Here is a 47,546-nt window from a genome sequence, read left to right on the forward strand (position 1 = left end):
GCGGAAAAATTCATCATGATGAGAATTATCAGTATATTCCTACAGAACAGCGTTATGAGCAAGCAGCCCGTCTGTATCGGCTAGCCGGGATGCCACACTCTTTAGTCGAGCTCGCCGCATTAATTATTAGAGGTAAGATTAATCACGATCATCACTGTAAAAAGATACCATTAAAGCAAGGGGATGAAGTGGCGGCAGCGATACTGCGAGCCTGTAAAACGCCTCGGGCCTTGGTTCACTTAGGTAGCTTAATTGCAGAAGGCCGGATTTATGAAGACGAAAATGGACAGCTGATTCCAGACGGACAGCTATATCAGTACGCAGCGAGTCTGTGGCGCCGCTCTGGTGTGCCCGATGCATTAGACAATATTGCTGTTATTATTAACCGTGGTCTCCTTAATCAGGATGAGAAAGGACAGCCCTTTGTTCCGGAAATGCGCTCAGAAATTGTGGCTCATATTTATCGTCAAACCCGAACACCATTTGCTCTTCATAACCTTGCCTCTATGATCACAAAAGGCTTGACCAATAAAGATGAAAGCGGAGAACTGATTGCGGACGGCCAGCGCCTTGCCATTGCTGCCCGTTTATACCGACAAGCAGCGCTTCCTGAATCTTTGACCAAGCTTGCGGTTCTAATTAGTCATCACTTAATTGATAAGGACGAGAAAGGCGAGCCGATTGCAGAGCCGCAGAGATTAGCAGTTATGGCTCGCTTGCTTAGAAAAGCTCAAACGCGCGAAGCAATGATTCATTTGGCGGGCAGAATTTATCGAAGGCATATCGATGAAGATGAATGTGGCAAACCTATTCAAGCAGGGCAGCATTATGCCGTTGCTCGGCGCATTCTTGAAAATATTAAGTCAGTTAAGCCCTATTACTACTTAGCAATAATTACATTGGCAGAAAGCGAGGCTCTGACTGCAAAGAAGCAAGCTTTAGAATATGCTTTATGGGGAGCACAGCAAGGAGATCATCGCGCCATAAAGCTATATAAGAGGCTTCAAACTTCACTTATTGCAGGAAAACAGATCCAGCAACAGCCATCCGATTTTGCTAGCATGAGCTTCCCGATTGCTCATCCGGCGACACAAAAAGGTGATAATATAACTCCGGAACAAATTACAGCAGCAGAATATGCATCTCCCATGCCAACGGCACGCAAGCGAGCGAGAGAAGAACAAAAGCTGATCACTATCAAAAGTGAAAAAAAGTTAGCCACGGCCAAGCGCAGTACTTGGGGCGCTTTTTCAGCAGCCGAAAAAGCTCAAAAACGCAAGCTGAAGCTGCAAAGAATCGTGCAAGAAGCCTGGGCTAAATCAGATAAACTGTCTTTGAAATGTTCTCCTTTAAAGGATAATAAAGACATTGTCTTTGTTTGGAGTCAAGAGGCGGAGGAGCAATTCAAGCAGCTAATGGCATGGCAGCAAGAGAAAGTTTTAGCATTAATTGAAGACTTAAGGGAAGGGGTTCCCAGTGCTCATGAGGAAACATTGCGCCATCTAAAAGCTAAATCACGCCATATTACCCATAAGCATCGTCTAATTTATCGACAAGTAAATCAAAGAATAGAAATTATAGGATGTTACGGCCACTACGGTGAGTAAAGTGAGTATTCAAAACACACCCCTTAGGAAGAATAGATCTAACTGATCAGGAATGATTAATCCGCCTAGAAAGGTTAATAAATACTGAATAGCAACTGAGAGCTCGGGAAGATTTTTTAAACGGGGCGCGTAGGTAAAATTTACACTCTCAAAAAGGTTGCCATTAAAAAAGGGGGCAATTGGCTCAAAGTCAAAGAATCAATTAAAGAGAAATGCTTTTTACTTAGCACTAAGATTATTGGTATGAGTTGAGTAACATTTCAAGAGAGAGACGGTAGTTAGCGCCAACCTTAGGAAAGATATAGATTCACTAAAACAATTTTTAACTTACTTAAGAAGAGATAGATTTAGTTAAAATTTATCTCTTTTAAAACCTAAAATAGGGAGCATAAAGACCAAGGAGCACACTTAGCTGGAAACAATTTCACTTCCAAAATGTGCTCCCTATTATACATTAGTATACTTTAGCCTGCTCTGCGAAGTCTTGACCAATCAATACCATTAAAACGGTAAACCCATCCATTTTCTTCTTTCATCTCACCGACTCTAGGTTGAGGTTGAGGTTGAGGAGCCATTGGCTGTTGGGCTTGTTGTTGCTGGCGAAGTTGTTCTTGTGCAGTGCTGCGAATTTCCTCTTGGCGCTGGCGAATTATGTCAGCTTCGCGTTGGCGACGCGCTTCTTCAGCGGTTCTTTGAGCAGCCTCTTGCTGGGCACGGTATTGTTGACGTGCCTGTTCTTGAGATCTTTGAGCAGCCTCTTGCTGTTGCGCGCGGCGTAGGTTCTCGGCTTCGCGTTGGCGACGCGCTTCTTCAGCGGCTCTTTGAGCAGCCTCTTGCTCTTGTTGGGCACGACGTTGTTCGGCTTCGTGTTGACGGCGCGCTTGTTCCTCAGCTTGTTGCTGTCCAGGACCTTTAGGAGGTTGGAATGGCGTTAACGGAGTTAACTTAAAGCGAAAGTTAGTTGCAGGCAGGCCACTGTGCAAAGCTTTTTTAGCGTATGAAATTTTTTCGTCGGGAGTCGTCGCTTGCTCCGCTCTCGCTGCAAGTTTATTAAAATTATTCACAGCTAAAGGATCAAGCTTATAATTTATTTCAAAATGCCCTTCAGGCTTCCATTCACAGTTAATGCCGACAGATTGCAGGTCTGCAAAGTTATTACCACGCCACATCCCTACGGTAATATTAAGCTTAGAGCTTAGACTCACCATTTCCGGAAATTTTAATCTTGTATAATTAGGTACATTCCCCTGAGAACGTTGCAACAGATAAGGATAAATTGAATCCTGATTGTTAGGATTGAAGGATGGATATTCTGCCTCTAAGTCCCTAAGGTCGCTTCCTATTGCTTCTATTTTCCATGCTGAATTGTCTGCTAGGGTCTGGGTAACCCCTATACCTGTAGCGCTAAGGTGATCACCGCTACCGGCATACAGCATTTTCATTAATTGGTCCGCACTTCTGATCGGGCATCTACCATTACCCTGCGGAGCATCCATGCTTGCGGCGATGGTTGCTAAAGATGAGAAAAGGAAAACGGTTTTATACAAGAAATTTTTGCTAAAATTTGCAGGCATTGTTTTAAACCATTTACGCTTCTGTGCGACTAACTTTGCCGTGGGTGAGTGATATGTATTTAAAGATTCCATTTGTACAATCCTTTAGTTTTTTTAATCTTTCACGATACTTTCCCTCATCTAGGGCTCGCGCCCTATTTTCGTCTGTAAGCAGACGAGCTGGTATGCAGTTAAGGATCGTGGAGGCAATCGCAGCTCTAACTAGAAACTTTCGCTAGTAAAGCAGCTTATGCTTATCCAGTTGACCATATTCCACCTCCGCTTCAAGATAGGCCTCTCAGATAAATTCTTACGCTTCGCATTCGAAGAAAATACCCGCCAGTGCTATTTGCCCTTAGAAGTGAATATGTTCTAATAATGATATAGGTGTTCCGTTTACTAGTATCAAGTCAGAGAACAAGAAATATTTTATAAAATTTTTCTTGTTTTAGTTGAGAAAGTATAAATAATAAACCCATTATTTACTTTTGGGTGTCTGTTCTTTTCTTTATCTAAGCCTAATGTCCTTATTGATAGGGCAGAGATAGGTTAATTCTTAAGCTTTTTCGCCTAAAAGTTAGGTATTTAATAGAATAAAAAGACGATCAGACTTAATTGTATAAAGGGCGAAGAGCCTCTTTGCTAAATAATCATAGAAAAGAAAATATCAATTTATTGGAATTAAATAAAAGGGTTAGCAGCAAGGTATTTTAACCTTACTATTAGGAGTTAACGTATTGGCAAGAATAGGCAGCGAAAAAAGTACACACGGCCACAGCCAATGTTAATTTCAGCAGAGGTATTAGCTGTGATGTAATATAAATTGTATAAAGTTAATCCTTAAGGTATTAATAAGGCGACTGAGTGGTATTGGTCAACCCTGAGTGAATCTTATATTAATTAGAATAAAGAGGGAACCTATGAATAATTATGACAGAGTAAGTATTCTAAAGATTTGTATGAGCGCCCTAATTATAAGCTTACCTTCAGCAGCGCAAGCTGATTCCGGCCTGAATGGTTCTAAAATGGCGGCACAAACTTCTGCCCACCCGGTGGTTTATGGAAGTAGCCAATTAAAAGATATGACTTATGATACGCTTACCGTTTATGGTGCCCTTGATTTCACAAATCTGATTATTCAGCAAGAGTTGAAAGTTGATGGCTCAGCCCATGGCAAGAATCTTAAGTGTCAGGAGTTTAAAATTAATGGCTCCTTGGCAGTTGATCAACTTGAAGCGCATCAAGGCCTCGTGAGCGGCTCCCTCACAGGGCACAATATATCAATTCTAAAGGATTTGTCTGTTGAAGGCAGCCTAGCAGGCGACAGAATTACCGTATTAGGGAGAACGAAAATCGCAGGTAACCTATCCGTAATAGGCGGAGATTTCACTGATATTGACATAGAAGGAGACGCCAGTGACTTAACTGATTCAAGAGCTGCTAACATTCACTTTAAGAAAGTTATTACTGATACTCAAAAACTTTATCTCAGAGGAAAAACAATTGTCAGCGGTGACATTGTTTTTGAATCCGGAAAGGGCGAAATATACCTAGGGACCGATGCCGTTATTAAAGGGCAGGTCAAAGGAGCGACGATTAAAAAGTAGTAAGATGGTAAACTGTAATTGTGAAAAGAGCTAGAGCCTAACACTGGGCTCTATTCTGCATGAGAATTATAGTTTCTTTCTTCCAGAATCCAGGGGTCATTTGCCATATGCTCAAGGATTGCTTCCATTTGCGCAAGCTCCTGATTTCGAAAAATTGTCGTCAGTATACTGGGCTCAGGCGACCCATCTAGGCCAGCTTTAATATGATTATAATAATCTGTGAGCTCAATAAATTGATTATAATTAAGGGTTCTCAATAAATTGGTGATATAGGTCTTCAAGCCCTTTCTGGCAGCAGCAGGAAAGGCAGAGATGTAGCCGCGAATAAACCTTGTAATTAAAGCATTGAAAGCTGAAGAGGAAGGGGCATCAAAAGTATTATTCCTTAATGATAAATAAAAGACATAGAGATCAAGCATGAAATCAGCAGGAGCTCTTAAGGAATTGGCGAAGGAAGCATTATCAATAAAGCTAACCTTATGAGTAGTCTCATTAAAAAATATATTCCCCAAATGAAAGTCACCATGAGTTGCCGTCGTAAATCTAGAAAAATCAAACTGCGGATTGCTCATCGAGATCTTAATTTGATTGAGTGCCATTCCAAAATGGACGCTGCCTAAAGCTAAACCAACCCTCTGCATTATCTCCTCAAGGCGCAAGAGGCTGTCAGGCTCTATAATTTCTTCATAAACTAAATCTAAAAGCTCACTTCCTTCAGCTAGGGGCATAATCGAGACATAAGTTTTTTGATCAGCCGCTAAGGTAGCGGGGGTAGGAGAAATAAAATAAAATGACTGTAAAGGCAACTTAATATCAGGATATACAGAAGCGGGATCAGTAGAACTGAACTTTAATAGCTCTGAGGCTTTGATATACTCGATATCTTGCAGTTCCTTCATCGGGGTATTAGTTGTGCGCGTCCTAACCTTATCAGAGTTCCATTTTAGCTCCTTAATCACAAAAGCTGTGGGAAGCATAAAAGGATTGGCGGGATTATTGAGGACAGCTTTGAAAACTTGCCCTGAAAAAGCACCCGGATTAAAAATAGTTATCGTATAAAGCTCATGCTTAAGAGCTAGACTGGGAAGCAGATCCCGGGCCACTAATAGGGGAATAATAGCTGATGCATTAAGCTTACCCTGACTCTTACTAATTCTCTGCTTTATGTCAGGGGGAAGAATAAATAAAGGAATCTGTAACGGTTTAGCTATCACCCTCGGGTTATCAATAAATTTTTTGATATCCACCGCAGGCTTTACCTTATAGGAAGGGGGAATATTTTCTTTTAATGATTCTATGTTAGAGGAGCGATGGTTAAGAGGCTGCGATAGGGAGGAGGCTACTTGCTGTGAATTAGGAGTGACGGAAGTGCCATCAGACAAAATATCACAATTTGCTTTAACATGCTCATAGTAGGGGGTGCTTTGACAATTTGATAAGCAGGCTTCAGCCCTGCCATTAATAGAAACACAGGAATCTTTTTTGCATAAACTGAAGCATTTACTAGGAGGGAAATCTTCACTGTAGCCAAAGCTAATCAACAAGATTAAAGTAAAACAGGAAAGAAATTTTACCATCATTTATACTTCATAATAAAATATTTAAAATAATATAATTCAAAAAGTAAATTGAAAAGTTTTAATAAATAATTAATGGTGGCTCAATTAACTATGCTGTGTTCTTATTTTGCTGAGGAAGCCCATGGATATCTGGTGAAACACTAAGGGGATAAGAAATATCGAGTAAGTTGTGACAGAGCCTGATTAAAGGCTCTAGGCCCTAACTTTGAGGGGAAGTAAACTTAGACCTTTTTAATAAAAAGATTTTTGTAGAGGAGTATGAGTTTCCTTTAAATATTATCGTCTGCTCAGTTATCCAGAAATGGTTACGACTGTAACTTTGGCTTTATTTTTTTGCTTAATTGCAGATGCTTTTAAAAGTGTTTGGATAGTCAGATCGGCATTATCGGAAATCTTGCCGGTGGCCATAGTGACCGATGAGTTAATGCGAGCAACAGCGCGATGTTTCATAGACACCCAAAGAGCATCTACACCTTGTTCAGTCTCTCTTGTAAGCTTTGAGGAACCCCGCCCTTTAACATTGAGTTTATTAATTGCACCCTGCAAATTTAATTGCGAATGATTCCTTAAGTTAAGGTCAAGCAAGCTGACTTTAAAAGGATTTAATTTACCCTTGGCAGTATTTTTTAAAACCAGTTTAGCTCTCTCGACCTCAAGATTTTTAGCACGTATTTTAGAAGCGCCCTTAAGAGTAAAATCCATTTCCTTGGCTGAAAGATTATTGATGTGGCATCGACTTTTTCCATTAGTGTGGACAATATATTCACTGTTAGGAATGGTGCGAGGCATATAGATGTAGATGGTTAAGCGTTTTTGGGGAGACTCTATAGATTTTTCCGCTAGTAATGCTTAAACTTGCGCCTGCAGCTTGGCTAATGCATGGTAAATCAAGGTCATTATGGGTGCCTTTGATCTTTAAGCTTGCTCCCTGTGCTTGGTTAAAGGAGTCCATCTTAATAGAAGAGCATCCTTTTATGCTCACAGAGCTGCCCGCCTCTTGGTAGACATTGCTTATCTTAAAACTGCCGCCAGTTGAAGTAATAGGGAATGAAGTCGGTGTATCTGTTTTTGCAGAAGACCTTTTAGCGCTTGTGTATACGTTGAGTTGGCTGCGCAGACTGTGTAGGCAGAATCCCCCCCTCGTTAAAATCCACAGTTAGATCTTGTAAGTCTTTTTGAGCCCCCTTAACTTTGATTCCCACTGTATCGCTATTCCCAGGCTCTAGTTTTAAATGAGCCGACTCAATATTAAAGCTGAAGGTATAATTGTCTTCAAGGTTGGTTGGTAATGAAAACCATGAGATTTCTTTAAAGTCGTATCCTTGTTTTGTTCCTTGCGGCCAAACTTGTAAGGGGTGATCTAAAGCTGTACAGCTGAGATCTGCTCCCAAAAGCGGAAATATTAATAGTGATCTGTACATGGCCAAGCTTTCAAAAAGTTAATTCTCTCTACTTCCTAGTATGTTTAATATCTAGTAAAATTAGAAGTTTTTTAAGGTGGGTTTATTTGCATAAACTATTTAGCAATAAAGCGGCGGAAATCTCGTTGCCGGTTTGTTGCCTTTTAACAAGAGCGTCCTCTAGAGCGTTGACATAGCAGAATAAAATGAGTAATTGTCCACTATCTAATAAGAAAGTGAGGTTAGCCAAGAATGCTGTTAAATGCGCTCGATTCTTATTGTTTTGTCTTTGGTAGGGGCTACTTTATTGAATAATTGATTGGTAAGGATACCTAGCAAGAATAAAATAAAAAGAAACCCGGCCAGTGGCCGGGGAAAAAACTAGGACGGGTCAATAGCACCGTGGCAGTGCTTGAATTTCTTGCCTGAGCCACAGGGGCAGGCGGCATTGCGCTGTATTCTACCTGAGCCCTCGATACCACCAGAGCTTGAGCGAGACTGCGAACTGCGGTTTGGCCGAGTTAAGGGAACAACCTCTGCCTCGGGAGTAACCTCTGGGTCTTCCCAGGCGGGGGTTTGTTCCTCGAGCAGATCGAAATTCATTTCTGGATTGAGCAGCTGAGAGAGAATGGTTGGATCGGGGACATCTATCTCAAAGTGAGCTAAGGATGAAATTGTTTCCTCTCGCAACACTTCCAGCATATTCTGGAAAAGAACAAAAGCTTCGCGTTTATATTCATTTAGCGGGTTTCCTTGAGCATAGGCGCGCAAGTTGATTCCTTGGCGTAATTGATCAAGGGTTAATAGATGGTCCTTCCAGCACTTATCAAGGATACGCAAAACCATGTTGGTCTCAGCGGTGCGCATCATCAAGGCCCCATACTTTTCTTCTTTAGCTTTCATATGTTGGCTAACAGCTTCAATAATGCGCTGAATGATTTCAGCCTCAGCAATGCCTTCCTCATTAGCCCAAGCTTTAGCATCAATATGGATACCAAAAACGCGATGGATTTCACTTTGTAAGCCCTCGAGATCCCATTGCTCGATTAAGGAATCCTGGGGGATATGGCGCTGGACAATAGTTTCAATGACATCTGAGCGCATGTCCGCAACCATTTCCGAGATATCTTGGCTTAACATTAATTCCCGACGTTGCTCATAAATGATTTTACGTTGATCATTCATCACGTCATCATAGCGCAACAGATGTTTACGGATATCAAAGTTACGAGCTTCAACCTTTTGTTGGGCGCGTTCAAGGGCTTTACTGATCCAGGCATGAGAAATAGCTTCACCTTCCTTAACCCCTAACTTGCGGAGCATGGCATCTAAGCGATCGGAACCAAAAATTCGCATCAAATCATCTTGAAGAGAGATGTAGAATTTAGATTCTCCGGGGTCACCTTGGCGGCCAGAACGCCCGCGTAATTGGTTGTCAATACGGCGGCTTTCATGGCGTTCAGTACCAATAACATATAAACCGCCCGCAGCTTTAACCTGTTCTTCTAACGCTTTAACTTCCTCAGTAACGCGGTCAACAACTTTCTTGACTTCATTTTCATCGGTTAAGCCTGCAATCTCTTTTGCAATTCTAGCCTCTAGATTGCCACCAAGTTTAATGTCGGTACCACGGCCCGCCATGTTGGTGGCAATAGTGACCGCTCCCGGCGCACCAGCCTCGGTGATAATCGCAGCCTCTTGCTCATGATAACGCGCATTCAAGACCTGATGCTTGACTTTCTCAGTCTGTAGCATTTGAGAAATCATCTCTGATTTTTCAATGCTTGTTGTCCCCACCAGCACAGGTTGCCCTTTTTGTTGGCAGATTTTAATCTGCTCAATCATGGCTTTATACTTTTCTTGGGCTGTTAAGTAAACTTCGTCATCATTATCTATTCGCGCTACAGGGCGATTGGTGGGAATATCAACCGTTCTCAGCTTATAAATTTCTTCAAACTCATGAGCCTCTGTCATCGCTGTACCAGTCATGCCCGATAGCTTTGGGTACATGCGGAAGAAATTCTGATAGGTAATCGAAGCCAGGGTCTGGTTCTCAGTTTCAATCGTAACCCCTTCTTTAGCTTCTAAGGCTTGGTGCAATCCTTCTGAGTAACGACGGCCATCCATCATACGGCCTGTAAACTCATCAATAATAATGACTTTATTATTTTTGACGATATAGTCGACGTCACGCGTAAATAAAGTATGCGCCTTGAGCGCCTGGTTTACATGGTGGACGACGCTAATATTATGGATATCGTACAGTGTCTCCCCGTGAATTAAGCCTGCTTCACGCAGTAACTCTTCTATGCGCTCAATGCCCGTATCAGTTAGAGTCACCGAGCGTTGCTTTTCGTCCTTTTCATAATGTTCGGGAGCTAACTTTGGAATTAACGCATTAATAGATCGGTACAAGTCTGACGAGTCTTCAGCTGAACCGGAAATAATGAGAGGGGTTCTGGCCTCATCAATCAAAATGCTGTCAACTTCGTCGACAATAGCATAGTTAAAGGGACGCATAACCATATCTTCAAAGCGGAATTTCATATTATCGCGTAGATAATCGAAGCCAAATTCATGGTTAGTTCCATAAGTTACATCGCTGTGATAAGCGTCACGTCGTTGATGATCCGACATGCCATGCACAATACAGCCGGTGCTGAGGCCTAAATAATTATAAAGTCGACCCATCCAGCTAGAGTCGCGGCTGGCTAAGTAATCATTTACCGTGACAACGTGTACGCCTTTTCCACTTAGGGCATTTAAATAAACAGGAAGGGTTGCGACAAGAGTTTTTCCTTCACCCGTCCGCATTTCAGCAATCAGACCATTATGTAGCACCATACCGCCGACGAGCTGCACATCGAAGGGGCGCATGCCAAGGACTCTTTTTGAGGCTTCACGCGCCGTAGCAAATGCTTCTGGTAAAATATCATCCAAAGTTTCTCCCTTTTCAAGGCGCTCTTTGAATAGTTGGGTCTGTGCTCGCAGTTCATCGTCGGACATGGCGACGTATTTCGGCTCCAGCTGGTTGATTTTTTCGACAACCTTTAAGTACTTCTTGACCATGCGTTCATTTGCTGATCCGAAAATCTTTGTAAGTAAAGAAACTAACATTCACAAAACCTTTTTGTTGCGACAGTTTTGATTTGCAATGATATTTCATTAAAAATTGAAACTGTCTCTTGCTTGACATATTAATTGTAGTGTAAATCTAAAATTAAAAAGACTCAACGATTAGCTTTGTCTTTTAACTCATGAATAGCAATTTTTCGAAAGGAATGGAAATGTTTAAGTTTTCCCGCCTCGCAGCTTTAGCGCTTTGCCTTACTGTGGCACTTCCCGCCATCGCTGATAATAAAGATCCAAAAGACTCAAAGGTGGTCGCTAAAGTTGATATTGATGGTAAAAAAGTAGATATTACCGTCGGCGAACTCAAGCGTCGTATGAAGTCCTTGCCGCCTCAGTTGCAAGGTGAATCACTGGAGAAGATCTTCGACCCGCTAGTACAGAGCTCCATTGATATGGCTATCATTACCCATTTGGCTAAGAAAGCTGGTCTTGATAAGGACGAGGAAGTAAAGGCGCGAATTGCAGATTGCCAAGAAGCAATGCTCCAAAAAGCATTCTTAGATAAAGAAATTGCCAAGCTTCAAACTGATGCAGAGCTTAAGAAGGCTTATGATGAACTAATTAAAGTCATGCCTGATATGGATGAAATTAGCTTCCATCAAGCAGTTTTCCGTGAAAAGAAAAAAGCTGAAGAATTCATTAAATTAATCAAAGCTAAATCTGGAGATTTCGAAAAGGCCCTTAAAGAAGGTCAAGAAAAAGACCCCGAGCTCAAGGGTGGAAAAGCAGACTATGTTAAATTTCCAGAATTGCCACCTGCACTGGCAGAGGCTCTAGGAAAAGCTAAGGGTGGCGCATTAATTGATAAACCAGTTGAAGAAAAGCTCGGATCTCAATCAGTTTTCTTTGTGGTCAAAGTCATCGATCGTCGCGCTGCTAAGAAGCCAACATTTGAACAAGCTAAATCTGATCTCAAGGGCTTAACTGTTCCAAAATATGCTCAAGAAGTCATTGAAAAAGCTCGCAAAGACTTCAAGATCGAAAAATTCGACATGGAAGGTAAGCCTTTGCCTGAGAAGAAGGATGAAGCGCCGGCAGAACCAGCTGCAGGAAATGCTACTGAATAAAACACTAGTATGTTTTTTGAGAAGCCTGGCTTTAAGCCAGGTTTTTTTATGTCTTGCATTTTGCTTTTGGTAGCTTTTTCTGAGGGAGCGATAGAGCTACTAATAAAATTAAACGACATAAACTAATATAAAATGAGCTAAATTATCCCATATATAATAATATTTTAGATGTTTTTATTTTTTATAAAAATTGTTGCCAATATATTTATAATCTTGTACATAAGAACCAAAGAATACTAGCGGATAGTGAGACCGCCGATGAGACGAGACAATCTTGTTCAAGGGTATAGTCATGATCTCTATAGTTTGCAAAACTTAGGAGTAGGCGAACATATCTGCTCTCTTTATGAAAGTGAAGAGGACTTCCGATTATCGATTGTAGAGTTTATCCACGCCGGTCTAAAATCTAATAATAAAATAGTCTATGTATGTGATCATTCTACCCAGCAAAGAGTCCGACTTTACTTAGAATCAGCCAACCTTGAAACGGTAAGCCTCCTGAAAAGAGGACAACTGAATTTTATAACTATGGACGAGGCCGCTTATCAGAAGCAACCATACACGCCAGAACAAATGGTTTCAGTTTTCGAAAAGGAATGCATTCAGGCCGAAAAGCAAGGATATGCAGCTCTAAGAGTTACAGGAGATGTTCGATGGTTTCTGAGGAAGTTTCCAGACATTGATAATCTATTTGAGTTTGAGTATCAGGTAAATACAAAAATAGCCAATCGATATAAGTATATTGGTATGTGCCAATATGATACTAAGTTTTTTTCTCCTGAATTTCTTAATAAAGTTATAGAAATCCATCCGGTCTGCCATATATGCACAGGCATTTATCCTAATCAATTTTATCTCCCCCCTGAAATTTATAAAAGTCCTGAAAAAGAGCGTGAGATTTTCAATCAGCGGATTTACCAAATTAAGGAACGTAAAGAACGAGAAAGTACGGTGGCTGCTCTTTTTAAGAAAACTGAAGAGTTAAGAGAATTTAGTTATATGTTGGCCCATGATTTAAAGGAGCCCATAAAAAATGCGGCAATAATGAATGATTTATTGCAAACATCTTATATTGGTCACTTCAATGAAGAAGTCAAAGCGGTATTTGCAAGAATAGGGCAAGCTTTAGATGAAGCTTTTACACGTGTTGAAGCCTTGAAAGATTTAAGTTTAGTTGCCAACCAGCGAAAAGGATTAAGTGTTTTAAAGCTTCGCGAGGTCATTCAAAATGTTATCACTTATTATGAGCAAAATATCACAGATATTCCTTGTAAGTTTGACCTTAGCATTGAAGATGATATTTGTATAAGGGCAGACAAAGCTCATCTTAATCAGCTGTTCTCTAACTTAGTGGATAACGCTTTCAAATATCGAAATAAGGATCAGTTATTAACCGTAAGCATCTGTGCCAAAAAAGTTGTGGGGCAAGGCACTGAAATTATTGTAGCAGATAACGGGGTTGGTTTTGATGCTGCTGATAAGCAGCAGATTTTCCAACCTTTTAAACGATTAAGTCCCGCTATCTCACACCCTGGAGCTGGTATCGGCCTGACAATTTGCCAGAGGATTATGGCAAAGTACTTTGGAGAGATTTCCGCCCAAGGGCAGCGGGGAGTAGGGGCGACTTTCACTTTAAGATTCCCTGAGGATAAAGTACCTTTTTGAGAATCTTATCTTTTAACTGGGAGGCATAATCATGACCAATAATCCGAATCTTCATATTGTTTATGCTGATGATAGTGATGATGATGTCTTTATTTTTAAGCACATCATTCATAACCTGCCCTTAGTCTGTTCCTTTAAAAGACTACGGGATGGAAGAGAGCTGGTCGATTATCTAACGGCAGAAGCCTCTACTATTGCGACTGAAAATGAGACTAATCCCTATGTGGTATTTCTTGATCTTAATATGCCCCGGATGAATGGTTTTAAAGTGTTAGAGGAAATGAAAGAACTGCTGCATTCCATGCTGCGTAACATTAAAATTGTCGTTATATCGTCGTCTTCACGCTCAGAGGATATCGAAAAAAGTATGCTTCTAGGCGTATCAGATTATCTCGTCAAGCTGCCATCCTATGAAAAAATGGCCAATTCTCTAAAGTATATTTTTAACCAAGTATTAGCGCAAAGACACTCTAGCAAGCTCTAAGATCAGAGCGTAAACTTTGGCACTGATAAGCACTTGTCTGAGGTGACGTAACCTTAAAAGCTAGGCGGTTATTGAGACTTGTTTTTCAGGCTTTTAAGCCTAATCGTCCTCGATCATTTATTTGCTCTTTCTATCCTCTTAGCCATTTTGCAAACTCCTCTAAGAGAGTCATATACCCTAAAAGTGGGAAATGCCTACCAAGCTGCTAACCAAGCTATTTGTTTTTTCTTGCCGGTTCTATTAAGGTGATCTATATAAAGCGCACTAATAGCTGTTAAGGGACCATCAATGAATTTTCAAAGTGATAATGCATCAGCGGTAGCCCCTCAGGTAATGGAGGGGTTATTAGCTGTTAACCAAGAATCTGCTCCTTCCTATGGTAAAGATAGAGTAACAGATAAGGCGCGGCTTGCTTTTAATCAGGTGTTTGACCGCGACGTAGATGTGTTTTTTATGTCGACGGGATCGGCTGCGAATGGTTTATCATTAGCCAGTATCTGTCCACCTTATGGCGCCATTTTTGCCCATGAAGAGGCTCATATTATTTGTGATGAAGCTAATGCAATAGAAGCCTTCACAGGGGGCGCAAAAATTGTGCCTATAACTGGGCGCCATGGAAAAATTGATGTTATAGAATTAGAGAGTCGCATACGAGCCTGGAAAAATTCTCGTCCTCATGCGCCTTTGCCAGCAGCACTTTCTCTAACCCAAGTCACAGAAGCAGGAACTGTTTATAAGCCTGCAGAGATTAAGACCTTAGCAGAAGTGGCTAAGGCGCACGGTCTGGCTGTCCATATGGATGGTGCACGTTTTGCCAATGCGGTGGTCGCTCTGGGAGAAAGTCCTGCTGCTTTCACTTGGAAGGTTGGCGTCGATGTACTATCCTTTGGGGGAACTAAGAATGGTGCCTTAGCCGCTGAAGCGGTGGTGTTTTTTAACCGCAGCTTAGCTGTTCATACAGACTATTTGCATAAACGTATGGGTCAGCTATATTCAAAAATGCGCTTCTTTTCTTCCCAGTTCTTGTCCCTATTTGAGAAAGATTTATGGCTGCACCATGCCCAGGTGGCCAATCAAGCTGCCACCCAAGTTGCTGAAATTCTCCAGCGGTGTGAAGGGGTACAACTCCTTCATCCCGTTGATGCTAATGAAGTTTTTGTGACACTGCCAAGCGGTCTGGCAGCCGACCTTCGTAAAAAGGGCGTCCTGTTCTATGATTGGGGACGGCCGGGGCAAAATTATTATAGGTTCGTTACCAGCTATAATACCTCTTCTGCCTCAATTGAGCAGCTTAAAATGGCTTGCCAGCTGCAATAATCTAGTGTGCTCAATGAATTTCTTGAAGCCTCGCTGTTGGAAGCGGGGGATATAATTAATATTCTGTAGGAGAGTTGGTTTCTCCCTAACAGTAGGGCTCTGGTGAGTCGAGACAACTGTTAAGGAGAGGAGTTTAATTGTCCATTGCTAGGTCATTACCTGACAGATTTCTGTCCAGTCGTAATCAATGGTTATGAACTATACTAGCGGTATTGTCCCATTTCGACGCGGGCGAAAGAATCAGGACGCAAATCATTGTCATTGGGTGAGCTATCCCAGTGAAAGGTAATTGTAGCATTGCATCCAGGCTTATGAGTAACTTCAAAATTGTAACGCGGCGCTTCGCTAGCGGTGCCAATATGTTGCCATTTCGCCTCACTGGTGGAAACGTATTTGATATTTCTAATGCAGCTGCGATTTCCGGCAATGTCCCAGCCCGGTTGGTGTCCGCCCCAAGCTTTGATTTTTAGGGTGGTTACGATATCTTCTTTTGCGCCGGCTAGGCTGGTTAATAGGACCAAGGCTAAAGCGGTGAACTTCTTCATCCTGAATTCTCCACAATAATTGATAATCAAGCTCCAAGCTAGCAGATATGCGTAAATAAAGTGTAAATCTAAGGAATAAATATTTTGCAGTTTAAAGTCACCCTTAAAAATTTTAGGGTGCCGGCTAAAGGGGAGCTTTAGAGGGTTATATTCTTTGGGAATGTTGGATGCAATAGAGGGAGCCAGAAAAGGTATATTCGGGTTATCTTTGCCTCACTCAGCCTAACCCATAATTTTGGCGAGAGAGTGAGGTCATTTGGATGTCTCTCTAGGAACCTAAGGGAGCCTCATAGCCCTCAAATTCCTTTAGCGCAGTTTTAGCGCATTTGGCGATTTCATGCCAGTGCGAGTCTTTAAGGACATCTCTTGGATCCATTTCAGGCGGTGCTACATCAGAATATTGTCTCAACAAGTTTCTTAGCTGCCATAGCTTATCAATTTGTTGCTGAGTTAGCCCATATTTTTGATCTATGTGCTCCAGAAAGTAATTAATAGCTCTAACATTAAAGAAGCTGCACATGCTCTCTTCCCAGCAATCCACTATGCCAGGGATAGCCCCTTCTATCCATACCTTATGCTACCAATCTAGATCTGAAAAAGCTCGGCTATCATCAATTAAGTTTTCCATATAAGCTTTACGCATGTCATAGGTCACATCATTATCAATCCTATTTTAATCCTTAAAAAATGTTGGTAGTAAAAGGGTAATCTTTGGCGGCTATAAAATCTAAGAGAAGAAGATAGCTGAGGACTGCTTATAAAAAAACCCTGCATTAGCAGGGTCAAAACTTAAAGTGAGATGAGAAAACTATTTGCGATTTTCTACAGTCTTAGAAATAATTTTTTTCAGTTTTGCAACTTTTGGATCTAAATTGACTGAGCTTACTTTTAATAGATAAGCGTCTAATCCGCCATGATGCTCAATTGTGCGGATGGCATTGGTAGAAAGACGCATGCTAACTGCTCTTCCTAATGCTTCGGACATTAAGCTGACATTTTGAAGGTTAGGCAAAAAGCGACGACGGGTCTTATTGTTGGCATGGCTAACATTATTGCCAGATAGAACACCTTTTTTAGAAATTGCACAACGACGTGCCATGGTCTTTACTCCCATATAAATAACTTGCTCAATTAATACTATAAAATTTATTGCGGCGTCAATAAATTCTTTAATTTTTCATTGAAAATTTTTGCTTTTATGCGTGTGGGTAAACATTGGCTCTCAACTTCATGATAAAAGTGGGCGATCGCGGGAATAGCCATTAACTTCTGCAGCAACTCTGACTCTAATCTGCGTTTTAAAAGGGTGAGGGCTTGGTCATGGCTAACGGGACCGCGCGGGCAGCCATTGACAGCAGCAAGAATTTCCTCAAAGTTGGTGGCCTCGAGGGCCGAGGTAAGGATAACTTTTTTATTGAGGCCTGTTAATGCTAACTGGTAATCATCAGCGGTCGCGCGAGCAATCTCTTTAGTGTCGCCATCATATTTGTTAACAATAAGGAGATCAACAAATTCTAGGTTGCCCTTTTTAATGCCTTGGAGCTCATCACCGGCACCAGGGGCGATGAGCATCATTACAATATTGCTCATCAGCGAGGCATCAATTTCGCTTTGTCCAACGCCAACAGTCTCAATAAAAATATACTCAAAGCCTGCGGCCTGTAATATATAGATTACATCTTCAGTTTTCGCTGATACCCCGCCCAGACGCCCGGCCCCAGAAGGGCTAGGACGAATGAACACATTAGGATGCTGAGCCAATTTAGACATGCGGGTTTTGTCGCCCAAAATAGCCCCGCCGGATAGCGGCGAGGTGGGATCAATGGTCAAAATGGCGATAAGATGACCGAGATTTGCTAGCTTTTGCCCGAAAGCATCAATAAAAGTGGATTTGCCGGCCCCAGGTGCCCCCGTGATCGCAATAACAGGTGCTGGAGCTTGACTTGGCATTTTACCTAGCTCAGTTATTAAAGCATCTGCAGCAGGTTGATCTTTCTCAGCGGTGGATTCTATGAGTGATATAGCTTTGGCCAGGGTGCGACGATTTGATAAGTCCCATTTTTCCACAGTATTCATACCATACCTCTTAGAGTTCGCATTCTTGAGCGGCCTTTTATGGAGATCTGTTTATAGGATAACGTTAAATGGATAGTAGCGTATATTGTAAAATAGGATTTTCTGTTAGTTATTAAGTTAATCATTACAGGTCCTCCCATTTCGTTAAAGATAAGCATTAAGTTTGAGGGAAACCTAGTGATTTAATCAAAAAACCTAGCTTTAAAAACTCGAAGGTTGCCAGGGTAATTGTGAATAATTAACCTGGCGCAGTTATAAGAGTGAGAGGGCAAGACTGACAAACCAGCACAAATAGTCTTATCTTCCTGTAATATGGAGAAATATTAGGCTTTAACCATAATGATATCCAACTTTATGATACTGGTCCGGAAAAAGGGTTGGCATAGCGTTGGTAAGCCATTGATAATATCGTGTTGTATAGTCTGTTTGACACCATGCCTTTATTATTAATTGTCCTCGCTGCCATTCTCCGCTCTCAACTGTTCGGCAATGAGTTGCTCCATAGAGGAGGCGATCCTTAACAGTAGCTACTAGGTCTTGTTTAAATCCAACTTTTTCAAAAATACGCGCCGAGTAACTATTGCGACAATCAACAGTTAGGTGATCGGTAAGGCGGCTAAGATGTTCTTCAGCAAAATCGGCGAGATAGCGGGCCAGTGCATAGCCATGGCCGCGGCCGCGCCAGCGACTGTCAACATTAATGGAGATAATGTGGAGGATTTTTTTCGGAAAATCGATCTGATAATATATAGATCCAATTGCCCAGTTAGGGGCGGCGATTGTGTATGCTTGATCTAAATCTTCCACTATTTTAGGATTATGCCCAGGATAGAGAACCGCGCATCCGGACATGCTTCCCTTGCCAACAGAGAAAGAATGTCTAAGAAGGAAATTCTTGTGACATTGATTGCTGATGTTTTTAATATAGTTTGCAGCCTCTTCTCTAAAATTATCGTCAATAATATCGACCCATTCGCCTCTGTCTGCAAACCAATCTATCCATTCCTGGATATCTTGTTCTGTTTTAGATTGCTCCTCGCGCCACTCATTAACTTGCTTTCTTCTCATGCGAATCTTTGCCGCTTGGGCGGAGGAAGTTCTTGGAGCGCATTCATTCTTAATATAATAAATATAGCGCTGACAGTCGTTATCACTTAACTCGGTCTCGATCTCAAACTTCCCCAATGAAACGCGTGAAAGAAGATTTAAGAACCTTGGTGGCTCTATATAACGAGTAAGATCAATATAGAACCACCTAGTATCACCGGGAGGCGATTCACAGATAAACTTGCGTTTTCGATAGATTTTAGTATCATTTTTAAAAGCTTTGTCTACTGCCTCAGACTCTTTACCTTTTTGATGTAATCTTTGGGCCTCTTTGTTAGCCACAGTTACTGGGCTTTCAGGTTCAGTCGCTGAAATTTTATACACTAAACAACTGACTAAAAGGCTATATACTATTCGATTTATATGCATGCAAGTTTTCTTTCGTTGAGAAGTTAGGATAGTTTTTAATTTGGAGGTTTCTTAGTTTTTATTAGTTAAACCTCTATCTTTTCAAAGAGAATCTTATAAATTCTATCTTTGCACTGTCAAGGATGATTAAACGACTAGAATTACTGTGTACTTAGTCATAAGGTAGGGCGTAACCGTCGTCTAGAATATATGGAAAATATTATCACGGTTTAACATTTTAAAATTGCTTAGCTTGAGGGTTGGAAACAAATTAAATTTATGGGCCTTAAGCCCTTTCTTTAAAATAAATTGTAAAAAATAATAATGTAGTCCCTGATTTTAACTCTATACCCCCCTGACGTAATTTTTTTATTTTAGTCTTGCAGAACATTTTTATAGATGAATATATGAAATCAAATTATTAAGGAATAGAAAATAAAAACTTAACTCTAAGATTCCCCTTGATCTTAGCCCCTCGATATCAGGACTCAGCCGCAGCTTGGAGAGGACTATTGACTGTTCTGGTTAATAGGACGAGAAGAGGTTATATATCTTCTTTAAAGGTTTAGTCTTTTCATTCATCCCTTTTGCCGTTATCGCTTGGATTTTTGCTCTGTTTCTTAAGTGAGGAATTGGGTATTATATTGCGATTAATCCTACATAATCTTAGGTGCGGAAACGCTTGCACGATATCTGCTGCAGAAAGTGGCGGCATGAAAAATAAATGCAGTTCTTCTAGTTGAGTCAGAGAGCTGCTCAGTTGAGATAAATCCTGCTTTGTTATCTTATCAAGGGAGGAAAGGTGGAGCGCTTTAAACTGCGAACAGTCACGCAGGCCCATTAAATCCGCGGCAGTAATATTTTCGGGTCGTCCTTCACTGTTGCCCAGATGCAATTCATTCAAGTTAAGCAGACGACTTAGAGAGGAAAGCGAAGCGCCCATGGATTTAACCTCATCGAAATTCAACCATGTTAGGTCTAGCTTTTGAAGGGAAAGGGGTAGCTTTTCAATAAGCTGTGTAAAAGGGGGACAGCCCTTACTCATCTTGCCGTTGCGAAGTTGAACAGAGGTTATGGAGAAAATATCGGGATGAATGGCTTCCTCAGAAAGGGTAACATTAATATCTTTCCAAAGCTCTGGGTCATAAGAATACATGTTTAATAATTTACAACTCTGCGAAATAGAATATAATTCTTTGGGGCCGACATGGGTTAGTATATAAATGGTAACTTCGGACGGTAACCGTTTAAATGAGCCTAAATTCTCCTGCTCATTTGCCAGTGTAGAGTTACTAGAGCTGTTAACTACAGAATTAATGTGGGCTATATTAGTGTTGCGAGTAGGGGAAGCAGTTTCTTGAGGAGACAAGGGGGCTCACCAGTATGCCCATTGCAGTTTAGCAGAAGAGTAAAGAAACCAATTAAGCTGAACGACTTATTCATATTTAAATCCTCCTTAAGATGGAAAATTATCTTAAGCGATTACTTAGGGAAATAAGAAAAACATAAGGTTTTTCTCTAACACGTTTTTTTAATGCCGTGAAGCCTTATGGTAGCGAGAGATAAGGGAGGAAGAGGGTAATTTTAACTGCAACTCCTAAGTTCTTTTCTCTTTGTAAAAGGATTTGTCCCAGCGGCGATGGAACCAGAACCATTGGCCCGGATAATCTCTTATCCAGTTTTCTATATGTTGGTTAACTTTTAAAAGGCACTCTTCGACGGAATGAGCAGTTGGATCAAGGATGTCCGTTGAATAATGAACAGTAAATTCTGTCTGATTATGGCGAATAACGTGGACGGGAATAATTAAGGCATTGGCGGCGATGGCAAGCTTGACAAAGCCGTCTGCTGTTTTAGCATCATGACCAAAAAAAGGAATTAGAATGCCCTCATTATACTTTTGATCAGCTAATACCACCATATGGTGTCCAGCTTTTAAGGCCCGGATAGAGGCCATCCCCGATCCTTTGCCTTTAGGGATCTGATGGGTTACAATCGAGCCCCGGCAGCGGTGAATTAAGGCGTCGACATACGGGTTGTTGATAACTCGATAAATGGGCGTGAGTCTAAAGCCATGCTCGACATGATTCTTCGCCCCAATTTCCCAATTTCCCAAGTGGGCCGAAAATAGCATAACAGGACGGTCACCGCTGAGATAAGGTTTAATTTGATCGTAATTGACGCAGTTGCATTTAAAGGCTGAGTCTTGATCAGCGATATCGAGGACAAAATATTCAAAGAAAGTACGCCCAAAGTTATCGGCAGCTTGGCGGATAATATGCTTGCGTTCCTGCGCTGTTGCTTGGGGAAAAACACGCCTCACATTCTTGTCTGCCACCTTTGCTAAACAAGCATACCAATACCCAAAAGTACGCCCAATGAGTCCTCCTAAATTGGAGGTTCGCCTGAATCCCAACCAACGACACAGACGATAAATTAGGTAAAGCGGAGTATATTCAAATAAATGTTTGAGTTTCCTCATCCAGACTGATGACTTCCTTAATAACCTTGTGGCTGAATAAATAAAGCGTGGCGTTGGTTAAACCATCGCCATGCCACCATTAACATGCAAGGTTTGCCCTGTCATGTAAGCTGATTCGGGGGCTGCTAGATAGACAGCTGCAGCTGCAATATCCTCTGCTGTTCCCATCTTACCCTGGGGAATAGAGGATAAGATTTTCTCCTTTGTTGTCTCGGGCAAGTCCTCAGTCATCGCCGAAGCAATAAAGCCAGGGGCAATACAATTGACGGTAATGCCACGGCTGGCAAGTTCATGAGCGAGGGACTTGCTCATTCCCACCATGCCTGCTTTTGAGGCGCAATAATTTGCCTGACCGGGATTACCCGTAAAGCCCACGACGGAGGCAATGTTGATAATGCGGCCATAACGGCGGCGCATCATGCCTTTGGTTGCCGCCCGGCATAAACGGAATGTGGACGTTAAATTAACTTGAATGACACTTTCCCAATCTTCATCTTTCATGCGCATAATTAAGGAATCACGAGTAATGCCAGCGTTATTGACTAAGATGTCCAGCTTACCAAGCTTTGTTTCAACTGCAGGAATTAAGGATTCTACTGCTACGGCATCACTTAGGTTGCACGGGAAAACGTGAGCGCGATCCCCTAAATCAGCGGCCAGTTGATTAAGATTAGCTTCTCTCGTTCCTGAAAGAGCAACGGTTGCTCCTTGTTGGTACAGTTTGCGGGCAATTGCTTCTCCCAGACCGCCAGTGGCGCCAGTTATCAAAGCGACGTGATCATTAAGCTGGAACATTATCATTTTTCCTTTATGTAATAAGTTGTTTGCCAATGGTATCAATAAATATTTTCATATCGTCGATTGTGTTCATGCTGCTGGCTTTGATATCGGGCGCGGATCTCTTTATCAGGCCGGTTAAGACTTTGCCTGCCCCCACTTCAATACAGTCTGTAATACCATGTAAAGGAAGGCCTGTCATTGACTCTCGCCACCGCACCCGTCCCGTAACTTGTTCGACCAATAAACGCTTTAGAATTTCATCGTCGCTGACTAAGCTGGCGGTAACATTGGTTAATATTGAGCATTTAGGAATGCTGCTACTCACTAGGTCTAACGATTCCGCCATGACTGAGGCAGCGGGCTCCATCAATGGGCTATGAAACGGAGCGCTAACGGACAATAACAGAGCTCGCTTTGCACCTCGCTCCAGAGCCAGCGGAATGGCGCGATCCACCGCTTCCTTGTGACCACTGATAACAACTTGGCCGTCGGAGTTATCATTGGCAACAACACAGACTTGACCTTGCGCTGCATCCATGGCAATAATTTCCACCGCTTCAATGGGTAAGTTCAAGATTGCCGCCATGGCTCCTTGCCCTACCGGGACCGCTTTTTGCATTGCTGAGCCGCGGATACGCAAAAGACGGGCGGTATCAGCCAGAGTAAACGTGCCGGCAGCACAGTTGGCCGTGTATTCACCTAGCGAATGACCGGCCATTAAGGTGACATGAGAGGCGAGCTGCATCCCTAATTCACTTTCGAGAGCCCGGATAATTGCAATACTGACTGCCATTAAGGCGGGCTGGGTATTCTCGGTTAATGTTAACTCATCTGAAGTTCCCTCAAAGATAATTGAGCTTAATTTCTGATTAAGCGTTTCATCGACTTCTTCAAACACCTGTCTTGAAATGGCAAAGCTATCATAAAATTCTTTGCCCATACCAATTGTTTGGGAACCTTGTCCCGGAAATGTGAGAGCTAATTTCATTTATTGTCCTTATTTATGATAATCGATGTACCAGCGAACAAAGTTCGGAATTCCTTGGTCAATTGTTGTCTGAGGGGAATAACCAAGGTCAGCTTTAGCTTTATCAATATTGGCGTAGGTTTCTTGTACATCCCCTAATTGCATTGGCATGGGGTTAATGAGAGCTTTCTTGCCCAGGGTTTCTTCAATCAAGCTAATAATTTTTGGGAGATCCTCGCAGCGATTGTTACCCAGATTATAGATAGGATGGCGTTCGCCTTTCTTATTCGTCGGCTTCGTATTAACGGCTGCGACTATTCCTGAGACAATGTCGTCAACATAAGTAAAGTCTCGTTTCATTTTACCAGAATTATAAAGATCAAGCGGTTCGCCCGCTAAGATAGCTTTGGTAAATTTAAAAGCAGCCATATCTGGGCGACCCCACGGCCCGTAGACTGTGAAGAAACGCAGGCCCGTTACCGGTAAACCGTATAAGTAATTATAAGACTGGGCCATCAATTCATTGCCGCTCTTTGTGGCCGCATACAGTGAAATGGGGAGGGCCGTCATTTGATCTTCTGTAAAGGGCATCTGTGTATTAGATCCATAAATAGAAGAGGTGCTCGCATACACTAGATTTTCGAAATCTTTCTGATGACGGCAAAGTTCAAGTATGACTAGAAATCCTGTAATATTACTCGCAATATAGGCAAACGGATTTTCAATTGAGTAGCGTACACCGGCTTGGGCGGCGAGGTTAATGACTCTTTTGGGCTCATAGGTTGCCCAGACCTTTTCCATTGTCTGCCGGTCACTGATATCTATTTCATAGAAGTGAAAGTTTTCATGCTCAAGCTCTTTTAAACGGTTGCGCTTTAATTCAACTGAATAATATGGATTGATATTGTCGACACCCACAACAGTTTCGCCTTGGGCTAATAGCCTTTTTGCAGTATGCATACCTATGAAACCGGCGCAGCCAGTTAAAAAGACCGGGGATTTAGACATTCTTCCTCTCGCGTATCTTTAATTTATCCCCTCTTTTAACATATTTATATAAACCCAACAAGCAAATTGCAGGTTTCCTTAGAGTAAATAAGAAATAAATTAAAAAAATTTAATAAAAATAAATATTAGTGGTGTATTCCTAAAAGCATGCTTTCATGACCAAAAGAAGCCCTGCCAAGCTGCCAGATAGGCCCCCACAGCAAAGAATAATGTTCACGGATAATTTTTGTGGAATGGTGAAATTTATAAGGAGCTTCAAGAAGTTTCCCGCCGGCATCAATTCTTGCTTGAATCCCCCAAATTCCTAATTGTGAAGGGCCGACGAAACCAAAGCGTAAATCATGCATTTTTAGAGTATTATCAGAATTGATAAGAGCATAATCGTCATCGCAAAACCAATCATAGATCTGCGCTTCTGGCGTTTTTAGAAAATCGGAACAAAGTGCAGGGTCTGCTACCTGATATTTCTCCCATCGGATCGGATAATTTACCCCAGGAAATGTTGAGGTATAGGCAATCCATACCTCATTTCCGACATGGGCGACCAGCCGCCGGACATGGATCTGAAACAGGGTCGGGTAGCTGTTAAGTTTAATTGCGGCATGAGGCAGTATGCTTAAGCGTGCACGTGATAAGGCTGTCTGATTGCAGGTAACTCCATAAAACAGGTATGCGGTAGTCAAGAGCAGCATAAAGGAAGTTAATAGACTGTGCCATCGCTGCATCTTTCTAGATAGACCTATCAGAGTTACCAAGAGTAACGGCAGAGAATAAAGAGGATCAATAACAGAGATACCAGAAAGGCTAAAGCGGTAATTACTTAAAGGATTTAACAGCTGGGTGCCATAGGTAGTAAAGATATCCAATAAAGGGTGAGTAATCAGACACCAAAACGCTAACCACAGCCAGATACTATAATTTTCTGACCGCACCCTTTTATCGTAGATCTTACATAAGAAGGCAGCGATGAGCGGGGCGGCTAAAGGCGCAAAAAACAGGGAATGGGTAAAGCCACGATGATATAATTGCTCCGCCATCGGATGACCGGAAAACTGAAGCAAAAACACATCTATATCAGGAGCCATTCCGATAATAGCTCCCCAGCTAACAGCTTTACGTCCTAATTTATTTTGATAACCGGCTTGGGCAATGGCGCCACCAAGAATGCCTTGGGTAATGAGATCCATGGGTACCTATACAGTTGGTGCGATCGGCGGGATTCGAACCCACGACCTACGGATTAGGAATCCGTCGCTCTATCCTGCTGAGCTACGACCGCAGTGTACTTATTAATATCATAACCAAGCTTTAAAACCAAGAGTGATGAGAGCGTTTTAACCATCCAAGCTGGCGTCTTCTAAAGGCACAGTAGACAAGGTGGTCGTGTTAGCCGCTGGATTTTGTGAACAAAATCGGCGCTGCAGGCGTAATCTTTCTTGCTCCAAGAAGCTTAAATCCTTAATCTCCAGCAGATTGAGATTCCACACCAGCATAATTAGTTCTGCTAAAAGAGAATTTTCATCCGCATAGGTTTCTAGCTTGGATGTCAGTTGACGGAATTCATATCTGTTAAGAGGATCAGCCCCATATTTACGGTTGATGTAACATTCTAATAAGAAAACTTGCGCATTTTTATTGTTCTCCTCAAAGGCAAGTTCCTCAATAAAAGGGAGATCAGTATAAGGTGATATTCTAACCCAGCTATGGTTATTGGGCGCTTTATAATGCTCTATATAGCTGTCACGGGATCTAAAGTTCAGGCTCTCTTCGCGCATGGCTTCAATAATTAAGTCGGCAACCCCTGGTGCACGATAATAATCCAAGGCAGCCTTTTTTCCTAGTTGAGCATAAGATTCCTGATCCGGGTCGATGCCAAAATACCCATCCTTAAATGTTTTAACCAAAAGATGCCGTATATGAGGATTTTCTTGAGCGAAATTTGTGAGGTGTAGGAGGAGAATGGATTGATTCTTAGGAGTGGTGATCATGCCATACTGATTGTGCATGTAGCTATCTATAAAAAGAATCTGAGCTATTGGATCCCCTATAATGGCTCGACGTGTTAATTCTTTTTTGATCAGGGCTTGCCTTTGAGTGAGGGTCTCGCAGGCTAAGATGTTCTCTACCAGATCCAGATTCTCAAGCATTAAGCTTCCCCAGAGGAAACTAATGTCCTGGTTTTTATAATACAAACTTAAAGCTTCTTCTGGCGAAAGGTCTGCGGAAGATAATTTAGTCAAAGTTTCTTTTAATGTCTGTAGTGAAGAAGAAGCAGATAAAGGAAGAGATGAGTCGCAGTCTTCTGCAGCACAAGCAGGCAATATAAGGATGCTTGAGAGAAACCAAAGATATCGTAAATTATTAAGCATTAAATAAGTCTCCGAGTAAGGGTAAGATAAAGGCAGGGAAAAAGTTGTAGCAGGGCCGTAGACCCTGTTTCGTCACGGCTTTAAAGGTCAAGAACGATGAAAAACTCAGCTTCGTAAAGAAAGGCCAAAGCAAGCTAAAGTTTGAACATGTCATTCTCTTAGGGAAGGATGAACAGGTAAATAAGAAAAAACTCATTAAAGGCTAATTATTTAAGGTCAATCAAGTACAATTATTACAAAATTAAATTAAAATGTTAAATAAAACATTCAATATAAATTATGTGTTTCTTAGCAAATGAGATTTGAGATAAAAGGCAAGTTTGCAAGAAATTGGAAGAAGTGATACCAAGACAGCTGCTCACTTATATGGATTGTAATTATTGCTGCCGCGCTTTTAAATCTAAAGCCAGCAACAGCCAAGAAAGTAGATTGGCGCAGTTAAGCGTCATATTTATTGCGGACAAGTCTGTCGCTCTGATTGTTTTCACTGGCCTTAGAGGTGAAGTTTGAGGCGATTAAAACTGCAAAGATTAACATAAGGAGATAACTTAATCTTCTCATTTTCTTCACCTATCAGTAAAAAATCTATTAACTGAGAGGGCGCTTAAGGTCTATAATACTCTATCAATAAAATTCTATAGTATAAAATTTGTTTAAATTTTAGTAATCTTCTAAAGAGTTCTTCTATACGTCAGGGACGACTAAATAATAAGAAGTAAGAAAATAGCGGCCATTATCAATGGCCGCTATATTTCAGAAATTTATGTTATCAGTTATTCTTTATGGGCTGACACTATATGGTCTACCATGCCTTCCGTGTAAGAATTAACACTTCTCGCACTATAGCGGCTAGGGTGCCGCTACTACATAATCTACCTCCCCTTCAGCTGAGGAAACAGCACTTCTGGCACTATGGCTGCTAGGTACCGTGACTACATGATCTACTTCCCCTTCAGCTAAGGAATCAGCACTTCTGGCACTATGGTTGCTAGATACCACTGCTACAGGATTTATCTCAACTTGCGCTGAAAAATGAAAACTTCTGGCACTATAGCGGCTATAATAATAACTTACAGCCAAGTCTTGGGGAGATATAGTGTTCTTATCCTTATTTGTGAGATAATAATCTAGGTTAGCTTGTACCAAATTTAGAGACTCATTTCCCCCTAAGTCTACATATTTCAAGTTAGGGGCTCCCGTGATCGATAGTAGAAGTTCGCGTGACTGATTTAATTGTGCATCAATTTCTTCTCGACTATCTGAGAAAGGAGGTAAAGAAGACAGTGTCCCTCTTAATGTCAATCTTTCTAAAGAGGGTTGTTTTAAGATCATCTCTTTTACTTTCTCCCAATCGTAGTCATTATGAACAATTGTAAGCTCCTGAAGATGACGGAGATGACATAAACGCTTAATAATAATATTTATGGCTTCGGAGGAATCGATAAGCTTTAGCAGGCCGAGCGTTTGTAGCTTACTATCCCTGAAGCTAAGTCCTTGTGCTATTATTTTCGGGAAAGTTCCTTTTATTAAAGCGAAAGATTTTAATTGTAATATCAGTTTCTGAAGAGCAGAGATATCTTTTAAAGAGCTTAAGTCCCATCCATTGAGGGTCAAGCTTTCTAGATGAGGGTTTAAGTTAGCAGCTTTAAGAATTTTAACATAGGCCTTTTGCATCCCTTTTTTATTTTCATTAATTTCCTCTTCGCTTTCGTTATCTGAGCTTTTTTCAGCTTCACTTTCGCTACTTTTACTTTTTCGCCGGGGTATGCCCTTCAATTTTGCTTCAATTCTTCCAATTTTTAGATGCTTTACATTTTTTTCCTTTAACACCCCTATAAGCTTTTTAACCAATTCGCGCGTTAAAATATGATGCTCAAGATCTATGCTTTCTCCCCAATCGATAGCAGCAAATTTTTCAGAACTGTCCATTGTACCTTTGATCTTTTTGCTATTCTCCTCAGATACCGTAAAAGGAAGCTCGCGATGAAATTCATATCGACGCGCTCTTTGTGTAATTTCCTGTGCCGGCGGCAAGTCTGCTTCGCTCTGGATCAGAATAAAATCTTTGGGGAGTATTATTGATTTAAAGGGTAAGTGATTACCATTGAAATTAATGCCATCTTTTATATTTTTTAAAATAGTACGAGCCTCTTTGCTAAGATGTTTTCGAGCGGATGTAAATTCTTCAAGGTCTAAAAGGTGGGCAACTACTTGAAGAGCTACGAAAACGGAGAAGCTTCCTTTTGGAGAAAATGCTTCTAAACAATTTTTATTAGCACCTATCCATTTTACATTAGCATGTTGACGTTGATGAAGCTCGGCATCGCGGGTAAGTGTTGGCCTTGTAATAAGGTCAATAACTTTTGCTCCCTCCAGAAACGCATATTTTCTTTGAGCATTCCCAAGAATACGTTGGGCTACTATAATCTTTTCCTCTGTTTTGGTTAATTCCTCATAACGCTTACGTGCTTCAATAGGAAGATCATTTGTTAATGAACTACCTTCATCTAATTTATAAGTTCCTTGATAAGATAATTTATCGCTAGGCCCAAAAAGGCTTATACAACCATTATTAAAGAAAGAAGCCATACCACCATGCTTACCCACTAATCCGAAAAGGCTGCGATCCTTTGGAGCAGAGCAATCTTTTTTAGGCTCAACTAAGGCAAGAGATCGAAGATGAATACTTGTTTCTACCTTGTCATTTTCTCCTTCTTGGGAGCCCCGCTTAACTAAGGAATTGATGTATGGAACACTCTCCCAAGCAGCGTTTATAAGATACTTGGTATAAACCGTTGAAGGTGGTGAAGTAGGAGAGACGACTCCAAGCCGGAATCCTTGGTCTGCTAATTGTTCAACATGTACTATCTTGGAAGCACGATGAATAGTAATATTAGGTCTTTGTGCCAGCAAATGCTCTAAAAGGATTCCCAATGCCACAGGTTGAAACCCACGCTCTGGGGTATGCACTCCGCCAGCATAGTATGAGCCTACTCCCATGGCTTCCAAATCTTTTTTGGACACCTTAGAGATGAATTGTTGCGGAGGTCCAAACAGCTTATCATCTACTTGTTCTCCCCAAAGAAGTTTTAACTCATCATAGTATCTTTTATAATCCTTTAATAAAGTTTTATAGTGGGTTTTTAGTTGCTCTAAAGTTAAGTGATCTTGCTCATCAAAGGTTGACTGGCTTTCTTCTGCTACAATGAAGTCAATTGCTTTTCTAGAGGTTAAATAGAGGTCCGTTGGTAACATTTGGCGGATTAGGACAGCAGCACGAAGACATTGGCGGGCAGTTTGTTCGTCTTTTGGATATTCTCCTCCTAGATGAAGGCGGGAGATTAGCTTGCTGGCACCATCAAACAATTGAGCCTCTTTTTCAAAAAGATGGATATCAAATAAAGGGCTTTCATCGGGATTTTTTAGTCGTGCTACTAGAAGGGCACTCATGATACCCGAGATACCAGCACCTACAATAACAAGCTTGGGTCTGCTTTCAGTGTAAATTCTATTTTTAAGCAAGAAGCTTAATTCTTTTTGACCTAAGATCTGAAAAACAGGATACATTTTCTTCAAAAAGACCTTAGCCAGTGGTTCATAAGGAGCCGTCTTCCGCAACCATTCGATACAATTTCCTAAAGAGGGAGTAAAGCCACCAATACCGTATTTATAGAATAAAGCGGGAATTAAGCCCATATGCCCCTGGCTATTTTGGCATAAATGGTCAAAATTAGTCATTATCTCTTTGGCTTCTCTTGCTCCAGGTATTGTGAAAGTGGGTGCATCCAATGTTTGCTGCACAGTTTGAGAGGGTGTAGTGGCTTGTTGTTTAAGAGACTTTACAAACCATTCTTTCTCACTATCATAAAGAATTGTTCCATTATCCCACTGAAGATGCGGCAAATGATAGCGGATAACAGTTAGAAAGAAGTCACTACGGGTACTACCTAAACTAAGAGCTAAATTGAAATAGCGTAGCGTATTATAAAGTGATCTTTGTTTATCGTAGCCACCCCACATATATAAACAAGCTAGATCATAAGCTGCCCGAGCCCGTTTAGAAAGGGGTTCTTGACTGTGAATCACGGCAAGAAGCGCTTTCTTCTTCTCTAGAAAGCGGTATTGCTCTCTTTTACTCTCAATAATAGACCAAAAATAATCAGTTCTCCTTTTATCGCCAATCTTCTCATTAATTAATGAATCATTCAGTACGGCATATGCCTCTCCATATTTCTCTAACTCAATAAAAATCTGAGCTTGGTGCAGTTTGGCAACATGTTGAGAGTCCAATTTCTTATCAATAAGATCTTGATAAAATTGTAGAATGCCTGTTTTAATAATTAAGTCTGAACAATTAGATCCCCAGAAAATATCAACTAAGTTACAAATTGCTTTTCTAGAATTATTTCTAAACGCTAAAGTATACCAATTGCGTGCTTTTTCATGGTCTACAGGGAAAACTAAACTTCCATGGTAGTAACTGTTAGACACAACAGAAAGAGATTCAGGGGTAAGTAATGATATAGACTTATTTTGTATACCTTGCTGAAATTTTTTATCGAATACTTCAAGGAATTTTTTCCTAAATTCTATATTAATCCAAGGAGCTTTTATAATGACTATGAAGTTTTCAAAGCTTCCTTTTAAAATTGCTTGCTTCCCAGCTTTATGGGCATTCTCCCGATCTGAATTTTCAGCATAATGAGCACATCTAATAATATCAGCAAAATTCCTAATGTACTTACTTATCAATCCTTTAGTATTTATTCCTATCTTTGAATTGAGAGCTACTTTAGACTTTTCAGCGTTCTCATACGACTTCAATAAACCATCCATAAAAGGCTTTGAAGCAGTTGTAAGGATCTTTTTAATAAGTACAACCGTCATGTTTTTCCGGGAATTCGAATTACTGCTTATTAATTTCTCGATGTCCAGATTCCAGATAGAAGTATAGATCAGGATCTTTTTTAGGCGTCGAGCAAACTCATCAATTGCTAGATTAGTTTTTGTCGGAAAACTATCTTGTTTCCTTAAAATTGATAAATAGAAATAGTAAATTTTACTATTTTCTGCTATGAACTTCTTAATTTTTTTAGGACTAGAAAGTTGGGGAGGAAATAAGAATATATCCCAATATTTTAGCGCGAAACTTTTCAATCCAAATAATAATTTTGTGATCTGCTCTAAGGAATTATGAGACCCATATTCTTTATAAAGTTCATTATAAAGATAATTAAAGTTAGCATAATAATTTATCTTACTGAATGATATCTCCTTCTTGGAGATTGCTTGCGAATTGCACAATAAAATTAGATTTCGATAATGGTGAAAATCTTTTACTAATATAAAGGATTGGTGAGGAGCAGTAAAAACTTGTTCCTCTTTTAATTGTTGCAGATTAGAGCCTAATAAATTTTTAATCTGTTGTAATACTTCAGGGAAGCGGTTCTCACTAGAAGAAGTATTTTTTTATAATTTAATGCTTTAATTAATTTAAGATAGATTTCTGATAATATTCGTGAGTAAAAACGCTGTTTGGCTGCACTCTTATTATGCTTATTGTTCTCAATAGATTGAGTCAAAGACAGGAAAAACTTAATCCAAGTCTTCCTGTTTTTTTCTCCGGTAAGATAAAGTGGATTACCCAGAATTTCTTCACATTTTACAGCTAAATGCTTTAATCCGATTTCCTTTGAAGGTTTAAAAGATTTTCTAGGATTATCAAGATTTTGCTTGCTAAGCCATAATTTGCCTAATTTAATATAAGCTTTCTTAAGTAGAAGCTTGTTAAATCCTTCTGCAGCAAAATCCGAATAGTTTACGATCTGGAAATGTTGAATAAATTTATAGAATGCTTCTTCAGCGAGGAGCCACAGATCATCACGGCTTTGCTTGTGGTCTTTCCATGCTTCAAAACTTCTTATTCCCTCTCTGTAAAAGCCTAATACGTGGTTGCCCTTAATTAAATGATTGGTGTACTGATCATTTAATTCTTGACTGCTATCTTTTTTATCTTGCTCAGCAAGTAAGGCCAGTGAATCTCGCTCTCCACAAAATGCTGCATAACTTAAAATTGTGCGAGATAATTCTTTATGTGAAGGCTCTGAAGCGGAAAAGAGTTGTATTGCTAACCTGCGGGCTGCATAAAGAGAACCATTTTCAAAAGCTAATAAGAAATGGTAATTGGCATCCTGCGGTGAGTCTCTAGAAATCAGATGCCCTAAATATTCTTGACCTCTAGAGAAGGATTGATCTGCTGCAAGTTCTGCGTAGTAAAGTGCCTGAGATTGGCAAGATTTAATTAATACCCCTTCTCCATATAATACAGCTAAAATGTCTTGAGCATAGGGGTGTCCATTACTAGCTGCTCCTCTTATATTTTCTATCCATGGGAGAAGATATTTGACTCGCGCATCCTTGAGTAATAAGGTGGTACCCATTATAGATTTCCCAACGGTTGTTAAGTAACGGAGGAGCAAGCCTGCAGCTAAATAATTTTGATCTGCCTCAGCTACTAGTTGGTAATAAGCCTCTATATTTCCTTTACAGATATTCTCGTATAGATCATTAAGCTCCTTATCCTTGTCCGAGAGCTTCACTTTATAAAGCGGAAGCCTAGGAAGCCTAGGAAGCCTAGGAAGCCTAGGAGAAGAAATTTCCTGCTCGCTTAATTTGAGGCGAGCATAGTGAGCTAATTGATGCAGTTTTGGCTTTGGCGCGCTATCCTCCGTACTATGCTGAGATAGCCGATTTAAAAGGCCAAGGTTTTTTGAGAGTAAGGCGTAATAAGTATATTTAGGGTTACTAGCGAGAACTTGAGGGCTGTTATAGTAATTTGAAATGCGCTCGCGAAGGGTCTCCATGACCTTCCTGTTGAAAAATTGGTTAACTTCTCGTAGTTGAAATAAGTCTTTATTATCTAGATAGGAAAGGATAGGAGAAATCAAAGCTGAAGGCACAGGCATGAAAAGCGATAACCAATCTAACTGTTTTTGATTTGCGTTATGATGGTTAATTGTGAAAGATACTTCCCCCTCACATTCACAGGATACTTCGCTTTTTTCATCCTGTGTAGTATGTATTTCTGATATAGCTACCCTATACATACGAGTACTTCCTTCAACGCTGGTATTTATATGATCTGGTTCCATAGCTGGAGCAAAACTAGGACTTAAGAGACATATAATAGTGAAATAAGTTACTGCCTTTCGCCAAACCGATATCTGTAAAGTTGAATGCATCGTTATAATTCCTAATTCTTCAAAGGTTTTCTTAACTTCGAGATTATAAGAATTCTAAATGGGAAAGGTTAGACATACATAAATCTGATGAGCATCTAAGTATACTTTATGTCTGCTTATCTAACTGTGGCTTAATTTAGCCTCATCCATTTAAAGACGTAATTAACCTTATAAATTGATTCCATACTAACGCTCTAACATTTTTTAAATGTTTAGCCGTGTATAACTCTAAAAAGAATCTTTTATGTCATCCTTCTTAGCTAAAACGTTCTATGGTTTAAGTAAGTCTTTATAGTTAATCACTATTCTTATTCTCTCTATTATCTGGCTCTTTAAAGAGAAGTAAGGAGTTTAGGTAGATATGCTCTTCTAATGAGGCCGCTCCATAATATAGACTACAGGATGGTCTTAATCGCAATTTAGTTTGAGTACCTGAAAGGTGTGAGCATGCCTGTAGTATAGCTTCTATCCTTGTCTAAACCTTCTACTCTTTAAAAATTTTTACTTGCTTATTCTTCCCCTCATTAAAGGAAATAGCCGACTTAATCAACTTTTGCAAGAATTCTTTTAAAAATACAGTACAATTCGATAATAATTTGAGTTTAAGGTAGTTTAAGATTATTTGACTTGTTTGCAATTTTCAGGAAAAGTACCAGGATAATACTATATTGTAGCGCTTATCTAATGCACATAAGGCTTAAGATCAGGGTTAAATTATAGAAAAGCTGCTGTTAAGAAAAAGTAGGGCGAATTTTCGCAAAGATAAAGATAAGAAAAATGGCTTGAGTCTTAATGATAAAAAGAGAAAGAATCTAGCCATGTCGATTGTTATCATCACAAGCTTATGTGTTTGTTTTGCGGATTTTTGCAAACTTTATCATGCGTTATCAAAAATTTTTGCCCTTAGAAAAGTAAATGCTGGTGCCCTTGACAATCTTGCTCCCCTGCTTAAAAGGCGAACAAATTGGCCTATATATTGATTGCTCTACTAGCTTTAAGGTTTGTCGGTCGCAATCAGCACATTTTTAATCATAAAGCCTTTGAGGGACTCACCCAGCGGGGTAAGATCACCATGGGAGGTTCCTTGGCCTTAAGCTAGCTGCATCTTGTCCTTAATCCTCAAGAGCAGATCATAGCTGTCAGGATTACTCCTGGTGCCACGGATGAGCGAACTGCTTTAATGCGGACCCACAGAGAGGCTAAAAGGTAAAGGCTTTGCTAATAACGGCAACCGTGGCAAGAATAGTTGCCTTCTAGTACAAAAGGGGGGTCACCAGCTCTCCGGTATCCGTAAAATATGAAGAACTATTGGAGCCCTGTGCCCATAAAATTCTGCAGCAACGGTTTAATTACTTTAATCGACAACAGTTTCGTCAAGATTTTCATTCTCAGGATGCGCGGCTTTATAGTCTTCAATGTAATTGTTTATCAGTTGGTAACATTTAATATGGGGAATAAGGGGATCATCGTCTTGGATCGCTATGGGGAGGGTGCCTTCATGAGAGATTAGAATCGGTAATTTTTGCTCGTAGGCTTTAAGGATTAAATCATCAAAAGGGGCATTCAGCTCCAGACCAGCATTTGTTATTGTCGCCACAAAGTGGGAGGGGAGGAGATAGCCTTCTTTAAAGTGGGCGCTCGTTATGGAGAGTCTTGGTTTCCTGGGAATAAACGTATGAAAAATTATAGTAGCCGCATCGCTACCTTTTATCTTCAGCAGTAATCTCGTGCTTCTCATTATATTTTCTTGTTCCAGTAAAGAGTTATTCTCAGTGTTTGAAAAGCTTCCTTCAAGTTTTGTAAACCCCTGTTCCAGCCACTGAATATAAGGCGGCATTAGATTTCTATTTTCTTCCAGGTAGGTGTGTAAGAAATTATGAATGAAAGTTAAAAAGTTGCGGAAATATTGAAATCTTTTTAGTTCTCGCTCATCCTTGCTAAAGGGAACTAAGCGTTTATAGGTTTCCTCGTTAAAGCTCGGGTTCAAATAGTAAGCTGCGCGGATTAGGTCTTCATTTTTCCAATGCAGCGAATATATGCTGCAGCCTTGCAGCCAGTTCCTAACTGCCTCAAGGGATAAAATAGTTGAAGACTCACAAAATTTTATGGCCAGGAAACTCTTAAGCTTTCTTAAAGATTTATGAGGAAGCAAAATAAGTTTCCTTAGCTTTAGATACAGTTCATGGCCTAAGGGAGGCGTAAAATCATTTAACTGCTCAACGTATGAAAGAATTAATGCACCGCCAGGGGAAACGCCTAGCATTTCTTGAATTTCTTCTTGCAGGAGCATGGCTTTTAAACCCTTAAAAGACTTAGGTAAAAGGGCAAACCGTTGACAAACCTCACGCCAGGTTTGGCATCCAGAGCGAACCGCGATCTTATAGCTCTTAGCAATTTGATGCCATATATAATCATCTTGAGTCTGGCTATACCATAGGCGGCTGCACCGAGCCATAGCCGCAAGATCGGGTGGAGACAGAAAAGTCAAAAGATATTGTTGCACCTCTCCAGGTAAGTCCATTAAAAGATCTTTAACGTTATAAACGTTAAGTGTCCTGTCATATAAAAGTAATGATCTCGATTCTGAAATGGGGCTTGCGTCTACTAGAGCTTCTATTTCGAGTTCAGAACTTATATGCTTTACCGACGGATAGGGCGATCCTGATTCTCTCATATCATCAACCCCCTCAGACAAAGGAAAAACTCCTAACCTTGATAAGGCATCTGAAGAGGAGATAATCCCTTCCTCTGTTTCCTTTCGGGTTCTTTTATGGACTGAGCAGCTAAAATTGCTGTTTCTTGCCGGCAAGGAAGTTCGTGCTGTTAGCCGGGGTAAACTTGACGTTTTTAGGTCGGGCTGATAAGAGTTGCCTCTTTGCCGTTTAATCGGAGGTGCAGAATAGCTAGCAGTTTCAGTGTTCGCGTCTATTGGCGAAGCTTCTTTTAAAGCTTCACTGCTGTTCGCTGGCCCGATGATAAAGTTAGAGACCAATAAAATGTAGACAAATAGCTTGAAGGAGTTATAAAGATTTTTCATTGTTTTTCCCCATCACCTTACGAGGATCCTGTTAAGTTATTATTGAGCTGACGGTGAGCTAAGAGTACAGTTTCGTGCTGCCAAGCATTAAAAGTTCTCTGCTCGTGATTCAGCTAACTATTAAAATATCAGGACCTTTCATGCAAGCTAGAAAAGACAACGGCAGTGTTCACTTGCAGATCTTATCCGGATTATTTAGAAATGACCTGACGCCCCATAGGGGATACCACATACATTGGAATCCCATAATGGTTCCCTCAAGTTGAAGCTATTCGCTATAATCAGGTAATCTTCAAATTCTTTAGCTGTGACTAATGAAGTTTGCTGTGAGTAATGAGATAAGGAACGTTGCTTGAGAATAAAAGCCTCTTTCCAGGTTTCATGTGGCTGGTTAGAAATAACACCTAGTACATGACTGTGCCGACGCCACAAGTTTTCGTCTTTCGTTAAAATGTGCCAAACATGACTGACTAAGGAAAGTCGACATAAATCCTCAGGAGATAGAAACTGTAAGATGTGGTACTGCAGCTCAGCTGGAAGACTTGATAAAGGATCAGAATGTAAAGCAGGAGTAAAAGTGTCTTGGTTGAGTACTACCACCCTAGTCGTTGAATCATCGCTCGCGCTAGCATTAAACAAGAAAAGGGGAAGGCTTAAAATAATAATAAAAGCGAAGAAGCTTTTGGGGAGGGTGAGCATGATTATTACCTTTTTGTAGCTTAAAGTTTGTAGTTATTTTATAAATATGATAGGTATCGGAAATATTTTTCAAGATTTAAATCAATGCTGACTTAAAAGACAGCATAATTCACAGAGGAAAATATAGCAGTAAATAATAAATTTTAAATATATTTTATAATAAGTATTTTTTTGTTAAATGCTTGACTAACTATTCTGTTTCTCAAGATTTTCTAAATAAGATGGATGTAATATGTGCTGGGTATATTACAAAAATTATTATAAGTAAAAGGAAACTATTGCTTCAAGGGTATAATGGTTATAAGTTTTCTGTCATTATTGGAAATAAAACAAAACTTAAGGTCTTGCTGCTGTTATAGCCATGGGTGAGACAGGCTATTAAGTGCAGCTTGTTGTTTATACCGCCAATGAGAAGCAGCTCCGTATTCCGCCGCTTCATCCATCTCAGGGGTGCGGATCTGGACTTCAATAACTTTATTAAAAGGCCCAATTAAGCAAGTATGGAGAGATTGGTAACCATTTGCTTTAGGTTGTGAGATGTAATCCTTTACACGACCGGGGATCGCCCGAAAAGTATCATGGAGGACGTTTAAAACTTGATAGGCTTCCGATAGATTCTGAACAATAATCCTGAATCCCATAATGTCTGATAATTGGTCAAATGTTACATGCTTGTGCAGCATTTTCCTCCAGATAGAATAGGGAGTCTTTCTGCGGCCATTAACGTGGAGGGGGGTAATTTGTGCTCTCTTTAACACTTGTCTGAGCATATGTGTCGTTGCGGTCACCATGTATTCGGCATTTCCCACCACAGATTTTAGACGGCTTTGAATAAAACTATGGGCTGCAGGATCGAGAACTTTAAAGGCCCGGTCTTCCAGCTCATCCTTAACATGCTTCATGCCCATGCAAGCAGCAAGGGGGGCATAAGCTTCCACGGCTTCTCTGGCGATGTCTCTTCTTTTTTTTAGGGAGCTAATGCATTGTAAGGTCCGCATCCGGTGAACTTGTCCTTTTAATTTCGTCCATAAGCTTTGAGAAGAGGGATGAGCTAGTTGAAAGATGTTCGCATTTCTATCGGAAAACTCAGGGCTAATATTACCGCTATCGGCAGTATGAATGAGATGAGTGGATAAATATAGTAAAGAAGGCGTTCGCCGATTAAGGGCGACCGCCTCCTGATCCGGCGCAATCAAGTAGGAGAATGAAAGCGGGACTGCCGGATATGAAGACTGTCCGTCATTTGCTAGACGCGGTACAGAACAGGCTTCTAATTCGCTAGGGGAAAGATGGGTAGCCACTTGAGTGAATTCTTTGGGACAGCCAAGGGCTTGAAAAGGATAAACATCAGCCACGGTTAAAGCGGCAGATGGTGATAAGGTCAACATGACAGCTGTAGAAAGCAGCTGCAGCTTGTATTTTATAGAATACTTATTCATATAAACCTCGTCCTTTCCTGGAACTCATGTATCACTTAATAGCATCCCTATTTATAATTCTGAGTTCTTGTTCTTGGAAGAGATTTAGTGCGTGAAAATGAGCCTGTTTTTAAACAAACCCCGCCGAGACGTGGCTGTTTAGCAAGAAATCCTGGCGGAAAAGAGAGGTCTGAGAGAAGGGGGCCATAGTAAGGAAGAGCGATTGTTCTACAGGGAATTATGCTTCAGGTATTAATATTATTATATTAATAGAACTTCTTTAACGTCGCGATAAAAGTAGGTGGTTTTATTCCGCTGACAATACTACAAAAGCCTGAGCATAAGGCGGCTCATCAGTCATGGATAAGTGAATGCGCCCTGTCAATCCCGAGGGAATACGGGATTGGAAATGATGTTTTGCCATTCCGCTTAGGATAAGGGTAGGAGGGGACCAAGGCTCACGGCGAACTTCGATGTTGTGCCACGTGACGCCTTTGGCAAGGCCGGTCCCTAAAGCTTTGATAAGGGCTTCTTTAGCTGCAAACATTTTGGCGTAGGAAGCCGTGCTATGGGCTCTGAGTTGGGAGCGTTCTTGCTCATAAGCTGTAAAAACTCTGTTCAGGAACTTTTGACCTTGGCGCTTTATAACTGCTTCTATGCGACGGATATCAATTAAATCGCTGCCAATGCCAATAATCATTTAAACTCTTTCTACACTATTGGTGATATGTAAGGTTCGAATACTAGCTAAGACAAGATTTAAATGCTCGGCGTCCTTGACTTCAACATCAATAATGATGTCCCAAAAGTCTGGCGTCCTATTGGTAACCTTAATATTGCTAATATTGCCGCCTTGTTTTGCGATGGCTGTTGAGAAAGAAGATAAACTGCCTGTCATATTAAGAAAGGTGGCCTTTAAGCGCCCGACAAATTTCTGTTGATCATCGGCAGCTTTGCCCCAACTTAGCTCCAGGACGCGATTAGGGTCCGAGAAAGCTTTAAGGACTTCGCAGTTGGCCGTATGAATTGTAATCCCCTTTCCAGTTTTTACAATTCCTGAGATCCGATCTCCCGGTAAGGGATGGCAGCAACCTGCATAGCGCAGGGCCATTCCATCAATTAACCCTTGGATAGACACACCCCCGCTTGAGGCGGAGTCACTGGCTTTTTGCTTCTTAAGTTTGGGCTCTAATCGCTCGGGTTTATCATAAGGATAAACAGCTTGAATCACTTCATGCGTTGATAAAGTGCCTTCCCCGATACTGGCATATAAATCTTCCAAAGCCCCTTGCTTAAGCTGCTCGATTGCTGGGCGAAGAAGCTTTTCTGTTAAGTCTAAGTGAGCGTGCTTGAACGCCTTAACGAGCATTGACCGGCCGAGCTCACTAAACTGCTCACGCTTAAGTTGGCGAATATATCGACGGATATGGGACCGGGCTTTACCGGTAACCACGAAGCGCTCCCAGGTCGGAGAAGGACGCTGAGTCTTTGAGGTAATTACTTCTACCTGGTCACCATTGTTTAAGACGGTGCGTAATGGCATTAAGCGGCCATTAATCTTGGCGGCGGTAATATGGTTACCGATTTGCGAGTGAACTGCATAAGCAAAGTCGATAGGTGTTGCCCCACTGGGAAGTTGGATTAAGTCACCCTTAGGCGTAAAGCAGAATACTTGGTCTTGGAACATCTCCAACTTAGTATTCTCTAAGAATTCCTCCGGGTTTGGAGCTTGATCTAAAATGTCTAGTAATCCGCGCAACCAAGCATATTGCCTACCATCATGGGAAATTCCTTGCTTGTATTCCCAGTGGGAGGCGATACCGTACTCGGCAATCTGATGCATCTCTTCAGTGCGAATCTGTACTTCAATACGGCTATTAAACGGACCAATCAAGCCGGTGTGTAGCGATTGATAACCGTTTGGCTTGGGGGTGGAAATATAATCTTTAAAGCGTCCTGGTAACACAAGATAAGCGTTATGAACGGCTCCCAAAGCGTGATAGACTTCTGGGACAGTATGAACCACGATCCTGAACGCCATAATATCGGATAATTGCTCAAAGGCTACCCGCTTATGCTGCATTTTTTTCCAAATAGAATAAGGTGTCTTTTGCCGTCCATTGACTAAGGCATTCTCGATATTAGCATCTTTTAAAACGCGCTGGATATCATCAATAATAGCTTCAACCGTGTAATCGGCATTCTCGTATAGAAAACTAAGGCGACTTTGTACCGATTCCCGGGCATCTGGATTCATAATGCCAAATGCAATATCTTCAAGCTCATCTTTAAGATGCTGCATCCCCATGCGTTCGGCAAGCGGCGCATAAATCTCGATTGTTTCTCTGGCGGTGCGCTTGCGTTTTTCTGGCGAGCTGACATGATGCAAGGTGCGCATGTTATGCAAGCGGTCTGCTAGCTTGACCAAGAGAACACGAATGTCTGAAGACATGGCCAGCACGAGTTTGCGTAAGTTTTCCGCCTGCTTGGTGTGCTCTGATTGGAGCTCTAGTTGCGATAATTTGGTAACGCCATCGACCAGATTAGCAATATCTTTGCCAAATTGTTTTTCAATATCTTCCAGCGTTGCCAAAGTATCTTCGACAGTATCATGCAACAGGCCAGTAATTACTGTTGATTGATCAAGCTTAAAATCAGCCAAAATCTGAGCCACGGCAAGTGGATGAGTGTAATAAGGATCCCCGGAGGCGCGCAGCTGTGAACCATGAGCTTTCATGCAAAACTCATAGGCGCGTCGAAGCGTCGCTTCGTCAACAGCGGGATTGTTGTGCCTCAATCGGTCTAGTAATTCTTCGAATTGTCGATACATTTTGGGGTCTCATTATACTATCTGTATTATTTTCTCGCATTTTCAAGTCAAAAGGCAAGCAATTCTGAATTTTTAGTTAGAAGAGGTCAATTAAGGGGAAAGATAGGGCTAAATAGTGACGGCGAAGTGAGCCGTACAGGGAATTAAGCGAAGTGATTACTTTTCTCGATTTTGATATATAGTTCCTTGCAGTCAAAATAGTTCTGCGCCTTATAAACCAATAAGTTTATATCTTTGAAGATAATATTTTTGCAGGATGTGGTTGATTCTTTGCCAAGAATTGAGAAGCTATAATGGGAGAACTATTACTTAATCTATTCTTTTATGGTAATTTCAAACTACTTCAGGAACAAGTATCTAGCTCCCTTAATTAAAGGTTTAAGCTTAAGGCAGAGGCTTTTCACATAGGTGAGCCTATGGATCTATTTACAAATAATCAGAAAGCAATTTAAGATTTAAAGTTATTATAAGCACTGTAGCTGCCCAGGCTAGAACGGCCATCCATCTTGGGGTCACGAAGGCTCCCATTTTCTTCTGATCGGTGGCAAATAAAATTAAAGGTATAATGGCCAACGGAAGCTGCATTGACAGAATGACTTGGCTAAACAATAATAACTGTTCTGTGCCTTTATCCCCATACAATAGGGTTATGATTATTACAGGGATAATAGCTAATCCGCGGGTAATAAGGCGTCTAATCCATGGCGGAAAACGCAGATTTAGAAATCCCTCCATCACTATCTGCCCAGCAAGCGTTGCCGTGAGAGTAGAATTTAAACCTGCAGCTAATAAAGCGATGGCAAACATTGTCGCGGCCATATCGGATCCCAAGATAGGCGCGAGTAAATGATACGCTTTAGTGATATCGCCGACATCCGTGTGCCCCGTCTGATGGAAAGCTGCGCTTGCAAGAATAAGAATCGCCGCATTAATGACCAAAGCTAACGTTAAGGCAATTGTGCTATCAACTGTTGCCCACTGAATCGCTTGACGACGGCCCTTGTGTGTTGGCTCAAAAGCACGTGTTTGCACAATTGAGGAGTGAAGATAAAGATTGTGCGGCATAACAGTGGCGCCGATAATCCCAATCGCCACATATAACATCTGTGGATTCTTGACAATATCAGTGCTGGGGATGAAACCTTTTAAAATGCCGTGGAATTGCGGCTGAACGGCAACTATCTGGATGATGAAACAAACCATAATAACAAGGAGTAAAGTAATAACAAAGGCTTCCAGCGCCCGAAAGCCTCGGTTTATTAAAAGCAGGAGTAAGAAAGTATCACAGATAGTGATCAGTGTTCCCATTAAAAGGGGGATGCCGAATAGCAGCTGTAAGGCGATGGCCGTGCCAATGACTTCTGCCACATCACACGCAATAATAGCTAGCTCGCAAGCTAGCCATAAAATAACATTTACAGGACGGTTATAGGATTGACGACAAGCTTGGGCTAAATCCAGGCCAGTACCTATACCTAAGCGTACCCCCAAAGATTGTAGTAAAACGGCCATCAAATTGGAGAGTAAGATGACAAAAAGCAGACTATAACCAAATTGAGAGCCGGCAGCAATATCGGTCGCCCAATTGCCAGGGTCCATATAACCGACAGAGATCAGGTAGCCGGGTCCGAGAAAGGCCAAGAATCGACGCCATCCTGACTTTGGTACTCTAATGCTTCCATTAACCTCAGCTAAGCTGGGAGCATGTTTTAAAGAAGGGAAGGGACGAAAAGGCATTATTCTTAACTTCTCATCATAAAAGGACCTCTTTCTTTATATAGTGCATCATGTAAATCCCTTCATGGCAATACCCTTAAGAATCATCAAAATTTTCTAAATGAATTCGCATTTGTTTCTTAAGGGTAGGCAAATTATTTTCTCCGGTAATCCTGGCGATTTTTCTTGCCTCGATTTAACCCTAAAACTTTATCGGCTCTTCTTGAAGCTTCTCTAATCTCCTCTTCAGTAGGAATATACTCGTCTGTTTCTGATTAATTTTCAGCGTTAGCGGGCTGCGCCGGGGCGCTCGTTTCAACTTGTACTGCTAAAGTGGTATCTACTAAACTTTTAGGATCTTTTGTTAGTTTCGTTGATTGGCCGACATATGCTGCTTGCAAGTTGGATAAATAGCAAAGAAAAACAGTTAGAAATCCTATTCTTGCCACTTGATCCATATTTGATCTTCTACATAAATTATTTATTTTAATAGCCCCCTATTTCTTCTCCCTCCTCAGTAGCTGTTATCCATCCAAAAATCATCCTTCTATGCAGGGCGCTGTGGAGGATTTTGCCGTTCATGCCAGGGACTTTATGGTCGGTATGACTGATTTTTACGTTCTCAAACAGCGGTCTTTTTATTAAAGGATGGGTTAAGAATAAAGACAAGAAGCTCCTCTCTTTTAATTTTTCAGCAAGAAACTTAAAACAGAACAAAGCTTGTTCGCAAGTAATAAACTTCTGATAATTCACAAGCACAGCCACCAGAAGGAAGGGATTATAATTATATTTATGACTTCTTTGAAAAGCACTTTAAATTATATCCGGTAGCTTTGGCATAGCGCACATCACCCAGCTTTATCAGCCATATTAGAATTGATAGTCCAACCGAAGAAGGATCGCAGATAGATGCTGAGAAGAAGAGATCTCAGCATTATAGCTAATTGAAAAAGACAATTGCTCTGTTAAAGATGTCGTAATCCCTAAGGAGGGGTTGAAAACTCGTTGCTGCTTATCATTAATTGATATAGTAAAAGTACTGTTATTATAGTCATATAGAGCTGCGGTAATGGTATGAGGATTCCTGTGGCTTCTTCTATAATTATATCCCAGTCTTGCATACATATAGATTGGCGTTTGCCTAAGGGCTATGGAGCGGGATACTTGAACGCCGAATCTATTTTGGATAAAGCGACTTCTTCGACGGGCAACTTTTAAAGCCGGGTTCAGCCCGCTTGCTGCCTCCCTATACCCGTTCTCCGTTAAATATAAACCTTCAAATCCAACATAAGGAGTTATGGTGGTCTTGGGAGTTATGGCGATATTATATCCTGCTTCTAAAGCTCCACTGAGATGCTGTCCTTTGCGACGATGGCTGTTGACATAGGGAGCAGAAAGAACCTTAAGGTTACGGTTTCCCTTAAAATGATGGTATCCATAAAAGCCAGCTGCATTAACATACCCCTTCTCGCCCATTAACCATTGTCCGTAAACGCCAACACGATAGTTGCTAATCTTTCCTCGCCCGTACCCTTGTTGTAAACGATATGACATCCTCGTATATCCAAGTGTAGCTCCTAAAACTAAATCTTTTAAAACTTGTTGATCTGCACCTAGCGAGGTTGTTGCTAGCTCCGTTTTAACACCTGGTGTGCCTACAGTGGGACTTCTATCTTTAACTGATCTGCGATTCATCAATCCCCCAGATTGCTTTAGCCATAAGGAGGTATTGTTAAACGACACATGTATATCTTGAGGTGCAGGGTGAGATTGAGGACTCCCTGAATTATACTGACAATAAGGAGAAGCTGACTTAGACGAAAAGATCTTTCCTAACTCAAGATTTAATGGATGATAGGCGTGAGAAAGGAGGCGAGCAATCTGGGCAGGTTGTGGATAATTTCCTTGCTGGTGCTTAACATTGCGGGCAATCATTAGGGCAGAAAATATCTCGGTAGACTGACTGAGCTCATAAGCCCCTAATTGGGCGCTAATTAAGCCATTCGCGGCCGGATGCAGCTGATTAAGAGTATTATACAGTTCACTTATAGACAAGGTTGGGAAAATACTATTCAGATTGGCGAGTTGAGAGCCAACCGGTGTATTCGTCTTTACAATATAATTGGCAACTATTCCTGGATTTCCATCTGTCACAACATTATTTAAAGTGAAGCTTTGTACTGCCGTTAGCTCGACACTATTCATTAAATAATTCAGCGTATATCTTAATAAGGCTGAAGAAGAAGTTACAGCATTAAATTGAGTCACAATGGGATTGCCGGCCGTCAAAATAGTATAAGTTTTAGGAGTAGTATAGTTGCCCGGTTGGGGTAAAATATGCAAAGTTCCCCCTAAAGTCGCTGTATTAGTTACTTGGATCAAGTCTGATTGACTGGCATCATTAATTTCACAATTATAAGTCCCATTCGTATTATCAAAGTTCGCCAGAACTTGAATGATTCCTATTGAATTGCCAGGCTTAAGAATTCCTAAATTTGTTAAGTTGTAAACGCTTCCGTTACCTGTGAAGCTGCCGCTGTTGGCAACAGTAACATCAGAGTTAGGTAAGGACCCATTGACCGTTAATTTGCCTCCATTCACTAGCACAGAACCTGAATAAAGTGGATTAGTGGTGGTAATCTGCAACACGCCCGTTCCCTCTTTTACCAAATCTCCTGGACCGCTCAGAGCTCCAGTTAGATTAGCAGTGTTACCATTGGTATCAATGATTCCATCCGTTGTCATGGCAATAGGGTTAGCCACATTGCTCAAGTTCGCAGCAATTATTAACTTTGTTCCCGCATTATTGAATGCAAAGGTTCCTGTGCCCAAGCCTTGATTATCTGCAATTGCTATCGTATCATTGTCCAGGATAATACCATTAAAAGCATTAGCCCCCGAAAAAGTTAAGATACCAGTGCCAAGTTTTCTTAGCGTGAACCCACCATCAATAGTCCCGCTTAAGGTTACATTGAGTCCCTGAGTATCCAAGTTGCTATTAGCATTGATATGGATTGGATTGGCAATGGGCGCTGTTAAACTTGAACTAATCTCTAACGTTGTTCCTGTGCCCGTAAAAGTGATATCTCCCGTTCCTAAACCTTGGTAATGGTTGATACTAATCGTTCCATCGTTAATCGTTGTACCACCTGCGTAAGTTTGAGCACCCATGATTGTCAGCTTTCCGGTACCTTGCTTATTAATGGATCCTCCGCCTGAAATAACATTAGTGTAAGCCAGATTATCAGAACGATTAAAAGTTAATGTACCATTATTAACAATATTTCCCCCGATACTGCCTGTAGTGCCAGCGTTACCGATTTGCAGAGTGCCCGCTGTAATGGTGGTGGTACCGCTATGAGTATTAGTACCTGTAAGAGTCAGAGTATTTGGCCCTTGCTTCTCCACAGAGCCGGTGCCGGTGATGTTGCCGCTATAAGTGGAGGCATCTGAGCGGTTGAAAATCAGGGCGGCATTGTTGGTAATATTGCCACTGAGGCTTCCCGTAGTA

Annotated in this window: 36 protein-coding genes and 1 tRNA gene (1 of these 37 only partly in view); 7 read left to right on the forward strand and 30 right to left on the reverse strand. The window is 41.1% G+C overall.

Translation table 11 applies throughout. The features are described 5' to 3' along the window. Nucleotides 1-1,607, forward strand: the final stretch of a protein-coding gene (locus HMO_RS0111005; RefSeq protein WP_010302925.1) for a hypothetical protein. 1,825 nt of this gene lie to the left of the window's left edge; only the last 1,607 of its 3,432 coding nucleotides appear in the window; its start codon lies off the left edge, out of view; it ends in the stop codon at nucleotides 1,605-1,607. A 464-nt stretch (nucleotides 1,608-2,071) separates the two neighbouring features. On the opposite strand, the gene HMO_RS15810 is transcribed toward HMO_RS0111005, so the two are convergent. Then, nucleotides 2,072-3,253, reverse strand: coding sequence for a hypothetical protein (locus tag HMO_RS15810; RefSeq protein ID WP_010302928.1), 1,182 nt, complete (start codon nucleotides 3,251-3,253; stop codon nucleotides 2,072-2,074). 827 nt (nucleotides 3,254-4,080) lie between these two features. On the opposite strand from HMO_RS15810, the gene HMO_RS0111015 reads away from it, so the two are divergent. Continuing rightward, nucleotides 4,081-4,767 (forward strand): hypothetical protein, encoded by a 687-nt coding sequence (locus HMO_RS0111015; protein WP_010302931.1) that lies wholly within the window; start codon nucleotides 4,081-4,083, stop codon nucleotides 4,765-4,767. Nucleotides 4,768-4,817: 50 nt separating this feature from the next. Here the strand turns inward: HMO_RS0111015 and HMO_RS0111020 are convergent, their stop codons facing one another. The 4 genes from HMO_RS0111020 to secA form a co-directional block, all read right to left on the reverse strand. Continuing rightward, a complete protein-coding gene (locus HMO_RS0111020; protein WP_029448967.1) occupies nucleotides 4,818-6,347 on the reverse strand; it encodes a hypothetical protein in 1,530 nt (509 codons plus the stop codon). 291 nt (nucleotides 6,348-6,638) lie between these two features. After that, entirely contained in the window at nucleotides 6,639-7,049 is a 411-nt protein-coding gene (locus tag HMO_RS0111025; RefSeq protein WP_029448969.1) for a hypothetical protein, read from the reverse strand. A gap of 380 nt (nucleotides 7,050-7,429) precedes the next feature. Beyond that, nucleotides 7,430-7,768, reverse strand: coding sequence for a hypothetical protein (locus HMO_RS0111035; protein WP_010302941.1), 339 nt, complete (start codon nucleotides 7,766-7,768; stop codon nucleotides 7,430-7,432). A gap of 360 nt (nucleotides 7,769-8,128) precedes the next feature. Continuing rightward, the gene (gene secA / locus HMO_RS0111040) at nucleotides 8,129-10,864 is read right to left on the reverse strand and encodes a preprotein translocase subunit SecA (protein ID WP_010302947.1); all 2,736 of its coding nucleotides are present in this window, start codon (nucleotides 10,862-10,864) and stop codon (nucleotides 8,129-8,131) included. 170 nt (nucleotides 10,865-11,034) lie between these two features. Here secA and HMO_RS0111045 point away from each other — a divergent pair, with 170 nt between their 5' ends. The 4 genes from HMO_RS0111045 to HMO_RS0111060 all read left to right on the forward strand — a co-directional run bounded on the left by HMO_RS0111045 (nucleotide 11,035) and on the right by HMO_RS0111060 (nucleotide 15,412). Further along, nucleotides 11,035-11,946 carry a peptidylprolyl isomerase gene (locus HMO_RS0111045; protein WP_010302949.1) on the forward strand — a complete coding sequence of 304 codons (912 nt, stop codon included), beginning with the start codon at nucleotides 11,035-11,037 and terminating at the stop codon, nucleotides 11,944-11,946. Between the two features lie 258 nt (nucleotides 11,947-12,204). Continuing rightward, nucleotides 12,205-13,611, forward strand: a complete 1,407-nt coding sequence (locus tag HMO_RS0111050) for an MEDS domain-containing protein (RefSeq protein WP_010302951.1) — start codon at nucleotides 12,205-12,207, stop codon at nucleotides 13,609-13,611. Nucleotides 13,612-13,642: 31 nt separating this feature from the next. Next, nucleotides 13,643-14,095 (forward strand): response regulator, encoded by a 453-nt coding sequence (locus tag HMO_RS0111055; protein WP_010302953.1) that lies wholly within the window; start codon nucleotides 13,643-13,645, stop codon nucleotides 14,093-14,095. A 288-nt stretch (nucleotides 14,096-14,383) separates the two neighbouring features. Then, nucleotides 14,384-15,412, forward strand: a complete 1,029-nt coding sequence (locus HMO_RS0111060; RefSeq protein ID WP_010302959.1) for a threonine aldolase family protein — start codon at nucleotides 14,384-14,386, stop codon at nucleotides 15,410-15,412. 203 nt (nucleotides 15,413-15,615) lie between these two features. Here the strand turns inward: HMO_RS0111060 and HMO_RS0111065 are convergent, their stop codons facing one another. The 16 genes from HMO_RS0111065 to HMO_RS0111140 all read right to left on the reverse strand — a co-directional run bounded on the left by HMO_RS0111065 (nucleotide 15,616) and on the right by HMO_RS0111140 (nucleotide 34,335). Next, complete coding sequence (locus HMO_RS0111065; protein WP_010302963.1) at nucleotides 15,616-15,957, reverse strand: hypothetical protein; 342 nt, start codon at nucleotides 15,955-15,957, stop codon at nucleotides 15,616-15,618. Nucleotides 15,958-16,225: 268 nt separating this feature from the next. Then, the gene (locus HMO_RS0111070; protein WP_010302967.1) at nucleotides 16,226-16,477 is read right to left on the reverse strand and encodes a hypothetical protein; all 252 of its coding nucleotides are present in this window, start codon (nucleotides 16,475-16,477) and stop codon (nucleotides 16,226-16,228) included. Nucleotides 16,478-16,765: 288 nt separating this feature from the next. Beyond that, nucleotides 16,766-17,056 carry a 50S ribosomal protein L28 gene (gene rpmB, locus HMO_RS0111075; RefSeq protein ID WP_010302971.1) on the reverse strand — a complete coding sequence of 97 codons (291 nt, stop codon included), beginning with the start codon at nucleotides 17,054-17,056 and terminating at the stop codon, nucleotides 16,766-16,768. Nucleotides 17,057-17,103: 47 nt separating this feature from the next. Further along, a complete protein-coding gene (locus HMO_RS14785; RefSeq protein WP_010302975.1) occupies nucleotides 17,104-18,033 on the reverse strand; it encodes an ArgK/MeaB family GTPase in 930 nt (309 codons plus the stop codon). A 330-nt stretch (nucleotides 18,034-18,363) separates the two neighbouring features. Further along, nucleotides 18,364-19,509, reverse strand: a complete 1,146-nt coding sequence (locus tag HMO_RS0111085) for a GNAT family N-acetyltransferase (RefSeq protein ID WP_010302979.1) — start codon at nucleotides 19,507-19,509, stop codon at nucleotides 18,364-18,366. A gap of 553 nt (nucleotides 19,510-20,062) precedes the next feature. Further along, nucleotides 20,063-20,857: an F-box-like domain-containing protein gene (locus HMO_RS0111090; RefSeq protein WP_010302982.1), complete on the reverse strand. Its 795-nt coding sequence runs from the start codon at nucleotides 20,855-20,857 to the stop codon at nucleotides 20,063-20,065. Nucleotides 20,858-21,085: 228 nt separating this feature from the next. Next, nucleotides 21,086-21,970, reverse strand: coding sequence for a lysophospholipid acyltransferase family protein (locus tag HMO_RS0111095; protein ID WP_010302985.1), 885 nt, complete (start codon nucleotides 21,968-21,970; stop codon nucleotides 21,086-21,088). 57 nt (nucleotides 21,971-22,027) lie between these two features. Beyond that, nucleotides 22,028-22,765, reverse strand: coding sequence for a 3-oxoacyl-[acyl-carrier-protein] reductase (gene fabG, locus HMO_RS0111100; RefSeq protein WP_010302988.1), 738 nt, complete (start codon nucleotides 22,763-22,765; stop codon nucleotides 22,028-22,030). Nucleotides 22,766-22,778: 13 nt separating this feature from the next. Continuing rightward, nucleotides 22,779-23,738 (reverse strand): ACP S-malonyltransferase, encoded by a 960-nt coding sequence (gene fabD, locus HMO_RS0111105; protein WP_010302991.1) that lies wholly within the window; start codon nucleotides 23,736-23,738, stop codon nucleotides 22,779-22,781. 9 nt (nucleotides 23,739-23,747) lie between these two features. Further along, nucleotides 23,748-24,725: an SDR family NAD(P)-dependent oxidoreductase gene (locus HMO_RS0111110; protein WP_010302994.1), complete on the reverse strand. Its 978-nt coding sequence runs from the start codon at nucleotides 24,723-24,725 to the stop codon at nucleotides 23,748-23,750. Nucleotides 24,726-24,850: 125 nt separating this feature from the next. Next, nucleotides 24,851-25,912, reverse strand: coding sequence for a metal-dependent hydrolase (locus tag HMO_RS15815; RefSeq protein ID WP_010303002.1), 1,062 nt, complete (start codon nucleotides 25,910-25,912; stop codon nucleotides 24,851-24,853). Between the two features lie 15 nt (nucleotides 25,913-25,927). Then, nucleotides 25,928-26,004, reverse strand: a tRNA-Arg gene (locus HMO_RS0111120). Nucleotides 26,005-26,059: 55 nt separating this feature from the next. Further along, complete coding sequence (locus HMO_RS0111125) at nucleotides 26,060-27,094, reverse strand: hypothetical protein (RefSeq protein ID WP_010303004.1); 1,035 nt, start codon at nucleotides 27,092-27,094, stop codon at nucleotides 26,060-26,062. A 438-nt stretch (nucleotides 27,095-27,532) separates the two neighbouring features. After that, complete coding sequence (locus HMO_RS17590; RefSeq protein ID WP_280956262.1) at nucleotides 27,533-27,655, reverse strand: hypothetical protein; 123 nt, start codon at nucleotides 27,653-27,655, stop codon at nucleotides 27,533-27,535. A 288-nt stretch (nucleotides 27,656-27,943) separates the two neighbouring features. Next, nucleotides 27,944-31,981 (reverse strand): FAD-dependent oxidoreductase, encoded by a 4,038-nt coding sequence (locus tag HMO_RS0111135; RefSeq protein ID WP_139016878.1) that lies wholly within the window; start codon nucleotides 31,979-31,981, stop codon nucleotides 27,944-27,946. A gap of 518 nt (nucleotides 31,982-32,499) precedes the next feature. Further along, nucleotides 32,500-34,335: an SEL1-like repeat protein gene (locus HMO_RS0111140; RefSeq protein ID WP_029448979.1), complete on the reverse strand. Its 1,836-nt coding sequence runs from the start codon at nucleotides 34,333-34,335 to the stop codon at nucleotides 32,500-32,502. Between the two features lie 964 nt (nucleotides 34,336-35,299). Here HMO_RS0111140 and HMO_RS17265 point away from each other — a divergent pair. Then, complete coding sequence (locus HMO_RS17265; RefSeq protein WP_010303020.1) at nucleotides 35,300-35,434, forward strand: hypothetical protein; 135 nt, start codon at nucleotides 35,300-35,302, stop codon at nucleotides 35,432-35,434. Nucleotides 35,435-35,689: 255 nt separating this feature from the next. On the opposite strand, the gene HMO_RS0111150 is transcribed toward HMO_RS17265, so the two are convergent. The 9 genes from HMO_RS0111150 to HMO_RS0111195 form a co-directional block, all read right to left on the reverse strand. Further along, a complete protein-coding gene (locus tag HMO_RS0111150) occupies nucleotides 35,690-37,372 on the reverse strand; it encodes an F-box-like domain-containing protein (RefSeq protein ID WP_010303022.1) in 1,683 nt (560 codons plus the stop codon). 195 nt (nucleotides 37,373-37,567) lie between these two features. Beyond that, entirely contained in the window at nucleotides 37,568-38,071 is a 504-nt protein-coding gene (locus HMO_RS0111155; RefSeq protein WP_010303024.1) for an F-box-like domain-containing protein, read from the reverse strand. A 353-nt stretch (nucleotides 38,072-38,424) separates the two neighbouring features. After that, nucleotides 38,425-39,510, reverse strand: coding sequence for an HD domain-containing protein (locus HMO_RS15820; protein ID WP_010303038.1), 1,086 nt, complete (start codon nucleotides 39,508-39,510; stop codon nucleotides 38,425-38,427). Between the two features lie 286 nt (nucleotides 39,511-39,796). Next, the gene (acpS, locus tag HMO_RS0111170) at nucleotides 39,797-40,189 is read right to left on the reverse strand and encodes a holo-ACP synthase (RefSeq protein ID WP_010303042.1); all 393 of its coding nucleotides are present in this window, start codon (nucleotides 40,187-40,189) and stop codon (nucleotides 39,797-39,799) included. After that, nucleotides 40,190-42,319, reverse strand: coding sequence for a RelA/SpoT family protein (locus HMO_RS0111175; protein WP_029448980.1), 2,130 nt, complete (start codon nucleotides 42,317-42,319; stop codon nucleotides 40,190-40,192). Nucleotides 42,320-42,745: 426 nt separating this feature from the next. Then, nucleotides 42,746-44,056, reverse strand: coding sequence for an Nramp family divalent metal transporter (locus HMO_RS0111180; protein ID WP_010303049.1), 1,311 nt, complete (start codon nucleotides 44,054-44,056; stop codon nucleotides 42,746-42,748). Nucleotides 44,057-44,310: 254 nt separating this feature from the next. Beyond that, nucleotides 44,311-44,493, reverse strand: coding sequence for a hypothetical protein (locus HMO_RS0111185; protein WP_010303053.1), 183 nt, complete (start codon nucleotides 44,491-44,493; stop codon nucleotides 44,311-44,313). A 28-nt stretch (nucleotides 44,494-44,521) separates the two neighbouring features. After that, on the reverse strand, nucleotides 44,522-44,704 hold the full coding sequence (locus HMO_RS0111190; RefSeq protein WP_139016879.1) for a hypothetical protein: 183 nt from the start codon (nucleotides 44,702-44,704) through the stop codon (nucleotides 44,522-44,524). Between the two features lie 201 nt (nucleotides 44,705-44,905). Then, nucleotides 44,906-47,546, reverse strand: a 2,641-nt coding sequence (locus tag HMO_RS0111195; RefSeq protein WP_010303062.1) for an autotransporter family protein, incomplete at its 5' end; no start/stop codon positions are given.

This window comes from Candidatus Odyssella thessalonicensis L13, assembly GCF_000190415.1.
In the GTDB taxonomy this organism is placed as follows: Bacteria; Pseudomonadota; Alphaproteobacteria; order Paracaedibacterales; family Paracaedibacteraceae; genus Paracaedibacter; species Paracaedibacter thessalonicensis.

What these genes read in the sequence shown, in the direction of transcription:
- HMO_RS0111095 (WP_010302985.1), bottom strand. Translation starts at nt 21,970, where the DNA reads ATGAGGAAACTCAAACATTTATTTGAATATACTCCGCTTTACCTAATT.
- HMO_RS0111135 (WP_139016878.1), bottom strand. Translation starts at nt 31,981, where the DNA reads ATGACGGTTGTACTTATTAAAAAGATCCTTACAACTGCTTCAAAGCCT.
- HMO_RS0111150 (WP_010303022.1), bottom strand. Translation starts at nt 37,372, where the DNA reads ATGAAAAATCTTTATAACTCCTTCAAGCTATTTGTCTACATTTTATTG.
- fabD (WP_010302991.1), bottom strand. Translation starts at nt 23,738, where the DNA reads ATGAAATTAGCTCTCACATTTCCGGGACAAGGTTCCCAAACAATTGGT.
- HMO_RS0111055 (WP_010302953.1), top strand. Translation starts at nt 13,643, where the DNA reads ATGACCAATAATCCGAATCTTCATATTGTTTATGCTGATGATAGTGAT.
- secA (WP_010302947.1), bottom strand. Translation starts at nt 10,864, where the DNA reads ATGTTAGTTTCTTTACTTACAAAGATTTTCGGATCAGCAAATGAACGC.
- HMO_RS0111050 (WP_010302951.1), top strand. Translation starts at nt 12,205, where the DNA reads ATGAGACGAGACAATCTTGTTCAAGGGTATAGTCATGATCTCTATAGT.
- HMO_RS0111155 (WP_010303024.1), bottom strand. Translation starts at nt 38,071, where the DNA reads ATGCTCACCCTCCCCAAAAGCTTCTTCGCTTTTATTATTATTTTAAGC.
- HMO_RS0111025 (WP_029448969.1), bottom strand. Translation starts at nt 7,049, where the DNA reads ATGGATTTTACTCTTAAGGGCGCTTCTAAAATACGTGCTAAAAATCTT.
- HMO_RS0111140 (WP_029448979.1), bottom strand. Translation starts at nt 34,335, where the DNA reads ATGCATTCAACTTTACAGATATCGGTTTGGCGAAAGGCAGTAACTTAT.
- HMO_RS0111045 (WP_010302949.1), top strand. Translation starts at nt 11,035, where the DNA reads ATGTTTAAGTTTTCCCGCCTCGCAGCTTTAGCGCTTTGCCTTACTGTG.
- HMO_RS0111125 (WP_010303004.1), bottom strand. Translation starts at nt 27,094, where the DNA reads ATGCTTAATAATTTACGATATCTTTGGTTTCTCTCAAGCATCCTTATA.
- HMO_RS0111110 (WP_010302994.1), bottom strand. Translation starts at nt 24,725, where the DNA reads ATGTCTAAATCCCCGGTCTTTTTAACTGGCTGCGCCGGTTTCATAGGT.
- HMO_RS0111085 (WP_010302979.1), bottom strand. Translation starts at nt 19,509, where the DNA reads ATGCATATAAATCGAATAGTATATAGCCTTTTAGTCAGTTGTTTAGTG.
- HMO_RS15820 (WP_010303038.1), bottom strand. Translation starts at nt 39,510, where the DNA reads ATGAATAAGTATTCTATAAAATACAAGCTGCAGCTGCTTTCTACAGCT.
- HMO_RS0111185 (WP_010303053.1), bottom strand. Translation starts at nt 44,493, where the DNA reads ATGGATCAAGTGGCAAGAATAGGATTTCTAACTGTTTTTCTTTGCTAT.
- HMO_RS0111020 (WP_029448967.1), bottom strand. Translation starts at nt 6,347, where the DNA reads ATGATGGTAAAATTTCTTTCCTGTTTTACTTTAATCTTGTTGATTAGC.
- HMO_RS0111175 (WP_029448980.1), bottom strand. Translation starts at nt 42,319, where the DNA reads ATGTATCGACAATTCGAAGAATTACTAGACCGATTGAGGCACAACAAT.
- fabG (WP_010302988.1), bottom strand. Translation starts at nt 22,765, where the DNA reads ATGTTCCAGCTTAATGATCACGTCGCTTTGATAACTGGCGCCACTGGC.
- HMO_RS0111065 (WP_010302963.1), bottom strand. Translation starts at nt 15,957, where the DNA reads ATGAAGAAGTTCACCGCTTTAGCCTTGGTCCTATTAACCAGCCTAGCC.
- acpS (WP_010303042.1), bottom strand. Translation starts at nt 40,189, where the DNA reads ATGATTATTGGCATTGGCAGCGATTTAATTGATATCCGTCGCATAGAA.
- HMO_RS15815 (WP_010303002.1), bottom strand. Translation starts at nt 25,912, where the DNA reads ATGGATCTCATTACCCAAGGCATTCTTGGTGGCGCCATTGCCCAAGCC.
- HMO_RS15810 (WP_010302928.1), bottom strand. Translation starts at nt 3,253, where the DNA reads ATGGAATCTTTAAATACATATCACTCACCCACGGCAAAGTTAGTCGCA.
- HMO_RS14785 (WP_010302975.1), bottom strand. Translation starts at nt 18,033, where the DNA reads ATGAATACTGTGGAAAAATGGGACTTATCAAATCGTCGCACCCTGGCC.
- HMO_RS0111070 (WP_010302967.1), bottom strand. Translation starts at nt 16,477, where the DNA reads ATGTGCAGCTTCTTTAATGTTAGAGCTATTAATTACTTTCTGGAGCAC.
- HMO_RS0111015 (WP_010302931.1), top strand. Translation starts at nt 4,081, where the DNA reads ATGAATAATTATGACAGAGTAAGTATTCTAAAGATTTGTATGAGCGCC.
- HMO_RS17590 (WP_280956262.1), bottom strand. Translation starts at nt 27,655, where the DNA reads ATGAGAAGATTAAGTTATCTCCTTATGTTAATCTTTGCAGTTTTAATC.
- HMO_RS0111035 (WP_010302941.1), bottom strand. Translation starts at nt 7,768, where the DNA reads ATGTACAGATCACTATTAATATTTCCGCTTTTGGGAGCAGATCTCAGC.
- HMO_RS0111060 (WP_010302959.1), top strand. Translation starts at nt 14,384, where the DNA reads ATGAATTTTCAAAGTGATAATGCATCAGCGGTAGCCCCTCAGGTAATG.
- HMO_RS0111180 (WP_010303049.1), bottom strand. Translation starts at nt 44,056, where the DNA reads ATGCCTTTTCGTCCCTTCCCTTCTTTAAAACATGCTCCCAGCTTAGCT.
- rpmB (WP_010302971.1), bottom strand. Translation starts at nt 17,056, where the DNA reads ATGGCACGTCGTTGTGCAATTTCTAAAAAAGGTGTTCTATCTGGCAAT.